The 55,719-nt window shown below is 71.3% G+C and carries 55 protein-coding genes and 2 pseudogenes (1 of these 57 only partly in view); 23 read left to right on the top strand and 34 right to left on the bottom strand.

The window, feature by feature from the left end; translation table 11 throughout:
- A protein-coding gene (gene cydB / locus ACLQ23_RS05970) for a cytochrome d ubiquinol oxidase subunit II (RefSeq protein WP_355596573.1) crosses the window boundary here: on the bottom strand, nucleotides 1-753 show its 5' portion. It extends 246 nt beyond the left edge of the window; 753 of the gene's 999 nt are visible here — the first part of the coding sequence; it begins with the start codon at nucleotides 751-753; the stop codon falls past the left edge of the window.
- A gap of 15 nt (nucleotides 754-768) precedes the next feature.
- A complete protein-coding gene (locus ACLQ23_RS05965) occupies nucleotides 769-2,184 on the bottom strand; it encodes a cytochrome ubiquinol oxidase subunit I (protein WP_355596575.1) in 1,416 nt (471 codons plus the stop codon).
- 233 nt (nucleotides 2,185-2,417) lie between these two features.
- Between ACLQ23_RS05965 and ACLQ23_RS05960 the strand changes: the two genes are divergently transcribed.
- Entirely contained in the window at nucleotides 2,418-3,191 is a 774-nt protein-coding gene (locus tag ACLQ23_RS05960; protein ID WP_355628355.1) for a lysophospholipid acyltransferase family protein, read from the top strand.
- Nucleotides 3,192-3,222: 31 nt separating this feature from the next.
- On the opposite strand, the gene ACLQ23_RS05955 is transcribed toward ACLQ23_RS05960, so the two are convergent.
- Nucleotides 3,223-4,059 (bottom strand): nitroreductase/quinone reductase family protein, encoded by an 837-nt coding sequence (locus tag ACLQ23_RS05955; protein ID WP_355596579.1) that lies wholly within the window; start codon nucleotides 4,057-4,059, stop codon nucleotides 3,223-3,225.
- 321 nt (nucleotides 4,060-4,380) lie between these two features.
- Between ACLQ23_RS05955 and ACLQ23_RS05950 the strand changes: the two genes are divergently transcribed.
- From ACLQ23_RS05950 to ACLQ23_RS05940, 3 genes are read left to right on the top strand one after another with little or no spacing between them, the layout of a single operon-like run.
- A complete protein-coding gene (locus ACLQ23_RS05950; RefSeq protein ID WP_355628358.1) occupies nucleotides 4,381-5,148 on the top strand; it encodes a glycerophosphodiester phosphodiesterase in 768 nt (255 codons plus the stop codon).
- 17 nt (nucleotides 5,149-5,165) lie between these two features.
- A complete protein-coding gene (locus tag ACLQ23_RS05945; protein ID WP_053661158.1) occupies nucleotides 5,166-6,560 on the top strand; it encodes an MFS transporter in 1,395 nt (464 codons plus the stop codon).
- Nucleotides 6,561-6,617: 57 nt separating this feature from the next.
- Nucleotides 6,618-7,334 (top strand): thymidine kinase, encoded by a 717-nt coding sequence (locus tag ACLQ23_RS05940; protein WP_425735933.1) that lies wholly within the window; start codon nucleotides 6,618-6,620, stop codon nucleotides 7,332-7,334.
- A gap of 84 nt (nucleotides 7,335-7,418) precedes the next feature.
- Here the strand turns inward: ACLQ23_RS05940 and ACLQ23_RS05935 are convergent, their stop codons facing one another.
- A complete protein-coding gene (locus ACLQ23_RS05935) occupies nucleotides 7,419-8,609 on the bottom strand; it encodes a low temperature requirement protein A (RefSeq protein WP_355596583.1) in 1,191 nt (396 codons plus the stop codon).
- The gene (locus ACLQ23_RS05930; protein ID WP_355628361.1) at nucleotides 8,596-9,054 is read right to left on the bottom strand and encodes a hypothetical protein; all 459 of its coding nucleotides are present in this window, start codon (nucleotides 9,052-9,054) and stop codon (nucleotides 8,596-8,598) included. Before ACLQ23_RS05930 ends, ACLQ23_RS05935 begins: the two co-directional genes overlap by 14 nt.
- Nucleotides 9,055-9,200: 146 nt before the next feature.
- Between ACLQ23_RS05930 and ACLQ23_RS05925 the strand changes: the two genes are divergently transcribed.
- A complete protein-coding gene (locus ACLQ23_RS05925) occupies nucleotides 9,201-10,904 on the top strand; it encodes an acyl-CoA dehydrogenase family protein (protein ID WP_355596587.1) in 1,704 nt (567 codons plus the stop codon).
- 29 nt (nucleotides 10,905-10,933) lie between these two features.
- Entirely contained in the window at nucleotides 10,934-12,103 is a 1,170-nt protein-coding gene (locus ACLQ23_RS05920; protein ID WP_355628364.1) for a hypothetical protein, read from the top strand.
- A gap of 3 nt (nucleotides 12,104-12,106) precedes the next feature.
- On the opposite strand, the gene ACLQ23_RS05915 is transcribed toward ACLQ23_RS05920, so the two are convergent.
- The 7 genes and pseudogenes from ACLQ23_RS05915 to ACLQ23_RS05885 form a co-directional block, all read right to left on the bottom strand.
- The gene (locus ACLQ23_RS05915) at nucleotides 12,107-13,105 is read right to left on the bottom strand and encodes a tyrosine-type recombinase/integrase (RefSeq protein WP_355628366.1); all 999 of its coding nucleotides are present in this window, start codon (nucleotides 13,103-13,105) and stop codon (nucleotides 12,107-12,109) included.
- A 143-nt stretch (nucleotides 13,106-13,248) separates the two neighbouring features.
- A complete protein-coding gene (locus tag ACLQ23_RS05910) occupies nucleotides 13,249-13,674 on the bottom strand; it encodes an Hsp20/alpha crystallin family protein (RefSeq protein WP_355596593.1) in 426 nt (141 codons plus the stop codon).
- 101 nt (nucleotides 13,675-13,775) lie between these two features.
- Complete coding sequence (locus tag ACLQ23_RS05905; protein WP_425880425.1) at nucleotides 13,776-14,270, bottom strand: GNAT family N-acetyltransferase; 495 nt, start codon at nucleotides 14,268-14,270, stop codon at nucleotides 13,776-13,778.
- A gap of 54 nt (nucleotides 14,271-14,324) precedes the next feature.
- Nucleotides 14,325-14,840: a DUF2087 domain-containing protein gene (locus ACLQ23_RS05900; protein ID WP_355596597.1), complete on the bottom strand. Its 516-nt coding sequence runs from the start codon at nucleotides 14,838-14,840 to the stop codon at nucleotides 14,325-14,327.
- A gap of 72 nt (nucleotides 14,841-14,912) precedes the next feature.
- A pseudogene (locus ACLQ23_RS05895) lies at nucleotides 14,913-15,044 on the bottom strand (GNAT family N-acetyltransferase); the annotation flags it as partial.
- Nucleotides 15,045-15,085: 41 nt separating this feature from the next.
- Nucleotides 15,086-15,592 carry a DUF664 domain-containing protein gene (locus tag ACLQ23_RS05890; protein WP_425880424.1) on the bottom strand — a complete coding sequence of 169 codons (507 nt, stop codon included), beginning with the start codon at nucleotides 15,590-15,592 and terminating at the stop codon, nucleotides 15,086-15,088.
- Nucleotides 15,589-16,620 (bottom strand): aldo/keto reductase, encoded by a 1,032-nt coding sequence (locus ACLQ23_RS05885; protein WP_053661184.1) that lies wholly within the window; start codon nucleotides 16,618-16,620, stop codon nucleotides 15,589-15,591. The genes ACLQ23_RS05890 and ACLQ23_RS05885 overlap by 4 nt, the downstream gene beginning before the upstream one ends.
- Nucleotides 16,621-16,722: 102 nt before the next feature.
- On the opposite strand from ACLQ23_RS05885, the gene ACLQ23_RS05880 reads away from it, so the two are divergent.
- Nucleotides 16,723-18,276, top strand: coding sequence for a glycosyltransferase family 39 protein (locus tag ACLQ23_RS05880; protein WP_425880423.1), 1,554 nt, complete (start codon nucleotides 16,723-16,725; stop codon nucleotides 18,274-18,276).
- A 27-nt stretch (nucleotides 18,277-18,303) separates the two neighbouring features.
- Here the strand turns inward: ACLQ23_RS05880 and ACLQ23_RS05875 are convergent, their stop codons facing one another.
- The 3 genes from ACLQ23_RS05875 to ACLQ23_RS05865 form a co-directional block, all read right to left on the bottom strand.
- Nucleotides 18,304-19,530: an MFS transporter gene (locus tag ACLQ23_RS05875; RefSeq protein WP_425880422.1), complete on the bottom strand. Its 1,227-nt coding sequence runs from the start codon at nucleotides 19,528-19,530 to the stop codon at nucleotides 18,304-18,306.
- Nucleotides 19,531-19,611: 81 nt separating this feature from the next.
- Nucleotides 19,612-20,841 (bottom strand): RNA polymerase sigma factor, encoded by a 1,230-nt coding sequence (locus ACLQ23_RS05870; protein WP_425880421.1) that lies wholly within the window; start codon nucleotides 20,839-20,841, stop codon nucleotides 19,612-19,614.
- 530 nt (nucleotides 20,842-21,371) lie between these two features.
- Nucleotides 21,372-22,589, bottom strand: coding sequence for a tyrosine-type recombinase/integrase (locus ACLQ23_RS05865; RefSeq protein WP_425880420.1), 1,218 nt, complete (start codon nucleotides 22,587-22,589; stop codon nucleotides 21,372-21,374).
- A gap of 228 nt (nucleotides 22,590-22,817) precedes the next feature.
- Between ACLQ23_RS05865 and ACLQ23_RS05860 the strand changes: the two genes are divergently transcribed.
- Complete coding sequence (locus ACLQ23_RS05860; RefSeq protein WP_425880440.1) at nucleotides 22,818-23,882, top strand: MerR family transcriptional regulator; 1,065 nt, start codon at nucleotides 22,818-22,820, stop codon at nucleotides 23,880-23,882.
- A gap of 17 nt (nucleotides 23,883-23,899) precedes the next feature.
- Nucleotides 23,900-24,391 carry a hypothetical protein gene (locus ACLQ23_RS05855; protein ID WP_425880439.1) on the top strand — a complete coding sequence of 164 codons (492 nt, stop codon included), beginning with the start codon at nucleotides 23,900-23,902 and terminating at the stop codon, nucleotides 24,389-24,391.
- A gap of 59 nt (nucleotides 24,392-24,450) precedes the next feature.
- On the opposite strand, the gene ACLQ23_RS05850 is transcribed toward ACLQ23_RS05855, so the two are convergent.
- Nucleotides 24,451-27,429: a Tn3 family transposase gene (locus ACLQ23_RS05850; protein ID WP_425880419.1), complete on the bottom strand. Its 2,979-nt coding sequence runs from the start codon at nucleotides 27,427-27,429 to the stop codon at nucleotides 24,451-24,453.
- 104 nt (nucleotides 27,430-27,533) lie between these two features.
- Here ACLQ23_RS05850 and ACLQ23_RS05845 point away from each other — a divergent pair, with 104 nt between their 5' ends.
- A complete protein-coding gene (locus tag ACLQ23_RS05845; protein ID WP_425880418.1) occupies nucleotides 27,534-27,917 on the top strand; it encodes a hypothetical protein in 384 nt (127 codons plus the stop codon).
- 179 nt (nucleotides 27,918-28,096) lie between these two features.
- On the top strand, nucleotides 28,097-28,261 hold the full coding sequence (locus ACLQ23_RS05840; RefSeq protein WP_425736055.1) for a hypothetical protein: 165 nt from the start codon (nucleotides 28,097-28,099) through the stop codon (nucleotides 28,259-28,261).
- 329 nt (nucleotides 28,262-28,590) lie between these two features.
- Here the strand turns inward: ACLQ23_RS05840 and ACLQ23_RS05835 are convergent, their stop codons facing one another.
- The 7 genes from ACLQ23_RS05835 to ACLQ23_RS05805 all read right to left on the bottom strand — a co-directional run bounded on the left by ACLQ23_RS05835 (nucleotide 28,591) and on the right by ACLQ23_RS05805 (nucleotide 36,650).
- The gene (locus ACLQ23_RS05835; protein WP_425736056.1) at nucleotides 28,591-28,869 is read right to left on the bottom strand and encodes a hypothetical protein; all 279 of its coding nucleotides are present in this window, start codon (nucleotides 28,867-28,869) and stop codon (nucleotides 28,591-28,593) included.
- Between the two features lie 334 nt (nucleotides 28,870-29,203).
- Complete coding sequence (locus ACLQ23_RS05830) at nucleotides 29,204-29,737, bottom strand: hypothetical protein (protein WP_425736057.1); 534 nt, start codon at nucleotides 29,735-29,737, stop codon at nucleotides 29,204-29,206.
- Nucleotides 29,738-30,288: 551 nt separating this feature from the next.
- Entirely contained in the window at nucleotides 30,289-30,966 is a 678-nt protein-coding gene (locus ACLQ23_RS05825; protein WP_425736058.1) for an LPXTG cell wall anchor domain-containing protein, read from the bottom strand.
- 408 nt (nucleotides 30,967-31,374) lie between these two features.
- On the bottom strand, nucleotides 31,375-31,962 hold the full coding sequence (locus ACLQ23_RS05820) for a recombinase family protein (RefSeq protein WP_425736059.1): 588 nt from the start codon (nucleotides 31,960-31,962) through the stop codon (nucleotides 31,375-31,377).
- Nucleotides 31,963-32,356: 394 nt separating this feature from the next.
- Entirely contained in the window at nucleotides 32,357-32,572 is a 216-nt protein-coding gene (locus ACLQ23_RS05815) for a hypothetical protein (RefSeq protein ID WP_425880417.1), read from the bottom strand.
- A gap of 636 nt (nucleotides 32,573-33,208) precedes the next feature.
- Complete coding sequence (locus ACLQ23_RS05810; protein WP_425736061.1) at nucleotides 33,209-36,301, bottom strand: Tn3 family transposase; 3,093 nt, start codon at nucleotides 36,299-36,301, stop codon at nucleotides 33,209-33,211.
- Between the two features lie 106 nt (nucleotides 36,302-36,407).
- The gene (locus ACLQ23_RS05805; protein ID WP_425880416.1) at nucleotides 36,408-36,650 is read right to left on the bottom strand and encodes a YciI family protein; all 243 of its coding nucleotides are present in this window, start codon (nucleotides 36,648-36,650) and stop codon (nucleotides 36,408-36,410) included.
- Nucleotides 36,651-36,932: 282 nt separating this feature from the next.
- Here ACLQ23_RS05805 and ACLQ23_RS05800 point away from each other — a divergent pair, with 282 nt between their 5' ends.
- Nucleotides 36,933-37,394, top strand: coding sequence for an HNH endonuclease (locus tag ACLQ23_RS05800; protein ID WP_355596609.1), 462 nt, complete (start codon nucleotides 36,933-36,935; stop codon nucleotides 37,392-37,394).
- 637 nt (nucleotides 37,395-38,031) lie between these two features.
- Here the strand turns inward: ACLQ23_RS05800 and ACLQ23_RS05795 are convergent.
- Together ACLQ23_RS05795 and ACLQ23_RS05790 are read right to left on the bottom strand one after the other, a co-directional pair.
- Nucleotides 38,032-39,054 carry a hypothetical protein gene (locus tag ACLQ23_RS05795; protein ID WP_425880415.1) on the bottom strand — a complete coding sequence of 341 codons (1,023 nt, stop codon included), beginning with the start codon at nucleotides 39,052-39,054 and terminating at the stop codon, nucleotides 38,032-38,034.
- On the bottom strand, nucleotides 39,051-39,407 hold the full coding sequence (locus ACLQ23_RS05790) for a PadR family transcriptional regulator (RefSeq protein ID WP_334549823.1): 357 nt from the start codon (nucleotides 39,405-39,407) through the stop codon (nucleotides 39,051-39,053). Before ACLQ23_RS05790 ends, ACLQ23_RS05795 begins: the two co-directional genes overlap by 4 nt.
- Nucleotides 39,408-39,552: 145 nt before the next feature.
- Here ACLQ23_RS05790 and ACLQ23_RS05785 point away from each other — a divergent pair, with 145 nt between their 5' ends.
- Nucleotides 39,553-40,275 (top strand): hypothetical protein, encoded by a 723-nt coding sequence (locus ACLQ23_RS05785; RefSeq protein WP_425880414.1) that lies wholly within the window; start codon nucleotides 39,553-39,555, stop codon nucleotides 40,273-40,275.
- A gap of 141 nt (nucleotides 40,276-40,416) precedes the next feature.
- Here the strand turns inward: ACLQ23_RS05785 and ACLQ23_RS05780 are convergent, their stop codons facing one another.
- On the bottom strand, nucleotides 40,417-41,067 hold the full coding sequence (locus ACLQ23_RS05780; RefSeq protein ID WP_355628382.1) for an amphi-Trp domain-containing protein: 651 nt from the start codon (nucleotides 41,065-41,067) through the stop codon (nucleotides 40,417-40,419).
- A gap of 131 nt (nucleotides 41,068-41,198) precedes the next feature.
- Here ACLQ23_RS05780 and ACLQ23_RS05775 point away from each other — a divergent pair, with 131 nt between their 5' ends.
- Entirely contained in the window at nucleotides 41,199-41,477 is a 279-nt protein-coding gene (locus ACLQ23_RS05775) for a LysR family transcriptional regulator (RefSeq protein WP_355628385.1), read from the top strand.
- A 29-nt stretch (nucleotides 41,478-41,506) separates the two neighbouring features.
- On the top strand, nucleotides 41,507-41,914 hold the full coding sequence (locus tag ACLQ23_RS05770; protein WP_355628388.1) for a hypothetical protein: 408 nt from the start codon (nucleotides 41,507-41,509) through the stop codon (nucleotides 41,912-41,914).
- Here the strand turns inward: ACLQ23_RS05770 and ACLQ23_RS05765 are convergent.
- Nucleotides 41,911-42,396: a DUF1062 domain-containing protein gene (locus ACLQ23_RS05765; protein ID WP_425880413.1), complete on the bottom strand. Its 486-nt coding sequence runs from the start codon at nucleotides 42,394-42,396 to the stop codon at nucleotides 41,911-41,913. The two genes, ACLQ23_RS05770 and ACLQ23_RS05765, sit on opposite strands and share 4 nt — an antisense overlap.
- 378 nt (nucleotides 42,397-42,774) lie before the next feature.
- On the opposite strand from ACLQ23_RS05765, the gene ACLQ23_RS05760 reads away from it, so the two are divergent.
- Together ACLQ23_RS05760 and ACLQ23_RS05755 are read left to right on the top strand one after the other, a co-directional pair.
- A complete protein-coding gene (locus ACLQ23_RS05760; protein ID WP_425880412.1) occupies nucleotides 42,775-43,284 on the top strand; it encodes a hypothetical protein in 510 nt (169 codons plus the stop codon).
- A gap of 44 nt (nucleotides 43,285-43,328) precedes the next feature.
- A complete protein-coding gene (locus tag ACLQ23_RS05755; RefSeq protein WP_425880411.1) occupies nucleotides 43,329-43,904 on the top strand; it encodes a maleylpyruvate isomerase N-terminal domain-containing protein in 576 nt (191 codons plus the stop codon).
- A gap of 41 nt (nucleotides 43,905-43,945) precedes the next feature.
- On the opposite strand, the gene ACLQ23_RS05750 is transcribed toward ACLQ23_RS05755, so the two are convergent.
- Entirely contained in the window at nucleotides 43,946-44,593 is a 648-nt protein-coding gene (locus tag ACLQ23_RS05750) for a TetR/AcrR family transcriptional regulator (protein ID WP_425880410.1), read from the bottom strand.
- A gap of 50 nt (nucleotides 44,594-44,643) precedes the next feature.
- Here ACLQ23_RS05750 and ACLQ23_RS05745 point away from each other — a divergent pair, with 50 nt between their 5' ends.
- Nucleotides 44,644-45,519 (top strand): SDR family oxidoreductase, encoded by an 876-nt coding sequence (locus ACLQ23_RS05745; protein WP_425880409.1) that lies wholly within the window; start codon nucleotides 44,644-44,646, stop codon nucleotides 45,517-45,519.
- Between the two features lie 73 nt (nucleotides 45,520-45,592).
- On the opposite strand, the gene ACLQ23_RS05740 is transcribed toward ACLQ23_RS05745, so the two are convergent.
- Nucleotides 45,593-46,135 carry a GNAT family N-acetyltransferase gene (locus ACLQ23_RS05740; protein ID WP_053661427.1) on the bottom strand — a complete coding sequence of 181 codons (543 nt, stop codon included), beginning with the start codon at nucleotides 46,133-46,135 and terminating at the stop codon, nucleotides 45,593-45,595.
- 53 nt (nucleotides 46,136-46,188) lie between these two features.
- Nucleotides 46,189-46,665 (bottom strand): DUF1992 domain-containing protein, encoded by a 477-nt coding sequence (locus ACLQ23_RS05735; RefSeq protein WP_387157304.1) that lies wholly within the window; start codon nucleotides 46,663-46,665, stop codon nucleotides 46,189-46,191.
- A 233-nt stretch (nucleotides 46,666-46,898) separates the two neighbouring features.
- Between ACLQ23_RS05735 and ACLQ23_RS05730 the strand changes: the two genes are divergently transcribed.
- Nucleotides 46,899-47,549, top strand: coding sequence for a LysE family translocator (locus tag ACLQ23_RS05730; protein WP_355628397.1), 651 nt, complete (start codon nucleotides 46,899-46,901; stop codon nucleotides 47,547-47,549).
- Between the two features lie 90 nt (nucleotides 47,550-47,639).
- Here the strand turns inward: ACLQ23_RS05730 and ACLQ23_RS05725 are convergent.
- Nucleotides 47,640-48,500, bottom strand: a pseudogene (locus tag ACLQ23_RS05725) (DMT family transporter); the annotation flags it as partial.
- Between the two features lie 85 nt (nucleotides 48,501-48,585).
- Here ACLQ23_RS05725 and ACLQ23_RS05720 point away from each other — a divergent pair.
- Nucleotides 48,586-49,539, top strand: coding sequence for a LysR family transcriptional regulator (locus tag ACLQ23_RS05720; RefSeq protein WP_053661215.1), 954 nt, complete (start codon nucleotides 48,586-48,588; stop codon nucleotides 49,537-49,539).
- A gap of 5 nt (nucleotides 49,540-49,544) precedes the next feature.
- Here the strand turns inward: ACLQ23_RS05720 and ACLQ23_RS05715 are convergent, their stop codons facing one another.
- The 3 genes from ACLQ23_RS05715 to ACLQ23_RS05705 are packed head-to-tail and all read right to left on the bottom strand — an operon-like array spanning nucleotide 49,545 to nucleotide 52,398.
- Nucleotides 49,545-50,375: an SDR family NAD(P)-dependent oxidoreductase gene (locus ACLQ23_RS05715; RefSeq protein ID WP_425880408.1), complete on the bottom strand. Its 831-nt coding sequence runs from the start codon at nucleotides 50,373-50,375 to the stop codon at nucleotides 49,545-49,547.
- On the bottom strand, nucleotides 50,372-51,694 hold the full coding sequence (locus tag ACLQ23_RS05710) for a flavin-containing monooxygenase (protein ID WP_425880407.1): 1,323 nt from the start codon (nucleotides 51,692-51,694) through the stop codon (nucleotides 50,372-50,374). The genes ACLQ23_RS05715 and ACLQ23_RS05710 overlap by 4 nt, the downstream gene beginning before the upstream one ends.
- Nucleotides 51,695-51,750: 56 nt before the next feature.
- On the bottom strand, nucleotides 51,751-52,398 hold the full coding sequence (locus ACLQ23_RS05705) for a TetR/AcrR family transcriptional regulator (RefSeq protein ID WP_425880406.1): 648 nt from the start codon (nucleotides 52,396-52,398) through the stop codon (nucleotides 51,751-51,753).
- Nucleotides 52,399-52,455: 57 nt separating this feature from the next.
- Between ACLQ23_RS05705 and ACLQ23_RS05700 the strand changes: the two genes are divergently transcribed.
- The 3 genes from ACLQ23_RS05700 (at nucleotide 52,456) to ACLQ23_RS05690 (ending at nucleotide 55,578) form a co-directional block, all read left to right on the top strand.
- A complete protein-coding gene (locus ACLQ23_RS05700) occupies nucleotides 52,456-53,811 on the top strand; it encodes an MFS transporter (protein ID WP_425880405.1) in 1,356 nt (451 codons plus the stop codon).
- A gap of 34 nt (nucleotides 53,812-53,845) precedes the next feature.
- A complete protein-coding gene (locus ACLQ23_RS05695; protein WP_425880404.1) occupies nucleotides 53,846-55,003 on the top strand; it encodes a hypothetical protein in 1,158 nt (385 codons plus the stop codon).
- 233 nt (nucleotides 55,004-55,236) lie between these two features.
- Nucleotides 55,237-55,578 (top strand): RNA polymerase-binding protein RbpA, encoded by a 342-nt coding sequence (locus tag ACLQ23_RS05690; protein WP_007460094.1) that lies wholly within the window; start codon nucleotides 55,237-55,239, stop codon nucleotides 55,576-55,578.
- Nucleotides 55,579-55,719: the final 141 nt, after the last annotated feature.

Here is a 55,719-nt window from a genome sequence, read left to right as displayed (position 1 = left end):
GGTGAACGCCCAGCCCTCCCGGCGTACCTTGGCGGCGGCCAGACCACCGAGCAGGGCGACGGCCGCGCCGACGGCGAGCACGACGGCGGCGGGGCTGGAGCGGATGCTGAGCGTCCAGGTCAGGAAGCCCACCGCGAGCACCGCGGTGCCGACGCCCAGACGCACCGCGAGGGCACCGGCGCGTTCCCGGATGTCGCCGGTGGTCTTCAGGGCGATGAACACCGCGCCGTGGGTGAGGAACAGCGCGAGGGTGGTCGCGCCACCGAGCAGTGCGTACGGGTTGAGCAGGTTGAACAGACCGCCGACGTACTCGTGGTCGGCGTCCAGCGGCACGCCGCGCAGGATGTTGGCGAACGCGACGCCCCACAGGATCGCCGGCAGCAGCGAGCCGACGACGATGGCGGCGTCCCAGCGGCGCTTCCAGGACGCCTCGGGGCGCTTGTGCCGGTATTCGAAGGCCACGCCCCGGGCGATGAGGGCAAGCAGGATCAGCAGCAGCGGCAGGTAGAAGCCGGAGAAGAGGGTGGCGTACCACTCCGGGAAGGCGGCGAACATGGCGCCACCCGCGGTGATCAGCCACACCTCGTTGCCGTCCCAGACCGGCCCGATGGTGTTGATCATGACGCGGCGTTCGCGGTCGTCGCGGCCGAGCACCGGCAGCAGCATGCCGACGCCGAAGTCGAAGCCCTCCAGGATGAAGTAGCCGGTGAACAGCACGGCGACGAGGAGAAACCAGATGGTGGTGAGGTCCACGATGGGGCTCCGGGATCAGTAGGCGAAGGCGAGCGGACGCTCGGCGTCGTCGTGGGTGTCGTCGATGGGGTGCTCTTCGCTGACGTCGGGCACGCCGGCCTTGGCGTAGCGCAGCAGCAGCTTGACCTCGATCACGGCGAGGGTGGCGTAGATCAGCGTGAAGGCGGTGAACGAGGTCAACACCTCGCCCAGCGAGACGCTGCGGGACACACCGTCGCGGGTGAGCATCTCGCCGAAGACGATCCACGGCTGGCGGCCCATCTCGGTGAAGATCCAGCCGAAGGAGTTGGCGAGCAGCGGCAGCACCGGCATGGCAAGCCCGGCGCGCAGCAGCCACTTGCTGCTCGGGGTACGGCCCTTGCGCTGGCTCCAGAGCACCACGAGGGCGATGGCGGCGGCGGCCAACCCGAAGGCGATCATGAAGCGGAAGCTCCAGTAGGTGATCGGGATGATCGGGGTGTAGCTGCCGGCGCCGTACTGGGCGGCGTACTGGGCCTGGAGGTCGTTGATGCCGTGCACTGTGCCGTTCGGGTCGCCGGTGCCCAGGTACGACAGCAGGTACGGGATCTTGAGGGCGAACACCTCGCGGCTGCCGTCGAGGCTGCCGATGGTGAGCACGGAGAACGAGGCGGGGCTCTCGGTGGAGTAGAGGCCCTCGGCGGCGGCCATCTTCATCGGCTGCACCTGGGTCATGATCTTGCCCTGGATGTCGCCGGTGATCACGACGATGGCGGAGGAGACCAGCACCACCCAGGAGCCGAACTTGGTGGCGAAGCGGTACGCGCCGGTGTCGGCGGAGTCCCGGTTGCGGATCACGTGGTACAGGCCGACGGCCACGACAAGCGAGCCGGCGACCAGGAACGAGCCGGCAAGCGTGTGCGGGAAGGTGATCAGGGCGACCTTGTTGGTCAGCACCGCCACGAAGTCGGTCAGCTCGGCGCGGCCGGTCTCCGGGTTGAGTCGGAAGCCGACCGGGTTCTGCATGAACGAGTTGGCCGCGAGGATGAAGTACGCGCTGAGGTTGGTGCCGATCGCTGCGGCCCAGATGCTGGCCAGGTGCAGGCGCTTGGGCAGCCGGTCCCAGCCGAAGATCCACAGGCCGATGAACGTGGATTCGAGGAAGAAGGCGACGAGTGCCTCGATGGCCAGGGGTGCACCGAAGATGTCGCCGACGAAGCGGGAGTAGTCGCTCCAGTTCATGCCGAACTGGAACTCCTGCACGATGCCGGTGACCACGCCCATCGCAAAGTTGATCAGGAACAGCTTGCCGTAGAACTTGGTGAGCTTGAGGTAGCGCTCGTTGCCGGTGCGGTGCCACATCGTCTGGAGGATCGCCACCAGCACCGACAACCCGATGGTCAGCGGCACGAAGAGAAAGTGGTAGACGGTGGTGACACCGAATTGCCACCGGGCGACGTCCAACGCGTCCACCTGAAACCCCCAGCTATTCATACTACGAGACGTAGTAGATACTACTGCTCGTCGTAGCGAAAGAGGCAGGGCCGGGGGGCCCGAACCGGCCCGGGACCAATGACCCTGATCACCCGGCCACCCGGCCCACCCGCCGCCAGTGGCGTCCAGCCCGTTCGGCCCGCCCACCCGACGTGATCAACCGGCCGACCCGCCCTCGCGGCCCCACCGCAGCGTGCGACGATGGCGCGCTGATGAACACCGCACACTCCCCCTGGCAGCCGCCGTTGATCTGGCGCGGCGCCCAGCTGCTGGCCCGGGCCGTGATGGCCCTGGTGGCCCGCCTGGAGGTCACCGGCGATGTCCCGGCGCACCTGCGCCGAGGGCCGTTGGTGCTGGCCGCCAACCACATCAGCCCCTTCGACCCGGTGGCGCTTGTCGCCGCCTGCCAGGTCCGCGGCATCTCCCCCCGCGTCATGGCGACCGCCGGCCTGTTCCGCGCCCCGGTGGTCGGCACCCTCATGCGCCACGCCGGCCACATCCGTGTCGACCGCGGCACCAGCGCCGTGCACCGGGCACTCGACGCCGCCACGACCGCCGTCGCCGCCGGATCGGTGATCCTCATCTACCCGGAGGGACGCATCGGGCTGGACCCCGGCATGTGGCCCGAGCGCGGCAAGACCGGCGCCGCCCGTCTCGCCCTGGACTGCGGCGCACCCGTCATCCCGGTCGCGCAGTGGGGAGCCCACGAGGTGCTGCCCTACCGGGCTCCCCGGGGGATGCTGCGCCGCCTGGCCCGCGCGGTGTGGCACCGCCCGGTGATCCGCGTGCACTTCGGCGAACCCGTCGACCTGGGCGAGGTAAACGCCTCCGACCCCGGCGCCGCCCGCCGGGCCACCGACCGGATCATCGACGCGCTCACCGACGCCCTCGCCCCGCTGCGCCCCGACGAGCCCGACACACCCCGCTACGTCGACCCGGGCCGCCCGAGCGACAGCAGCCGGGTACACCGCCGCAGGTCGGGCTGACCCACCTCAGGGCCAGCCCGACCGGTACCTGTCAGTCGGCGGCGTTCAGCAGCGGCACAAGCTGCTCCTCCTCGTATGCCAGGTGCGCCCGTACCTGGTCGGTGAGCCGGGCCACCTCGCGGCGCAGCACCTCCCGGTCCGGCTGCGGCGTACCCAGGACAGCGCGCAACTCGTCAAGCGCCGCCGCCACCGCCCGGTGCTCGTCGGCGAGCCGGGCCAGCACCGTAGCCAGGTCGGGCCGCTGGTCGGCGAGCCAGGCGAACAGGCCGGCGTCTTCGCGCTCATGGTGGCCGTGCAGCCCCTGACACAGGCTCAGGCAGTTCACCCGTAGTTGCGCGCCGACGTGCGGCCCGGCCTTGTCGACCTCCTGTTGGATCAGCGCGAGTTCCCGCCGGAACGCGTCGTGCACGGCGACCAGCGCCGTACCCGGCGGGCCAGGCGGTGGCGTCGGCGGACCCGGCAGCGGCTCCAGCGCCACCACCGGCAGCGCGCGCCCCGCCCGGTCCTGGTACTCGCCCCAACCGGGATCGGCCGCCACCGCCCGAGCGAAGACGGCGTCCCGTTCGGCCCCGGTCAGCACGTCGGCTCTGGCGCGATAGGTGAAGACCCCGTCCTCCACAGTGACCTGCGGATCGGCCAGCAGATTGCGGAACCACTGCGGGTCACGTGGCGCCCCACCGGCGGACGCGATGACCAGGACCCGCTCCCCGCCGTCGGGCAGGTAGCCCAGCGGGGTGGTGTGCGGGGCGCCGGTACGCGCCCCAGTGGTGGTGAGCAGCAGCAGGCGGGCGTTCTCGAACCAACCGCCGACGCGACCGCCGTTGGCGCGGAACTCCGCGATGATGTCGTCATTGAAGCTGTGTGGCACGTGACTCCCAGGAGACAGGGGCCCGCCGCGACCACGGCGCGGCGAGCGCGGACAGACAAGAATGGCCGGCCACGCGGCGGTGACGACACGACGCGTGAGCGCGAACCCGAGCACGGAGGAAGGCGGAGACGGGCGGGCCTCGGGCCCACCCGGGGGTCACTCGCCCGCCGGGTGCCCTGTCCGCTCGTGGCCAATGGCCGACCCGGCAGTCACGACACCGAATCTAGTGGCCGCCGCGGCGCTGCGGCAATCCGTTTCCGACGGGGCAATCGTTTCCGGGCGGCCACCGGCAGGCCGCCGGCGGCAGGCATACTGCGTCGCGTGCTGACCCCACCCGGCTACCTCGACGCGCCAGGGCCGCTGGCGTTCGCCCACCGTGGCGGCGCCGCCGAGGGCGACGAGAACACCACCGAGGCGTTCGCGCGCGCCATCGGCCTGGGCTACCGGTACGTGGAGACCGACGTGCACGCCACCGCCGACGGAGTTGCGGTGATCTTCCACGACCCGACGTTGCGACGGGTCACCGGTGAGTCGGGGCGCATCGCCGACCTGAGCTGGGCCGACCTCGCCTCGGTACGCGTCGGCGGCGCCGCCGTCGTACCCCGGCTCGACGAGGTGCTGGCCGCCTGGCCGCAGGTTCGCTTCAACATCGACGTGAAGGCCGACGGCGGCGTCGAGCCGACGGTGGCCACCGTGGCCCGGGCCGGCGCCAGCGACCGGGTGCTGCTCGCCTCGTTCAGCGACGCCCGGCTGGCCCGGCTGCGCGCACTCACCGACGGGCGGGTCGCCACCGGCCTCGGCATGCGCGGGGTGGCCCGACTGCGCCTCGCCTCACTGCACGGCCGCCCGCTGCGACTGCCCCCGTCGGTGGTCGCCGCGCAGGTGCCACCACGCTACGGACGGGTACCGGTGGTGGACCGCCGATTCCTTGACTACTGCCACCGTCTCGGCCTTCAGGTGCACGTCTGGACGATCGACGAACCTGCCCAGATGCACGACTTACTTGATCGTGGTGTGGATGGCATCATGACCGATCACGTCGGCCTGCTGCGCGACGTCTACCGCAGCCGCGGCCACTGGGCCGCCTGATCGTCGAAGGACCCCCGATGGCCGAAACCGTGACCCCCACGGTGGACGACACCCCGCCCCCGGCGAGCACCCGCCGCGAGCGCAGCGGCTGGTACATCTACGACTGGGCGAACTCCGCGTTCCAGACCACGGTGATCACCGTGTTCCTCGGCCCGTTCCTGACCACCGTCGCCGAGCTGGCCGCCGGCTGCGAGTTGGGCGCCGACACCTGCAACGGGTACGTCTACCCGCTGGGCATCAAGGTCGCCGCCGGGTCCTACTACCCGTACCTGATCTCGCTGTCGGTGTTCCTCACGGTGTTCGTCCTGCCGGTCATCGGGGCGATCGCCGACCGGTCGGCGCACAAGAAGCGGCTGCTCGGTGGGGCCGCGTTCACCGGCGCCGGCGCGACCATCCTGATGGCCTTCGTGACCGGCGACCGCTACCTGCTCGGCGGTGCGCTGTTCCTGATCGCCAACATCTCCTTCGGCGCGGCCATCGTTGTCTACAACTCGTTCCTGCCGCAGCTCGGCGGCCCCGACGAACGCGACGGCATCTCCAGCCGCGGCTGGGCCCTGGGCTACCTCGGCGGCGGTCTGCTGCTGGCCCTCAACCTCGTCGCGATCACCCTGCTGGACAAGGGCGACGACCCGCAACGCACCCTGGACCTGGCCCGCTGGTCGATCGTGTCCGCCGGGGTGTGGTGGGCGCTGTTCACGCTGGTGCCGCTGCGCTGGTTGCGCGAGCGCCCCAGCGTCGCGGCACTGGCCGGCGGCGGCGGCAACGTGCTCATCGACGGGTTCCGGCAGCTCGGGCGCACCATGCGGGAGATCAAGGCGTACCCGCTGACGCTGTACTTCCTGCTCGCCTTCCTCGTCTTCAACGACGGCATCCAGACCGTCATCACCCTGGCCAGCCAGTACGGCACCGAGGAGCTGCGGCTGGAGCAGAGCACGCTGATCATCACGATCCTGCTCGTGCAGTTCCTCGCCTTCGGCGGCGCGTTGACCCTGGGCGCGCTTGCCAAGCGCATCGGCGCCTGGAAGACAGTGCTGCTCAGCCTGGTGCTCTGGACCGTGGTGATCCTCGCCGCGTTCCGGCTGCCCGCCGAGGCGCCGGTGCCGTTCATGATCCTCGGTGCCGCAATCGGCCTTGTCCTCGGCGGCAGCCAGGCGCTGAGCCGGTCGCTGTTCAGCCAGCTCATCCCCGCCGGCAAGGAGGGTGAGTACTACGGGTTCTACGAGATCAGCGACAAGGGCACCAGCTGGCTCGGCCCGCTCGCGTTCGGCCTGGTGTTCCAGCTCACCGCCTCCTACCGGGTGGGTCTGGTCTCCCTGCTGATCTTCTTCGTGGTCGGGTTCCTGCTGCTCCTCGCCGTACCGATGCGCCGGGCCATCATCGCCGCCGGAAACACGCCGCCCCGGGTGCTCTGAGCACGCCGCCCATCGGCCGACCTATCCAGGTCGGCCGATGGGCTAGGCTGCCCGACCGTGACCGACGACGCCGCCACCGCCCCCACCTGCCTGGCCCACCCGCACGCCGGCCCGCACCACGCGGCCGGGTGCGCGGCGGCCAGCGGATCCGATGGGCGGCCCCTGCACGCCGCGGCGTTGAAGTTCTTCTGGGGGCCGATGGACTGCGGCAAGTCGACGATGGCGTTGCAGATGAACTACAACCACGCCCGGCAGGGACGCCGAGGGCTGGTCACCACCCGCATCGACCGCTCGCTGGGCCCGCAGGTCACCACCCGCATCGGCCTGGCCCACGAGGCCATCGAGGTCACCGACGACCTCGACCTGCGGGCACTCGTGCGGGGCCGCTGGGCCGACGGGGTACGCGTCGACTACCTGATCTGCGACGAGGCCGGCCTCTACTCGGTCGAGCACGTCGAGCAGATGGCCGAGCTTGTCGACAGCTACGACGTGGACGTGTTCGCGTTCGGCCTGGCCACCGATTTCCGGTCCTGCCTGTTCCCCGCCGCGCAGCGGCTGTTCGAACTGGCCGACGAGGTGGCCCGCATCCAGGTCGAGGTGCTCTGCTGGTGCGGGCGGGAGGGCCTGCTCAACGCCCGGGTCGTCGACGGGCAGGTGGTCCGCGAGGGCGCGCAGGTCGTCATCGGCGACACAGCGGCCACCGCCGACGTGCGCTACCAGGTGCTCTGCCGGCGGCACCACCGCAGCGGCGACCTGGGCCCCCGCGCCGCCTGACCGCCGCGCTGTGACGCGGTGACCTGTGCCTGCGCGGCGTGACCTCGGCGGCGTGACCTTCGCCTGCGCGCCTGACCGCCGCGCTCAGGCGGGCCGGGCGGCCCGCCGGCGGTCCGACAGGATCACCGCCACGGTGACCGCCAGCGCCGCCGCGGCGCACGCCGCCACCGGTACGGCCAGCCCCACACTCACCGGCACCAGCGCCACCAGCGCCGCGACCGCCACGAGTCGGTTGACCGGTCGGTTCCTCCACAGCACCGCCTTGTAGGCGGCGTGCCCGGCGAGGAACAGCGCCGGCCCACCCAGGATGAACAGCGCGGCGACAAGCGTTGCCGGTGCGCCGGGCTCGCGCAGCAGCCGCTCGTCGCCCGCCGAGGTGACGACGATTCCGGCGACCATCACCGGGTGCAGGTAGTTGAACGCCAGCCGGCTCAGCGCGCCGGTGCGGTCACCGGCACGGGCGAGGACCTCCGTGGCGGCCGCAGCCGACCGGGCGAAGTACACCCACCACAGCGCCACCGACCCGGCGAACGCCAGCAGGAACGCCCCGGACGTCACCAGGTCCAGATGCCGGGTGAGGGTGCTGCCGGTGACCAGGATCGACTCGCCGAGGGCGATGAGGATGAACGCCGCGCAGCGTTCGGCCAGGTGCCCGCCCTCGACCATCCACCGTTCGGGTCGGGTGCGTTCCCGCCGGGGCAGCGGGTAGCCGATGGACAGGCCGATCACGTCGATCACGATCGCCGCCGTCCACACCGCCTGCCGTGCGGTCCCGCCGACCAGACCGCCGATGAGGATGAGCACCGACGTCCCCACCGCCCACGTCAGCGACTGCTGAAAGCCCGCGACCAACCACGGGCTGCCCCGCACCGCCCACAGGCCGAACACCGTCCTGCTCACCTGCACGGTCACGTAGACGATCGCGAAGAACAGCCCCATCCCGGCGAACGCCTGCGGGATCGCTGCCGACAACAGCAAGCTGCCGAGCGCCACCCCGAGCAGTATCGCCCGCACCGGTCCCTGGTCCGGGTGCAGCCAGTTGGTCAGCCAGGTGGTGTAGACCCAGACGAACCAGACAAGCGCCAGCAGCAGGGCGGTACGCCCGGCGCCACCCCAGTTCGGGTGCTCGATCAGATAGTGCGCCAGTTGGGTGATGCTGAAGATGAAGACCAGGTCGAAGAACAGCTCGCTGGAGGTGGTCGGCTCGACCCCGTGGCGTTCCCGCAGCAGCCGAGGGTGCGTCGGGTGGGCGGCCGGCGGCTCAGAAGGGGTCACCGCACACCCGCCAGCCGCCGCTCTCGCGGACCACCGGCAGGCGACGTTCCTCGTTGAGCCCGCCGTCGCGGGTCACCTTCACCGTCACCGTGCCCACCGGGCGCCCACTGCGGGTCGCGACCGACACGTCGGTGATCTCGTAGTCGGTGACCATCGGGGGCGTACGCACCCAGCTGGTGAAGCCGATCGGGCTCCACTTGCTGCGCGCGTCGGAGCACAGCCGCTCGTACGCCTTGTCGCTGTCGCCGAGGGTCACCTCGGTCAGGAACCCGTCGGCGGTCTCCCGGATCGGGCCGGCGGCCTGGCGCACGGTTTGCAGGTTCCACACGCCCAGCCCGGCCACCCCGACGCAGCACAGCGCCACGCCGAACCCGACGACCGCCAGCCCGGTGCGCATCGGGCGTTGCCGCCGGGCCGGTCGGCTCCACGGCTGGCCGGCACCCACGACTACCGACCGTAGAGAACACCTTCCCTCAATACGGGACAAGTCGGAAAATGGTGCGTCCCGTGCGCGGCTATGCCCTGTTCGCGGCGGCCACGGATCGTCTACCGTCGGCGCACATCCCCCGAGCAGTGCCAGGGAGCCGACCGATGAGCCGTTTCGTGCAGCCGGTACCACCGCCCACCGACCCGTACGCCGGTGATGCCCTGCTGCGGTCCTGGCTGGAGCGTCACCTCGGACCGGCCGGGCACGCCGCCGCCAAGGGGCGCCTCGCCGACCTGGCCGCCGACGTCGTCGGGCCGCTGCGGGCGGCGCACGCCGACGCCGAGGCGCATCCGCCCACGCTGGTCCGCTACGACGCCTGGGGCGCCCGCGTGGACCGGATCGACACGTCGGCGGGCTGGCAGGCGCAGCGCGCCGCCGCCGCACGGCACGCCGTGGTGGCGCTGCCCTACCTGCCGGACGCGCGGGGCACCTGGGGCGCCGCCGCGCGGGTGGTGCAGCACGCCCTCCTGCACCTGTACGGGCCGGAGTCGGCGACGTTCTCCTGCCCGGTGGCGATGGCCGACGGTGCTGCGGCACTGCTCAGCATGCCCGACGTCGACGCCGGGATCCGGGACGCATGGCTGCCCCGGCTGATCTCCACCGACCCGACCACCGCCATCACCAGCGGGCAGTGGATGACCGAGGCGCAGGGCGGCTCGGACCTGGGCCGATCGAGCACTGTGGGCCGGCCCGCGGCGGACGGCTCCTGGCGACTGACCGGCGAGAAGTGGTTCTGCTCCGCCGCCGACGCGGCGATGGCGGTGGCGCTGGCCCGACCGGAAGGCGCCGGACGCGGCAGCCGGGTGCTCGCACCGTTCCTGGTCCCCCGCTACGCGGCCGACTCACCGCTTGCCACCGGCGCGGCACCGGACGCGCCCGCCCCCGGTGTGACTGTGCACCGGCTCAAGGACAAGCTCGGCACCCGCGCACTGCCCACCGCCGAGATCGGCCTGCACGACGCGTACGCCGTACCGCTGGGTGACCCCGCGGTGCCCGGCCTGGTGCGGGCGATGACCCTGGTCGTGGTGACCCGCGTGCACAACGCCGCCGCGGCGGCCGGCGGGATGCGGCGCGGCCTGGCCTACGCCCGCGCGTACGCCGACGTGCGGCACGTCGCCGGTGGCGCGCTGGTGTCCTCGCCGCTGCACCGGGCCACCCTGGGCACCCTCGGCGTCGACGCGGCGGGCGCGTTCGCGCTGGCCGGGCACGCGTTCGCGCTGCTCGGGCGGGTGGAGGTCGGCGCCGACCCGGAGGCCGCGGCGGAGCTGCGGATCGTGGCGCCGCTGGCGAAGCTGGCCACCGGGAGGCTCGCCGTCAGCTCGGCAAGCGAGTACGTGGAGAGCTTCGGCGGGGCCGGCTACGTGGAGGACACCGGCGTGCCCCGGCTGCTGCGCGACGCGCAGGTGCTGCCGATCTGGGAGGGCACCACGAATGTGCTGGCACTGGACGTGCTGCGCGCACTGACCCGCGAGGACGCCGGAGCGCCGCTGCTGAGCCGATTGGCTACCGCCGTCGACCTGGCCCGGCCGCTGTCGCCCGCGCTGGCCGACACCCTGGCCACGGCCACCTCCGAGTTGGGCGACACGATCGCGGCGGTGACCGCCGACCCGGGCACGGAGGCGGTGTCGGCCGGTGCTCGTGGCCTGGCGCTGCGCCTGGCGTACGCGCTCACCACCGCACTGCTGGTCGAGCACGCCGCGTGGGGCGACGAGCAGGCGGAACTGGTGGCCCGGCTGTGGGCGCGACGCTGGCTGCGGCACGAGGAGATCGCCGAGGACGCCCACCACCACCTGGACCTGCTCTGCTGACCGGTCGGCGGGAGCGGAGGTGACGGCCGGTGGACGTCCTGATCGATCTGGGCGAGTCCCGGGGAGCGCCCACCCTGGATGACCGACCGCCGGCCGCGCCGTCGCGGCCCGGGCGGGTGGCGCTGGCGCTGGCGGTGTGCGCGCTGCTCGGCGGGTCCACCGCTCCCGTGCGCCTGCCGTCCCAGGCGGGGCCGCCGGTGCTCGGCCGCTCCACCCTGCTCGTCGCCGGTGAGCTGCTGCTTGTCGTCGATCCGGATGCCGGCCCGCCGACGGTGAGCGCCTACGACGCGACGGCGCCACACCTCCCGCCACGGTGGCGGGTTGCCGTGCCGGACGCCGCGAGCTGGTCCGCGCAGGCCGCCGGTGACGTGCTGCTGCTCACCGAGCGGGACCAGGCGCGCCAGGTGATGGCGACCGCCGCCCGGTCGATGCGCGACGGGAAGCCGCTGTGGCGGCGGGCCGAGCGCCTGTACGCGGCCGGCGACGCGGCGGTGGCAGTGAGCGAGGTCCGCAGCGCGTCGGAACCGGGGCGTCGGGTCGAGGGGGCGGTACGGGGTGTCGACCTGACCTCCGGGGCCACCCGCTGGTCGGTGTCGGTGCCGTCCACAGCAGTGGTGCAGGTGCTGCCCGGCCCACCCGCGCGGGTGCTTGTGGTGCAGGACGACGGGCTGGTTCGGCTGCTCGACGCCCGCGACGGCGTCGCCCACGGCCAGGGGTCGCTGCCGCCGGCCGACTTCGGCCCGGACAATCCGCAGGCCATCGGCGGTCATCTGGTGTTGCGCCACCCGACCGGCACGGCGGCAGCGGTGAGCGGGTACGACCTGCCGGGGCTGACGCGGCGATGGGAGGTGCCGGTGCCGCGCGGAGAGTTGACGGTGCGCAACTGTGAAGGTCTGGTCTGCGCGCAGGACCGGCACGGCCGGTGGGCGCTCGACCCGGCCTCGGGGGCACGGAGTTGGGTGTGGCCGGCCGGGACGCGATGGCACACCGTGGCGGGCTCGCGAGGCGGCACCGACGCCCTGGTGCTGCTCCAGCCGGCGGCGGACGGCCACCGCGTCCTGGTCGCGACAGTCGGTCGGGACGGCCCTCGGGTACGCGGTGTCCTCCCCTCGGGGGTGACCGACTGTCGGCGTGCCGGGGCCCGGTTGATATGCCGCGAGACCGACGGCCGGGTGACGGTGTGGCCGCTCGACACGTGACCGTCAGGCGCGGCGGCGGGCCCGCGCCGCCCACACCGCGTACGCCGGGTCGCGGTCGAGGTTGTGCCGGTCCCGGTCGTAGCGGCGGGTGGTGCGCGGGTCGGCGTGGCCCATCGCGTCCTGCACGTCTTCGAGGGGGACGCCCTCGGAGCGGGCGGTGGTGGCGAAGGCGTGCCGTAGCGAGTGCGGGGACAGCCGCGCCCAGGCCGGGATGCCGGCGGCGCGGGCGAGGCGGCGGACGATCCGGAACACGGAGTGCCGGTCCAGGCGGGCGCCGCTGGCGGTGACCAGCAGGGGCCCGGTCAGCTGCGTCACCGGTACCCGGGCGGCGGCGGCCCGCTGGGCCAGGTACGCGTCCACCGCGTACCCGGTGCCGGGGGTGAGGGCGCGGCGGCGCTGCTTGCCGCCCTTGCCGACGAAGCGCACGCTGCGGTGCCCGCGTTCGGTGCCCAGGTCGGTGAGGTCCAGCGAGACCAACTCCCCGACCCGCAGGCCCAGGTCGGCCAGGAGTGCGATCGCCGCGCGGTTGCGGGCGGCGGTCGGGCCGGTGTCCGCGTCGGCGGCGTTGAGCAGGGCGTCGACCTCGTCGGCGCTCAGGCCGATGGTCGCGGAGTGGTCCCGGTCGACGCGGGGCCGGTCCACACCGGAGACCGGGTTGGCGGGTACTCCGCCGAGTTTGACGAGGAAGTCGTACCAGCTGGACAGCGCGGAGAGCCGGCGTGCCACTGTCGCCGGGGTCAGTGGTCGACCGGTGCGGGCCACGACTGTCGACTCCAGTTCGCGCGCGTACTCGTTGATGTGCAGGAACGAGACCCGCAGCGGGTCGAGGTCACGGCCGGCGCACCAGCGTAGCCAGGCGATGACGTCGCGGCGGTAGGCGTCGCGGGTGTGTTCGGACAGTCGGCGGTTGCGCAGCCACGCCTCGGTGACGTCGACAGGCCCGTTGGGCAGGGCCGGTCGGGCGGTGGGGCGGGTGAGCGCCGGAGCGTCGGAAGACACCATGTGAAAAAGCTTCTCAGCGGAGGATGGGATTGCCACGCAGGCGCGCCGACAACGCCCACCCCCTCGCGAGCCCCGCCCGCACACACGGCCGGCGGTCGGCACCTGAACCAGGTGCCGGCCGCCGCGGCTCGCGTGTGTCTGTGTCAGGCGTTGATCTGGCGCCGTGCGTCGCCGTTGGCCTTGATGGTCACTCGGCGGGGCTTGGCGCGCTCGGCGACCGGGATGCGCAGCGTCAGCACCCCGTTCTCGTAGCCGGCTTCCAGCTTGTCGGTGTCCAGGGTGTCGCCCAGGAACAACTGCCGGGTGAACGTGCCCATCGGGCGTTCGGCGGCGACAAGTTCGACGCCGTCACCGGCGGGCCGGCGCCGCTCGGCGCGGACGGTGAGGACGTTGCGCTCGACGGTGCAGTCGATGCTGTCCGGGTCCACGCCGGGCAGGTCGAACGCCGCGTAGAAGTAGTCGCCGTCGCGGTAGGCGTCCAGGTGCATCGCCGCGGGACGGGCTGCCGTACCGAAGAACTGCTCGGCGAGGCGGTCCATCTCGCGGAACGGGTCGGTACGCATCAACATTGTCATGCCTCCTCGGTTCTCCTGGCCGAAGGTTTGAGTTGAGTCGAGGTGACTCAACTTCCTCTTCTTATTTACCGCGTCCTGCGGCAGTCGTCAACTGCTCACTCCAGCCGTTTTTCAAACCAGTGCTCGGCGTACGGGCCCTCCGAGTACCCGGGGATCTCGACGTAGCCGTGCCGGGCGTACAGGGCGCGGGCCTCGACCAGGTCAGCGCGGGTGTCGAGCCGAATCCGGTCCACCCCGGCCGAGCGCGCCCGCTGCTCGACGGCCGACAGCAGCGCCGCTCCCCCACCGACGCCACGATGCGCCGGACGGACGTACACCCGGGTCAACTCGGCCCAGCCCGACTGCCAGCGCAGCCCGGCGCAGCCGGCCAGGTCCGCGCCGTGGTGAGCGACAATCAGCAGCCCGCCCGGGGAGGTCAGGTCGTCACTGGGCAGCTCGGCCAACGCCGCGTCGACCTCGCCGGGGCGATCCGGACGGCCGTAGTACCGCACCACCATCTCGGTCATGTACTCGCGCAGCAGCACCACCGCGTCGGGGTGGTCAGGTAGGCAGAGGCTGGTCAGCCAGGTTGATTCGGCGGTGGTGGTCACCTGTCGATCATCACCGCCCGGTCAACGGCATTTCGACGGGCCGGGCAAGGACGATCAGAGCCGCTGGTAGACGCCGTGCTCGCGGGCGAGCAACTGCTCATCGATCAGATACCGGCGCAGCGTCGCGTGATCCGACCCTCCGGCGGCGCACCACGGCTTGAGCGCCTCGTCCACGGCCCGCTCGGGATAGCGGGTGCCCAGCTCGAACGAACGTTCCGCGATGTGTGCCAGCAGCACCCGCCGCCGGCCCCGCTGCGCCGGCAGGCCCACAAGGACGTCTCCACGCAGAAAGGTCCGCAGCACCGGGTCGCCGCCCGGTCCGGCCTCGTCGGCCGGGCGGCTGTCACGCGCCGCAGCCCGCAACGACACCTCGTCGACAGTGAGCGCGCCGTCCGCGCCGGTCACGAGGCCCGCGTCGGTCAGCCGGCGGACCCCGGTGAGCACCACCCGCGCCGCAAGGCCGGTCCGCTGCGCGACGGCGGTCGCGCTTGTCGCACCCAGCACGATCGCCGCGAAGATCCGTCGCCGTCCGTCGTCGGCCAGGGCCCCGGCCAGAGCATGCGCAGTCACGCCGGTCACTCTTCCATCGGCGGTACGTCGACAGCCACGCAATTTCCGGCGTACGCGCCTGGCCGAGGGCGGCTAAGCCAGCCGTGCATGCAGGTGCATGTCGTGCCACCCGTCAGCGTGGCGAACCGACTCACGCAGTACGCCCTCCACGGTGAAGCCAGCCTGGGTGGCCACCCGGCACGACGCCGCGTTGGCGGTCGAGTGCTCGAGCGCAGCGGCATTCGTCCAGTGTGGAGCAGACCGGCCTACTCGCCGGTCGGGCCGCCCGCGAGTTCCGCGACCACGTCGAGGTGGCCGAGGTGGCGGGCGTATTCCTGGACCAGGTGGAACAGCACCCGCTCCAGCGATGCCGGGGCCGCGCCCTCCCAGCGCGGCCCCGGTGCGCCGATCTCCGCCAGGTCGTGCGCCGTCACCACCGCCGTGGTGTGCGCGCCCTGCGCCCGCAGTGCCGCCACCAGGTCCGAGCGGGTCTCCTCCGGGGCGACGTACCAGCGGTCCCCACGGCGGTCGCCCCACGGCTCGGCGACGCCCCGGCCCTGGAAACCCCACTCGATCCAGCGCAGCTCGACGTGACGCAGGTGCGTGAGCAGCTCCAACGGCGTCCACCCCGACGGCAGGCGGCTCCGCCACAGCTCCGGCTCCGCCAGCGCGGACACCTTCGCCACGACGGACTCCCGGAAGTAGTCCAGGTAGGTCAGGAACACCTCGGCACGGCCGCCGGCCGGGTCGGTGGGCTCGGGAAACGACGTCATGACATGGTCGGCAGGTCCCGACCGCGCTGGCGCACACCGGCGGCGCCGTACGGGTAGTCGCCCACAAGCGGGGCGCTCGCCTCGTCCAGCAGTCGCGTCTGCTCGGCGTCGAGGGTCAGGTCGGCGGCGGTCAGGTTGTCGTCGAGCTGTTCGATGGTCCGCGCGCCGAGGATCACCGAGGTGACCGCCGGACGCGCCGCCAACCAGGCCAACGCCACCGCCGACATCGACACACCGCGCTCCCCGGCGACCTGACCCACCGCGTCGAGCACCCGCCAGGTGCGCTCGTCGGCGTTGCGACCGGCGTACGCCTCGACGCCGCGCTCCGGATTCTCGCCCAGGCGGGTCGCGCCGGTGGGCGTGCTGTCGCGCTGGTACTTGCCGGTCAACCAGCCACCGCCCAGCGGCGACCACGGCAGGATGCCGATGCCTTCGTTCTCGCAGACCGGCACCAGCTCGAACTCGATCTCCCGGGCCAGCAGGTTGTACTGCGGTTGCAGGGTCACGATCGGGGTGAGGTTGAGGTGCTGGGTGAGCAGCGCGGCCTTCTGCAACTGCCACCCCGTGAAGTTGCTGACCCCCGCATAGCGGATCTTGCCGGCGCTGACGGCGTCGTCGAAGAAGCGCAGCGTCTCCGGCAGCGGAGTCAGCGGATCCCAGGCGTGCGCCTGGTAGAGGTCGACGGCCTCGACGCCGAGCCGCCGCAGGCTGGCCTCCAGCGCCCTGGTGAGGTGGACGCGGGACAGGCCGGCGTCGTTCGCGCCGGGGCCCATCGGGAACCGGCCCTTCGTGGCGATGACCAAGCGATCCCGCACATCGGGCCGTGCGCGCAGCCAACGGCCGACGATCTCCTCGGAGGTGCCGGCGGAGTAGACGTCGGCGGTGTCGATGAACGTGCCGCCGGCCTCGACGAACCGGTCCAGCTGGGCGAAGCTGCCCGCCTCGTCGGTTTCGGCACCGAAGGTCATGGTGCCCAGGCACAGGGTCGAGACAACGGTGCCGGTGGCACCCAGAGTGCGATAACGCATGTCGTCCTTCCAGTTCGTGGAACAAGCCGATCTTCGCACCTGTCGCGCGCACGCGCCGACCGGCCGAAGCGCGCGGGCACGTCGCGGGGGGATGATGTGCAGGTGAGCGAGCCCGCCGTCGACACGGCCCGACCGCACCCGCCGGAGCGGTCGGCGCGGCCGGAGGTGTCACCGGAGCCCGGCCCGCGTGCCGTCGGCCCGGTCGTGGTGGCCGCGATCACCAGCGTGACGCTGCTGCTGCTCGCCGGCCGCTACGGCTATCACCGCGACGAGCTCTACTTCCTGCTCGCCGGCCGCCACCTGGACTGGGGCTACGTCGATCAGGGTCCACTGGTCCCAGCGCTGGCCCGCCTGCTCGACATGATCGCCCCGGACAACCTGGTGGTGCTGCGGACGCCCTCGGCGATGGTGGCCGGCGGCGCGGTGCTGCTGGTCGCCGCCATCGCCCGCGAGTTGGGCGCCGGCCGCGCCGCGCAGACCTTCGCCGCGGTGCTTGCCGCACTGTCCGGCATCGTGCTCGCCAACGGGCACCTGCTCAGCACCACGACCGTCGACCTACTGGTCTGGCTGGCGGCAGCGTGGTGCGTGGTGCGGTTACTGCGCACCGGAGACACCCGTTGGGCGCTCGGTATCGGGCTGGCGCTCGGCGTGGGGATGCTCAACAAGGTGCTGCCCGCGCTGCTGGCCGGGGGCCTGATCGCCGGGGTGCTCATCGCCGGGCCGCGCCGGCTGTTGCGCGACCGGTGGGTGCTCGTCGCCGCCGGGATCACCGCGCTGCTGGCCGCACCGAACCTGATCTGGCAGGCCGTACACGGGTTCCCGCAACTCGGTGTGGCAGCCTCCATCGCCGACGGCGACAGCTCCTACAGCGGCCGCCTCGACGCGTTCATCCTCCATTTCGTCATCATCAGCCCGTACGCCGTACCGATCTGGATCGCCGGTCTCGTCGCGCTGCTGCGCCGGCCGCAGTGGCGGGCGTACCGGGCGGTGGGTTGGTCCTGGTTGGTAGTGGTCGTCGTCGTGCTGGTCGCTGGCGGCAAGGGCTACTACGACGCGCCGTTGATGCTGGTCCTCACCGCCGCCGGCGCGGTGGTGACCACCGCCTGGGCGTCGCGTGGGTCCGTCTGGCTGCGTCGAGGGCTGCTCGCTGTGGGTGTGCCGCTGTTCCTCCTGCCCAGCATCGTGTTGCTGCTGCCGGTGCTGCCGGCCGAGCGGCTGCCCGGGTTCGTGGTCGACGTCAACTACGACGCCGGTGAGACCATCGGGTGGCCGGCGTTCGCCGACTCGCTCGCCGCCGTCCACAGTGGCCTGCCACCGGAGGAGCGTGCGCGGGCCGTCGTCCTCACCGGCAACTACGGCGAGGCCGGCGCGGTGGCCCGGTACGGCCCGTCCCGTGGCCTGCCAGCCGCCTACTCCGGGCACAACAGCATGGTCGACTTCGGCCGGCCACCCGCCGAGGCCGACGTGGTGATCGCCGTGGGCTGGGAGCGCCCCGACCTGCTGACCGCCTGGTTCGACGCGTGCGCGCCCGCCGGGCAGGTGGACCAGCGGGTCGATGTCGACAACGACGAGAACGGCGGCCCGATCTACGTGTGCCGAGGGCTGCGGCGTCCGTGGGCGCAGATCTGGGACACCGAGGTACGCCGCACCGGCTGACCTGTTCCGCGGTCCCGTCGACCCCCTCTACACGGGGATCTTCGCGTCTGCGCGCTCGCTCCTGGGGCGTACGCGGTCACTCGTCGCCCGACCCGCGACCAGGGCGACCGCGAGGAGCAGCGGCACCAGCGCGGCCAAGGTCCAACGCAGGCCGACATGGTCGGCGAACCAGCCGATCACCGCAGGCGCGAGCAGGATGCCGGTGTAGGTAAGGGTGGTGAACCGGGCGACCACAATGGCCGCGCCAGGGCCGGCGCTGTCAGCACCCAGGCTGCCCACGACACCGAACAACACGGGCAAGGGGGTGGCCAATCCAGCGCCCACAAGCGCGAACCCGGCAATGGACAGCGCCGGCCACGGACTTGCCAGGGCCACGGCCACACCCACCGCAGCGACGGATGTGCCGACCTGGAGCAGCCGCGTCGCCGACGTCCGCTCCTGGAGGCGGTCACCGACCAGCCGGCCCGCTGTCTGGAAGATCGCGAACAGCACGTAACCCATGCCGGCGGCACCCAGCGACGCGCGCAGGTTTTCGTGCAGGTAGACACCGCTCCAGTCGGCCACCCCCGCCTCGACGGTCAGCACGATCGCGCCCATCACGCCGAACAGCACCACGCGCAGGCTCCACCCGGCCCGCCAGCCGGCGCGGACACCGACCGGCGTCGCGTCGGTCCCGCGATCCGCGGCGGCCGGCAGCAACATCCGGCCGCAGACGGCCGACAGCGGGATCAGCACCCCGGCCAGCAACAGGTAGTGCACGGTGCGGGACATCCCGATGTGCGCCGCGCCCGCTCCGAGCAGCGCGCCGGCAACCGCGCCGATGCTCCACGCCGCATGGCAACCGTTCATGATCGGCCGGCTCAACCGCTGCTGTACGGCCACCGCGTGCGCGTTCATCGTCACGTCGAGCATTCCGTGCACCGCGCCGAACGCGAGGTGCACCAGGATCTGCCACCACATGTCGGGTGCCACACCGACCCCCACCAGCAGCAACGGCAGCACCACTGTGGTGGACTGCACGATCACCCGGCTGCCGGTACGGGCCACGACGGTGCCGACGGTCTGCATCATGATCACGGCCGCGATGCCGAACATCGCTGACAGCAGGCCCAATTGCCCAGGTGTCAGCCCGAGGTCGATCTTCAACGAGGGCGTCCGCACCGCCAGGCTGGCGATCAGCAGTCCGTTGATCCCGAACACCGCTGTGACAGCCCGGCGCGCTCGGATCGTGGCTCGACTCGTCGGCGTCCGCATGCCCTGATCTCCCCTACCGCTTCGTCATCGTGCCTTCAACCAGACGACGAGTGACGGAATCGGCTTTCGACAGGACCGTCTTCAGCCGTGGCCCCGGATCTCCTCGAGACGATCGGCGAGGAACGCGCGCTCCACCTCGTTGCCTGTCAGCGCGAGCGCCTCCTCGTACGCCGCCTCGGCCTCGGCCCAGCGCTGGAGACGACGCAGGAAGTCCGCGCGGGCGGCGCTGAGATAGCTGTAGGTGGCCATGGCCGGCACGTCGAGCAACAGTTCGAGGGCGGCGAGGCCGGCCTCCGGCCCGTCACGCATACCGAGCGCCACCGCCCGGTTGAGGTCCACGACCGGCGACGGCCACAGCGAGCGCAGCACGTCGTACAACGCGACGATCTCAGCCCAGTCCGTGTCCGCCCAGCTCGGCGACTCGGCGTGCACAGCGGCGATCGCCGCTTGTACGGCGTACCGGCCGGGCGGCTGCCGACGCAGCGACTCCACCAGCAGGGCGACACCTTCGTTGATCTGGTCGGTGTCCCACCGGCTGCGGTCCTGCTCGGCGAGCAGCAGCAGGCGCCCATCCGCGCCCACCCGGGTCTCCCGCCGGGAATCGATGAGCAGCATCAGCGCCAGCAGGCCGGCCACCTCACCGTTCTGCGGCAACAGCACATGCATCACCCGGGCCAACCCGATGGCGCCGTCGACCAGGTCACGGCGGATCAGTGACTCGCCGACCGGCGCGGCGTGCCCGGTGGTGAAGACCAGGTGCAACACCTCGAGCACCGCGTCGACCCGCTCAGGAAGCTCCTCCCGTGCCGGCACCCGGTACGGAATCCGAGCCGCGCTGATCTTCTTCTTGGCCCGGGTGATCCGAGCCGCCATTGTCGTCTCCTGGACGAGGAACGCCCGGGCGACCTCGACGGTGGACAGACCACACAGCAGCCGCAACGTGAGGGCCACCTGGGCGTCGCGCGACAACGCCGGGTGACAACAGGTGAAGATCAAACGCAGCCGGTCGTCGTCGACGACCGGTGCCTCGACCCCCTCCTCCGGGCCAGGCACCGACTCGTCCACCACGAGCAATGGCAGGGCGCGCCGCAACACCGAGGCGCGGCGCATCCGGTCCAGGGCACGGTTGCGCGCCACGCTTGTCAGCCAGGCTGCGGGCCGGGCCGGCACGGGGGTTTTGCGGCCCCACGTCTGCAACGCCTGGGCGTACGCGTCCTGCACGCACTCCTCGGCCAGGTCCAGGTCACGGGTGTAGTGCACAGTCGCGGCCAGTACCGCGGCCCATTCTGCCCGGTGTGCCCGTGCGATCACCTCGGCGACGCCCCGTGACGCCGCCGAGGTGTCCCCTGCGCTCAGCCCACGTCCACGATGGGCCGAACCTCGACCGCACAGTGCGTCATCTTCAGCTCGGGAAGCCGCTGCGCCATCGCGATCGCCCGGTCCAGGTCGGAGGCCTCCACCACGTAGTAACCGGCCCGTGACTAACGATCTTGCGGGAACTGGCGCTAAGGGGCCCCGTGGTTGACCTCCGCGGTTGACCTCCGCGGTTGACGAGCCTGCGTCGACCGTGTGCACACGGCGTCGCTGCCTGATTGCATTCGTCGATGCCGATACAGTGGCGGGCTCGGGTGCGGCGGCGGGGGGCGTGGTGACGGGTGCGGTGGTGCAGGTAGACAGGATGGCGGGCCGGTTCCGGTGGCGGCTGCTGGATTCGGGGGTGGGTTCGGGTTCGGGTGTGGCGGTGGCGGTGTGTGGTGACTACAGCCATGGCTCGTTCGCGGCGTGTTGGCCCTGAGCTTGGGTAGCTGTCCCAGCCCGCCAAATATTTGATCTTGGCGCGGTCAGCGGTCGGTGGGCAGACTGTCGATAGCGGTCTGCCGATCGACGTCGGTGGGCAAGCTGTAGCCACGGGTGGTTTCGACCCTGGCGTGGCCCATCAATTCGGCGACGAGCACCAGGTCGTGACCGTCACGGACCAGCCGGGTGCCGAAGGTGTGCCGCAGGACGTGGGCGGTGAAGTCGTCGATGCAGGCCTGTTCGGCGATGGTGGTCAAGATGTTGTGCGCGCCGCGGGTCGAGAGTCGCTCGCCGCGGTAGTTCAGCAGCAGCGCCGGGCCCTCGGCGCCGAGCCAGCCCTGCCGCTCCTGGGTGATCCACCGGTGGAGCGGTTCGCGCAGCTGCGCGTGGACCGGGATCTCGCGGTAGCGGCCGCCCTTACCGGAGCGCACGACGATGACGCCCTTGCGGGCCGACAGCTGAGCGTCCTCGACGTTCAGTGCGACCATCTCGCCGAGACGCAGGCCGGCGTAGAACGGCAGCAGCGCTGTCACCTGGTCGCGGGTGGCCGGCCACCGTTCGACGGTGCGCAGCCAGCGCTTGGTGTCGCGGGCGTCCAGGGCCCGCGGTGCGCGTTGCGGCAGGTCCAGGCGGGCCACGCTCGGTACGCCGAGCCCGGTACGGGTGTAGAAGTCGCCGACCGCGGCCAGCGCCGCGTTGATCGTGGCGGGCTTGCGCTGCGCAACGGTCTGCAGGTGGGCGCGGTAATCACGTACCGCGCCGTCGCGCGCGGCCTCATCCGTGAGGGGGCCGCCGGTGTCCCAGACGTCGGCGCCGTCGAGCCAGGCCAGGTAGCCGCGGACCTGGGAGGTGTAGGTGCGGCGGGTGTGGGCGGCCAGCATGCTGGCCTTGCCGAGCTGGTCGGTGTAGCGGTTCAGCCGCTCTTGCAGGTTGGTGGGTAGCTCGACCGGGGCGCGGCCGCGCCGCGGTGGCCCGTCCTCGCCGACGGCGATCGCGGCGAGGACATCGGCGTGACAGGCGGCGTCCGGTGGGCACCAGCAGGCGAGGGTCCGCATGGCGAGTTCGCGGCGTACGTCGGTGACGGTGACGCCCGGCTGCTTGCCGATACCGGGCAGCTCGCCGGCGAGCAGCGCAGTCCGGTATTGGGCGATCGCGCTGGCGCGGCCGTGCTCGTTGACGTCGAAGGGGTTGCCCCACTTCGTGGCCCGGTCGACTCGCACGGCGTCTGGGTGTTGCTCGCGCCACGGATGCTGACGCGACATCTGAATCCGGCGCCGCGCACCGGGCCGCGTGTTATCTGAAGTGGTCTCGCCACCCTCCCAAACACCCTGGTGCGAATTATCTGAAGTCACTCCCGGAGCCTACTTCAGATAACGAGAGTTATCTGAAGTAGGCGGTGGAGGCGTTCGCTTTCACATGACGACCATGTGTTTGACCTTCGTGTTGGTTGAGGCCCCAGGATGGGCCGCGTGAGGGAACAAGACGATCGGATGACGATCGGGGTGTTCGCGCGGGCCGCGAATGTCACCCCGAGCGCTCTGCGGTTCTACGACGACTGCGGTCTTGTGCGGCCTGACGCGGTCGACGCGGTCACCGGATATCGGTATTACTCGCTGGATCAGATCGACGAGGTCATCCTGATCCGTCAACTACGGGAAGCGGGGCTGCCTCTGGGCGAGGTGCGGCGGTTGTTGGCAGGCCCGGTCGAGGTGGCCGAGGAACTGCTGGCAGCTCATGTGCGCGCGATGGAGCGCGCCGTCGAGGTCGCCCGCGCCAACGCCACCACCGCCCTGGCCCTGATCCGAGATCAAACGAGCAACGTCGTGTCCCTGCCCGGCCGGATCCTGGCCGAGGCGATCGGGCAGGTCGCTCCAGCCGCGGACAGGACTGGGGAGATCCGTGTGCTCGGCGGAGTCCTGATCGAGGCGGCGATGGGAGAGCTCCGATTGGTGGCGACCGACCGGTACCGGTTGGCGATCAGGTCGATGTCCGTCAGGGGATGGCGGCGTCGGGTGCCCACAGCGGCGGTCGTAACGGCAACACTCCTGGACGAGACACGGCAGTGGATCGGTGAGCAGGACATCGTGCAGCTGCGGTTCGCCGACTCGCACGTCCGCCTCGACGGGCCCGGTGGTGAACGGCTGCTACCGACGATGAAGGAGATGTTCCCTGCTTACCGGGTCGTCCTCGACGGCCTACCCGAGGTTCTGACTCGGGTGGTCGCTCCGCGTGGCCTGTTTCTGGCCGCCCTCGGCGACGATCCGCAAGCGCGCCTCGATCTTGTCGTGGCCGGCGATCTGAGCATCAGATCGTCCGCTCATCCCCAGGCGGCGATTGCGGTTCCCGCCGACATCACTGGTGGGCCGGTAGCGATCAGTTTCCAGTTCGCCACGTTGTATCCGGCTCTCGCGGCCAGCGTCGGCCCTGACGTGATGCTGCAGATCAGCCAGCCCGATCTGCCTGTTGTCGTCCGCTCAGCCGATGGCGGCGATTTCACCACCCTGGCCATGCCCGTGAAGGCAGGCACACCGTCCGGACATCAAGGAGAATCGTGAACCAGCCCGCTCAGACCATGCCCGACGAGACGATGATGAGCATCGGCGCTGCGGTGGAACTCGGCCGATCAGGGCAGAAGGTCCAGGCCCGCGACACTCTCACCGCACTGTGGGCCCGGATCGGCGTCGCCGGCGACGCTTTCCACCGGTGCACCCTGGCGCACTACCTGGCCGATCTTCAGGACACCACCGAAGCGGAACTCCTGTGGGACGAGCGTGCCCTGGCCGCCGTTTCCGACCTCACCGACGAACGCGCTCAGCAGTACCACCACTCGCTACAGGCCCAGGCATTCCTGCCGTCGCTGCACCTCAACCTCGCCGATGACCACCGACGCCTGAGCAACCCCGCCGAAGCGCGTGAACACCTGGCCACCGCCCGGAGCCTCGTCCAGCACCTGCCGGACGATCAGTACGGCACCATGATCCGCAGCGGCATCCAGAACGTCACTGAAGCCCTGGACACAGGCTCGACGCAACGTCTCGATTCCCACCCGTCATCACACGGCTGACGGTTCGATCAGCACAGCACCCCCGCCCGTTCCTGAAGGCTGCTGCCATCCTGTGCGGATCAAACCGGCGATACGGGACCGGTGCCGTGGTCGTAGTCGATGCGCTTGTTCAGGTCGAGCTGGAACGTGCCGTGCAGCGCCACGTTCGACCAGAACAAGGGGGTGAGGCCGCGCAGATCATGTTCGGTGAGCCGGGCCGCCCAGTCGGGCTCGGCCAGGACGCGGTCGACCATGCGGGTGTTGACCAGCACCAGCGCCGACTGGAGCAGGTGCAGGGAGAGCATGGAGATCTCCTGGGCTTCCCGGTCGGCGCCGGGCAACTCGGCCTCGCGGCCGTAGTGGATAGCCACGTTCGCGGAATTCCACTGCTCGACCACCTGCAAGCCCTCGTGGATTTCGCGGCGCAGCGCAGGGTCGGCGAGGTAGTCGGCGATGAACGCCGTCCGGACCGCCCGGCCCAACTCCTCGATCGCGGCGAGGGTGGGATGTTTCGGGCCGCGGGTGTTGAACCGGCGCAGGATCTGCTCGGCCTCAGCGGTGCCGAGCTGCAACGCCCGCGCGTACTTGATCATCTGGTCGTACTCGCGGGTGATCAGGTCCCAGTTGATCGCCCGGGTCAGCACCGGCTCCAGACCCGGGTAGCTGGCCCCGTCGGCCGGGCGGTAGAGGCGGGCTGCGCCGACGTTTTTCAACCGGGGCAGCAGCCGGTAGCCGAGCAGGTGGGTGAACGCGAATCCGACCACCGATGCGCCGTGGGTGTCGGTGTAGTTCGCGGTGATCTGCGAGTCGACGTCGGCGGCGTGCCGGATCAGGCCCTCCATCATCGCCGCCACTTCCGACGACGAGCACGTCTTGAGCTGCGAGTACACGCAGACGCTCTTGCGTTCGACGTGCCAGTAGATCATCACGCCGGGCCCGCCGTAGCGGGCGTGCCACTCGGTCATCAGGTTCGACTCCCACGACCCGAACTTCTTCGAATCGCTGGCGCAGGCTGTGCCGGAACCCCACCACCGTTCGTCGCGTTCGCGCAGGGTCGCGTTGACGACGGCGGCGATGGCCCGGCGCAGCCCGTCGCGGTTGACGAACAGGTGCCTCGTGCGGCGTAGCTGCGCTTCGGTGACCTCGTGGTCGCCGGAGTGCACGATCCGCTTGATGCCGATGTTCGTGCCCAGCGCGAACAAAACCAGCAGCAGTCGCTTACGCAGCTCGCCCGGGTTCAGGTGCTCACGGGTGGCGATCGACGTGAACTCGGTGTGCAGGTCGGTCAGCCAGTCGGCCTCCTTGAGCAGGTCGAGCAGGCTGACCACACCCCACCGGCGGATCACCTCCGCCTTTACCGCGTCCAAGTTCTCCGGGACCGGCTGGGCCGGCTGCTTCGACACCGAGATCCACACCTGTCCCTTGCGGGTGCCGATCGACGTCCCGGCCGTCCCGGCGCGCATCGCGTCCGCCCAACGGGCCAGCGAAGTGTCCACCCGGGCCCGCAGCGCGGTGACGAACTCGGTCGGGTCGGTCGGCTGCGCGATCGCGGTGTAGTGCACGTCGCGGTGCAGGTCGAAGTCGACCGGCAGGTCCGTCTCCGGGTTACGCCAGGCGCGGGCGCCTTCCACCCAGATCTCCCGGCGGCGGACCGCGTCGCGTAGCGCTTGCAACGCGCACAGCTCGTACGGGATCCGCTCGACCCGCCCCCGGTCGTCGACGACGGCGGGACGCCAGTCGGCCTTGACCACCCCATCGAGGGGCACCCGGTCCGCCCGCTCGTAGTGGGTGAGCCGGCCGTCGCGGTCCTTGTACCGGTGCAGCACCTCCAGGGCATCCATCACCGGCCGGTACGCCGTGTTGTTGCACCGGAACGCCAGCGCGTCCAGCAGCTTCGGCAGCATCGTCCGGTAGTGGTGCGAGTACGAGCTGGCCAGCACCGTCCGGACCCGGGCCCGGCGCCGTGACTCCGTCGCGCGAGCCTCGGCCACCAGGTCTTTGAGGGTCTGCTCCCCGACCGCCGGGTACACCACGTCGCGGACGATCCCGTCCGGATGGGCCACGGATACCCCGGCCAGCCGGTACAGCACGTTGTCCTTGTCCGCGACCCGGCGGAACTCGGCGATCTGCTCCCGCTCGACCCGCCGCTCCGCCCGCGTGTTGATCACCCGCACCAGATCGATGAACAACTCGACCAGGGAGTCGGTGACCTCGGTCTGCCGGCACCAGCACAGCACCGCGAGCAGGGTGAGGGACACCTCGGGCTGGTGGTCGCGGCGCAGCGTCGACGGGTACTCCGCCGCCGCCCGCGCCCGCCACCGGGCGATCCGCTTCTCTGCGACGTCGGCGAACAGCCCGGCCGGCAGGCCGATCGCCCGGACCCGGCGCAGCTTCGTGATCTCGCCCAGCAGGGTCTCCAGGCCGAGCTTGCCCGGGTCCGCCTTCAACTCGTTGAAGAAGCTCACCCCGCCACCTGTGACAGCGTCGGCGTCGTCCGGCTCGTCGTCCTGGTCGTCGCCGAGGACCGCCCACAACGCCGCCGTCGCGTCCGCCGGCAGCCGTGCCGTGGTGTCCGCGCAGAACCGGGCGTCAGCGATCCGGTTCGCCGCGCCGACGATCCGGTCCATCCGCCCCGGCGGCTCCAGCTTCTCTGCCCGGCACCGGGCCAGCACCGCATCACGCTGCCGGTCCTCGTTCAGCTCGCTCGGGCAGACCTGCTCGGCCAGCCACGCGATCATCTTGTCCTCGTCGCCGCGGGCGAACACCCGAAACCCGAACGCGTCACGGATCTGCGTACGGAACCGCTCCGCGCTGCGGCCGGTCACCTCGAACCGCGCCTGCTCACCCGCGGTGAGCCCGAGCTGCCGGGCGAGGTAGTCGACCGCCGCCGGCGGGACCTCGCCGACGTGACGTGGGAACCGGCCCTCGATCTCGAAGAACTTCACCATCACCGCGCAGCTCAACCGCGGCACGTCATGTTTGCCGACCAGCAACTCGTGGTCGGCGTCGACCAGCGTCCACGACGCGATCAGGTCATCGAGTTCCCACTCCCGGCGCACCGCAACACCCTGGCAGACGAAGATCCACGGTTGACGACCACCCAGGACCGGCGTCGATACCCTGAACGCCGACCCCAACGCCCGGCGGACACGAAGGACAGACCATGCGCAGGTGGGTACGGTACGACGCTCCGATCATGGTCTGCGTCGAGATCGACGACGACACCGAACACACCGAGATCAACAAAGTCGTCCTCTGCATCGACCCCGACGACATCCAACTCGCCCGCGACCACCGAGGGCAGTTCCTCGTCTACGACGAACGCATGGAACCCATGCACGGAGACACCGACCCCGCCACCAACCACGCAATCCACATCGCCGAGGACCGCACCGGCTGGCCCGACGCCGACAGCCTCGACTGGGAAGAAGGCCCCGACCCGCTGCGCTTCCCCGACCTCTACGGCCCCGCCGAGCCCGAGGACGACCAGGACGAAGACGACGACCTCGAACCACTCGACCTCCACGAGCACAAAGCCGCCCACTGACACCGACCACGAACAGCTGATCGGCCCCGCCAGCACGAGATGCTGCGCGGGGCCGGTCCGTCTGCGGACGCCCAATCAAGATCAAATATTTGCCGGGCTGGGACAGTTACCCAAGCGTGGGGCCGTGTTGGGCGTGCGCGTCGGCGTCGGTGCGTTTGGCGCGCTCTGGGGGTGTGCGGGTGCGGGCGGTGGTGCCGGGCCGCTACGGGTGGCTGCTGGTGTACGGCGAGGTGGTCCTCGCGCGCGCGGTGGACGCCTATCCGGACGAGATGGCCGCCCGGGAGGCGGGGGATCGGGCGCACCGGGACCTGCGGCTGGCGGTGGTGGTGGATGGCCGCCGATGACGCGATCGCAGATCCGCTGGTGGTCAGTGAACGCCGGAGGCTCGGGTGTCGGCGAGGTGGGTGAGGCAGGCGATCAGCAGCGGCTGGTGCCAGGCGCCGGCCGGACCCGCCGGCATAGCGCCGCGGCGGTGGGCGGCGTTGGTGGCTAGGTGCAGCAGTTCGGCGTCGTTGTGGCGTGCCTATCGCGGGTTGCCTGTCAGGTAGTGACGCCGCGTCTGCAGGGTGTGCGCTGGCGCGGGGTGGGCCTCGGCGGTGAGGAGTTCGGCGGTGTGGTGCAGCACCGTGTGACGCCACGTGCGGGGGTGTCATAGCAGGTCGTCGTCGTGGTCTCAGTCGCGGGTTGTCCTCTGTAGGTATCGGGTGGTCGGTGCCGCGTTCGGCGGTGGTGTGCGGGGTAGCCAGCCCAGGAACCGGGCGTGCAGGTGTATGGCGACGGTGCCCGGCAGGTCGGCGACGGCGCTGGCATAACAGGAGCTCAGGCAGTGGAAGAGCAGGACCGGCGTGCGGTGGTGTTCGGCGAGGAGCCTGCGCCGGCCGTCGGGGCATGGCCATTCCTGCTCGCAGTCGGCGCAGCCCCAGTTCGGCGTGACGGGCAGGTGCCCGTTCATCGTGTCGCCTGCCGCGCGACTGGCGGGCGGTGGTGCGGGGCGCGCCGGCGTTGGCGTAGCGGACTGACAGGGCGCGGTGTGCCCGTCGGATGCTGTCGTGGCGCTCCGGTCATGTGCCGGTCCTTTCGGTCTGCCCCGTGCGACCTTGGACCGCGGACGTTGACGTCGATCCACGGCGATGGTGACCGTCCTATCACGTTGCGGCGTGGGCGCTCGCCGATTGGACAAGCCCTGGGCGGGATTGTCGACAGGTGCGTATTCCGCTCGGTCCGCAGGGATCGACGTGGGTCGCGGCGGCTCTCCTGCCCGCCCGGATCAGAGATGCGCCGCCGATCTACCTGCCGGTGGGCGTCGGGTCCGACGGCAGGCGCGTGCGGGGCAGCCACGCCGGCGTCATCGCTGCCGGTAGGGCGTGACCGGCGCGGTCGTGAGCGGCCAGGGCGGCATCCAGGAACGCCGCGACCCGCAGGTCACCGGTGGTCGCGATCTCGGCGATCAGCAGCAGCCGGTGCCGCGTCGCGGCCGGCTCCGGTAGCCACCCGGTGTCCTCACCGCCCAATGCCCCGACGAACAGCAACACGGCCAGCAGTTCCTCATCGACCTGCGGCAGCCAACGCCGGGCCCGATCCCGGCAGCGGGCCAGCGCCGGCCATGCCGTCGCGGCCAGGGCGGCGTCGTCAACCAGTTCCTCCAGCATGAGCCGCGCTGTCATCTCCAGCACTCGCGGGGTCGATGGCGCGGACATCCGCCACAGGCGCCTGGCCGCGACGTCGAACGCATGTGGATCCCCGGCAGCCACCGCCGTCACACCCTCACCCACGGCGCGCAGCAACGTGAGCGACCGACCCTGCTGTTTCGGCTTCTCCACCGGCTCACTCCTTCGCAGAACCCGGAAGACCCGTCGCGGCCGATCCGCCGGTTCGTGGCCGCCGATCGCGGTGAACACTCTTGTCACGGGGACGCCATCGTGCCCGGTTCGCCGCCGTATAGAGCGGCTCCACAGGAGCAAAGCTCCGCACCGCGGCCATGCCGGCGGTGAGGCCACACCGGTGCGGGACGACGTCGCCATCTGCGGGGTGTGCGCCGCGGCGGGGGTGGCCTCGGCGGTCTGGTGCAGCACGGTGTGACGCCAGGTCCGGGGATGTCGTAGCAGGTGCGGGGCGGCGGCGTCGACGGCTGCCCGGTTGTCCGCGGCGAGGGCGTGCAGCCGTCACGGTGGCCTGCCGGAGGTGCTGCTCGCGCGCCGTCGGTGCACGCCGCATCGGTACCTCCTCGATCGGACGGCGTCCGCGGGGCGGCGGCGCGAACGGGTTGGTGGGTGCGGCCGGCACGGGGCGCCGTAGGAGGTGGCGTCCCGTGCCGACCGCGGGTGACCGCACCGGTCACCTGCTTGTTGCGCCGACGCTGAGCGGGGCGTGGTCAGCCGCGGGTGTCGCGGCGGCGGCGCGCCAGCACCAGGGCTGTCCCGGCCAGCAGGGTGAGCACGCCGGCGGTGGCCAGGCCGAGCGGCCCGGATCCACGGCCCGTGCCGGTGACGGGCAACTCGGACTTCGTCGGGGTGGGGGTGGGCTGGCCGGTGGGTGTGCCGGTCGAGGTCGGGGTGGGGGTGGGTGTGCCGGTCGGCGACCCTGTCGGGGTGGGCGTCGGAGTGGGTGTGCCGCTGGCTGCGCAGGTGTGGGTGAGGACGAAGAACGACGCCTCGCCGCTGATGGTGGCGGTCGCGTCGGTCAGCGTCCATCCCGCGGGCAGCCGGATCCACGCTTTGCTGGTGCCGAGGTTGTTGACGATCTGCCCGCCGTCGGTGGGGATGGTGCGGGTCACGGTGCCCTGCGGGGTGGAGAAGGTCGCGGTGACCGACTCGAACACCCCGGAGGTCTGCGGGTTGCCCGGCAGGTTGAACACCCACACGTCCTCGTTCGGGTAGGGGCCGCCGCCGAGGTTCGGGTCGCAGTTCTGGGTGAATTGCGCTGCGTTGGTGGGCACGTTGCCCGGGTTGATGTCGATCGTCTGCTGCGCTGCGGCCGGCGCGGTCCACGCCACCAGTAGCGCCGCGGCCATCGCGGCGACTGCCGCGTATCGGCGTATGTGTCTTCTCACTCGCACAACCCCCGTCATGAGTCTGAACGCGAACACGAACACGAACGACAATAGGGCCCGTGTGAGCGTTTTAGGCGGTTATGGAAGTATTGCGGGGTGGAGGTCAGCAGTGAGCCCGGCGAGGCGAACCCGCCATGCAGCGGACCCAGGCGACCGTGCTGCCAGAGGGGGTGCCCGTAGTCCTAGCGGAAAAATCAACGGATATCGCTGACCAGGGCAAACAGGTGGTCAATAACGATCTTGCGAGGAGGGGCCAAAAGTTGATCTGGGTGATCCGGCTTCGGTTCGCGCGAGGCGTTGCTGACTTGTGCTGCTTGGGTAGGTGTCACCAAGCCCCAAAGTCGCTGGACGAGTGGACGGAAAGCAGCCGCGATGCTCGCAGGACTGTGGGGTGGGTGTCCGTTCTGTTCAGCCGGCCTCGGTGGGCAGCTTGGACAGGTGCCGGTAGATGGTGGGGCGGGTGACGCCGAACTCAGCGGCGATCTCCTCCACGGTGTGCAGTCGGCGTCCGTCGGGTCCGGTCTCCTCGTGCATCTCCCGCGCGATCTTCGCCTGGCGCGGGGTGAGCTTGGGTTTCTGGCCGCCGGTGCGACCGCGAGCGCGGGCGGCTGCCAGGCCGTCGAGGGTGCGTTCGGACATGAGGGCGTGTTCGAACTCGGCGATGGAGCCGAGGATCTGGAAGAACATCCGGCCCATTGCGGCTGACGTGTCGATCTTCTGGTCGAGCACGACCAGGTCGACGCCGCGCTGCTGCAGCTGTGCGGAAAGTTCGATGAGGTGTTCCAGGGAGCGGCCGAGCCGGTCGAGTTTGGTGACCACGAGCTGATCCCCGGGCCGGTGCGCGACCAGGAGCGCCTTGTCGAGTTCGGGGCGGCGGGCGAGTTTGCCGGACGCCTTGTCGACAAAGATCTGCTCGCAGCCGGCCGCGGTGAGTGCATCGTGCTGGGCGTTGGGGTTCTGGTCGCGGGTGGAGACCCGTCCGTAGCCGATCCGCATGCGGTGACTGTATCGCGAACCCCCGATCGCGTTACGAAGGCGCGGACACGGGTTCCGTTACAGATGCGACCTGGGCGAACATCACCGGTGCCCGGGTGTCAAGCGAACGATCGTTACCGGACGCATCCTCGACGCCCTGGACCCTACTGAGTGTTCTCGCCCGGGCGCTCGCCGCCAACAGTGACCGGATGGCGCGCCCGGCCACCGCAGGCTCGGCTGGGCGGGCGACACCGCGGGCAGCTTCGGCGCGCCATCCGGCGGTGATGCCGGTCGATGCCTACAGTGTGGGGGCGTTGTCGGCGCATCCCGGGTGTTGTTCCCCGCCGCGTCCCGGGTCGCCGCCGGCGCGTGGCGTGGCCGGCACCCGGGGGGTGGGGTGCCGGCCACGGGCGCATCATGGCACGCCCTCGGGTGGGTGGCCGGCGAGGGACCAGGCCAGCGCGGCGATCCCGTCGACAGCGGCGGCGGCGCGGGGTGGATGGTCGATCACCTCCGCCAGCGCCCGCCGCTGGATGCGCACGGTAATCTCGCCCCAGGGTGTGCCGTCGCGGCTGAGCTGCGTCCCGGTGATCTGCAGCATCGATTCGGGCAGCACCGCCAACTGGCGCACGCGGATGAACACAATGACCGGGCCGCCCCAGTGTCGCGGATGGCAGGCGACGACGAGTTCGCTGATGCCAGCCCCCTCCCCTCAAGCCGGCCGGTTCCCGGCCAGGGTAGGCGTTGCGGCGTCGCGAAAGTTGGATGTTCTTCGCGACCTGCCGAACCGTGCGCGGCGCGCGCCACCAGGACGGCCAGTGATGCCGATGCCGCCGCCTCGTTCGGCGGCGGTCGGGAGACCACCCGGATGGGGGCGTACGCGGGGCAGGTGGTGACAGCCGTGCCCCTTCCCAATCGCAGGCGGCGGGCTGGGGCTGCCAACCTCACGCCAAGGGCAGGCGGCGCCATCGCGCTTACCCGCGGTGCTGATGTCGTGTACAGCCCGGGGGTGAGCATGTTTGTGCCATCACCATGACCGCGACGTGCACCGTGCATCTGCGCATGCGCATGCGCATGCACGGGGGTGGGGGCATGAGGCGAAAAGGCCAACGACGGGAAGCACCGAGCGGCACGAGCACCTTCCCGTCACACCCGCCTGGGCTCGCCGCGCTCCCCAGCGGCCCTGGCCGGGGCCGCCACACCGGACGGTTGACGTAATCGCCCTGCGGAGATCCCGGATGGTTGATCGTCCGTTCGACCCGGCGTGTCAGGCGTCGTCCGGGTCGGGTTGCTCGGGGTCCCGTAGGGCGCGGCGGCCGTCGGCGTCGAGGTCGGGCGGGGTGAAGCTGTAGTGGCCGTGGACGTTGACGTGCTTGAACCAGTAGGGGTGAAGTCGGGCGACGTCGGCATCGCGCACTTGGTAGCCGTCGGCGCGCAGTGTGGCCAGAATCCGGTCCAGGTAGACGGTGTTCCACAGCGTGATCGCGTTGACGACCAGACCGAGGGCGCCGAGTTGGTCTTCCATTCCGGCGTGGTATGCCTCCCGCAGTTCGCCCTTGCGGCCGTGGAAGACGTGCTTGGCCAGGCCGTGGCGTTCCTCCTGGAGGTTGCGGATCCGCTTGATGTCGCGTCGGTAGCCCTCCCGGTCGGCGTAGGACAGCACGTGCAGTGTCTTGAAGATCCGGCCGAGGTGCGCGAGGGCGTCGCCGAGTTGGGTGGGGTTGCCGCCGTGCTGCAGCATCCGCATCACGTCGGAGGCGCTGATCGCGCCGGAGTGCACCGAGGCGGCGATTCGGCAGATGTCCGGCCAGTGCCGGCGGACCTTCGCCAGGTCGATCTTCCCGCGTGCCGCGGTGTTCAGGGGTCCGTAGTCGGCGCTCGGGTTGACCCGCCACAGTTTCTGGTCGGGTAGTCCGGCGAGCTCCGGGCGGTAGTCCACGCCGAGAAGCTTGAGTAGGCCGAAGACCATGTCGGAATAGGAGCCGGTGTCGGAGACGAACACCTCCGGGCGTGGCCCGCCGTCGCGGCGGTACATCAGGTCCACCGCGTACAGGGAGTCCTTCGGGGTGCCGGACAACACCATGCCCGCGATCCCCACCCCCTGATCGTTGATCATGTTGAGGTAGGTGGCGCCGCGTTTGCGGCCGAAGTACTTCGGGTTCGGCCGGGCGTGGATCGAGCGCACCGGCACCACGAACCGGGTGCCGTCAACGGCGGCGACCAGCCCGCCACCCCACACCTCCGCTGTACCGATCCCGGCCTGCCCGCTGATCAGCACCGCGTTGGCCACGGCGTGGGTGTCGGCGCGCACGTAGTTCTGGTACACGTGGCTGATCCTCGAGCGGGTCAACGCCGGATTACCCGCCGTGATGACCGGCTTCCAACCGACGTTGAGGGCCTGGGCGGTGAGCACCGCCGCGAGGGTGCGGTCCATGCCGGCGTCCAGGCGGGCGCCACCGGAGACGTGGGTGTAGGCGGCGGCGAAACCCGGTTGCCAGCCCATCACCTCCAGCAGCAACTCCCCGATGTCGACCTCCGGGATCATCGCCTCGCACCGCTCCCGCAGCTCGCCCAGGGAGTCCGGTTCGGGTACGGCTTTCACCGCGGCGACGCGCACCCGGCCCTCGCCGTCGACCGTCACGTCCCCGGCCTCGACCCGCCGCGCCATGTGCTTCCACATGCCGTCCAGCTCAGCCGAGTACGCGCTCAGCAAGTCGGCCGGGTCGTCGGGAAGCTGAAGAGAGTCCAGCAGATCCGCCCGCCGGGCCTGCCACGCCGCGCCCGACAGCAGCAGCGCCCTCGGATCGGCCCAGCGTGAGGAGGCGGCGGCGAAGATGTCACGGCGGCGTAGCCGCTGGTGGAACTGGTCGAGCACACAGAACACGTAGGCGACCTTGTCCACCGTCTCCGCCGGCCGGTCCTTGCGCAGCACCAGGTTCCGCCAACCGGGGGTGATCACCTCGATGGCGACCTTCCGGGCGTCCAGACAACCGGCCGGCACCCGCCTGGTCGCGTCGGCGTCGAGCAGGTCCGGCAGGCTGGTCAGCGCGTACAGCACGGGCGCGGCGTCCGTGGTGGCCCCGAACTCGATGGTGGTGGTCAGCAGCCGAATGAACCGCCGGACCAGGGGATAGCGGGTCAACAACGCCGTCCGCCACTCACCATCCGGATCGACCCCCGGCGGCACCACCTGGTGCACCCGCTCGACCGCGCCGCGCAACTCCGCCCGAGAGGCCACGTCCTCGATCGCGTCCCACAACCGCGCGACCGTCAGGTCCTCGCTCCAATCCTCGGACGCCAGCAGCACCGCCACCGCCGCCGCCAGCTTGGAGGCGTCACGGGCCACCCGCGGGTACCGCTTGGCCTTGTCGGCGTTGGACTGACGCTCGGCACGCGCCAGCAACTCGCTCGTCATGATCACATCGAAGAGCTCCAGGGCGTCATCGGTGGCCTTGGCCTCCAGGTACACCACCGTCGACAACAACGTCGCCAGCCGCTTCGGATACGGACTCGTCCGGCGCAGGTCCGTGGCGTTCGCCGACATGCCCCGACGGGCCAGGTCGACCACCCGCCGCCGCGGCACCACACCCAGGTCCACCTGCCCAAGGCCGAGATCCGCGACTTCAGCGACCCGGCTCAACGCGCCCGCCATCGCCTTGCCGGTGCGGTCGACCGGACCCTGACGCAGCCTCTCCAGCGGCGATACCCGCCGCCCCGGCGGCACCTCGACCAAGTCCAGCAGCAGACCGGCCTGCCAAGCGGTCACCATCGCCGCCAGCGTCGTCCACAACCGCACGTGCGACAAGCGGACCACCCGGGCCACCAGCCGCTCCAACTCCCGCACCGCAGGCAGCAGCACCTGACGGGCCAGCAACCACGCCAGCACCCCCTGAAAGATCACCTTCGGGCCCGCACCCGTCGTCCACGCCCGATGATCAATCCAAGCAGTCAAGTCCTCGCGGACGTCGGCGAACTCCCGCCACCCGTCGGCAACGATGATCTCCCGACGGTGCTCCCACTTCGTGTTCGCCCGCTCTACGTACGTCTTCACACACGAGGCGTCCGCGATTCCCAACTGGCTAGCCAGCACGTCCACCACCACCGACGGCAAATCGATCGGGTCATCCAGGAACGTGCCCAGATACCGCACCGTCGTCAACTGCAGCGCGAACCCCAACCGGTTGCCGTCGCCCCGACGCTTGGCCAGCAACACACGGTCAGCGTCATCAAGGAAGAAGAACCGCTCCAAGTCCTCCACCGGCGGCGGCCCGTCGAAACACCCGTACGTCGCGACCTGCCGCGCCGACAGAAACGACCTCTCGTCCCCGTCCCCGACCTGCTGCTCGTCCACCTCAGACACGAACGATCAAACTACGCGACATCCGCGAAGCCGAATACCCATCGGCTGGCCATGACCTCAGCCCAGACGCTTAACGCCAGTTCCCGCAAGATCGTTAGTCACGGGCCTAACCGCCGAGCCCTTCCTTGGTCTCCAGGAACGGCCCGTCGGTCGGGGTGGCCCGGCCGGCCGGATCGCCGTGCAGGGTCGTCGCCGTTCCGCCCGGCTCCAGCTGGTGGCTGCTCAGCACCGCCGAGCCGGCTGCCGCGACAAAAGCCGCGTGGCCGTCATCCAGACTCAGGATCTCCTCGGCAGTCATGGTGGCCCACTCCTGCTCATTGCCGTAGATGAGAAGCATGTACTTGGCCATGTGTCAGGTCCGTTGGTCTCGGGGCCCGGTCGGCCCGTGCACTGATACGACGAACGAGCTCCCCGCTCATCGACACCCTGAAGCACAGTAATGGCGAGCACACGGTCGGTGGCAGGCACATCCGTACGGCTTCGGGCTGGTGGTGACCGGGTCCAGCAACCTCGGGGCAACGCAGTACAGCTGCAACCTGCGCGGAAGTCGCCGACGGCACCGCCGTGGAACTACCGAACAGGCGGCCCGTGCTGGCCTTACCCGGGCACGCCTCCCGGCTAAGGTGACACCATGCTCAGCGGAGTCAACGGTCTGTCGCGACACTTCACCGAGGACACTCTGCGCCAATACCTGCTGCAGCGTTCGGTCCGACAGGACGACGGCTGCCTGATCATCAATGGCTACGGCACCCAGCGTGGTGTCTACCAAAAGGTCGCGGGCCGAGCCTGGGCGCACATCGCGGCCTACGCCGCCTTCGTCGGCGGCTACGACCCGGCCCTGGACGTCGACCACCTCTGCGATGTGAAGGACTGCATCGAGCCCACTCACCTGCGGCAGATCAGTCATGCCGACAACTGCCGTGCGCGCACACAGGCGCCCACCTGCCGCAACGGGCACGCCCGCGAAATCGACGAGTCGACCGGGCGATACCGGCGGACTTGCCGCGCCTGCAACCGGGACAACCAGCGCCGCTGGCGGGAGCGCCAGGCCGCGGAGGTGGCCGAGGCCCGCGCGGCGTACGCCCGCACCTAGGCAATGTGCAAAACGCCATCAACCGTCAGTGACTGTACGGGCGGTGGCGACGTCCTGCCTGAGCAATATTGGTGATGGCCGGCCCCGCTCTGTGGCCGACCATCACCCAGCCCGACTACGTGCCGGCACTCAGAAGCCTCCGGCTGCTCGCCGTCGGCGGAGGGCTATTCGGTGGGCGCTCGGGGCGCTGGGAGCCCGTGTTGTTGGCGCCTCTAGTGGTTGATCGACTCGGGTTCCTTGTAATCGGGGTGTCCGGCTGGGGTGGATGCCGCGGTTTCAAGGAGCCCGAGTCGATCATCGCCTGCGCGCGTCGGTCGGTCGGCGCAGTTCGCAGTTGACCTGTGGCACCACGCCTAGGAGCTGGGTGGGAGGAGTGGGGTCGCTTGCCCAGGCTCATCGACGGATCCACACCATCCTGATTCCTTACGCACATTAACTGTCATTATGATGCTTCGACGTTTTGCCCAGTTATGCCGGAGTTAATTAATGGATTACTGTTACCGACAATCTAGTAATGAGCCGATGACTGTTCCAGAGAGCGATCGCGCAAGGCTGGCAGGCGATGGCCGGGGCAAGCCTCAGCGAGATGGCCATTGGCTGACTGGCGGCAGTGTCCAGGCTCGGCGCCGGCGGGCTGCTACCGCTTCGCGCTGTCGCTGGTGAGGGAGTCCGCCGACGTACGCCCTTCGACGGCGGCCTGCGTGAAGGTGACCCGTCGGTGGACAAGCACCGCAACCGCCATGACGATCGCCGCCGAAACCGCCACGATGATCGCGGCTGTGGCCAGGGTCGTCCCGTCAGCGTTCGGCCCGCCGCCGTAGAAGCTGACGGCGAATTCCTCGGCAAGCGGATGCAGCCACAGCATGCCGATCGGACAGAGCAGCACCAGCAGCGCCCAGGCACCACGAAGGTCGTTGCGCGCCGCAAGCCGTACACCCACGAGCAACGTCACAAACAGAAGTGCCATCCCGGCGCCGGGCAGAACCTGCCCGGCGGGCCAGCCGTAGTACACGGGAAGCACGTCGCCACCGTTGCGGGCAACGGTCGCCGCTACGGGCAGAGCCGCGGCGGCGCCGGTGACGGGCAGCAGCCGTATCCACGAGGGCGGCCGGCCGGGAACGCCGAGCGCCACGAATCCGAGGCAGACCTGGGCGAGGAGCACGAACAGCGGAGGCCGGGGCCGGTCGACGACGGCGGCAAGCGGTACGACGGCGACGGTGAGAACAAGGGCGAGAACGATCGCCAGGCGGGTCCACCGGCCGGGTGCCACCACGTACACCACCGCGGCGAGCAGCCAGGCCGCCCACGCGCCGAGACCGAGCGAGACGGACATGCCGTGCTGCTCGAAGCCGAACCACGCCGTCGTCCACGGATTGACCTCCAGCATGGCCCAACCACCGGCGAGAGCCGTGGCGGTCACCAACGCCAGCGTCGCGGCCAGCCACACGCCGGGGCCGATTCCAGTGGCGCCGACCGCACGTAGGCGCTGCTGTAGTCCGCCACCGGCCACGTCGGCGACGTCGGCTACCGAAGGCCACCGCCGGTCCGGTGGGCACAGTGCGAGGTACGTGTCCGCGATCTCGGTGCCGCGCGTATCGCGGTAGCCGGCCGGATAGAAGATCCGGATCAGTCGCAGATAGCGGCGTTCCAGGTCGCTCATGCGATCCCTCCGCTGAGTCGGGGCGTACCTCGACGGGTACGTGCGTTCAACCGCGCGGTTGCCGCCTCGACGTTGCGGCGCATCCGCTCGGTCTCGCTGGCGAGCAGGTCACCGCCCTGCTCAGTGAGCCGGTAGTAGCGCCGCAGCCGGCTGTCCACCACTTCCTCCCGCTCCACGGTGACCAGCCCCGCGTCGAGCAGTCGGTCGAGGGCGCCGTAGAGCGTGCCGGCGCGCAGCGACACGCGGCCGTCGGAAAGCTGGGCCACCTCGGTGATCAGCGCGTAGCCGTGCAGCGGCTGCGCGGCCAACGCCGTGAGGATCAGGAACGTGGGTTCGCGTACCGGTGTCTCCACGCCCTCAATGTATCGGCTGCGAAGGTATAACAGCAGACCTCCCAACGCTCGCCTGGGATTCCTGGGCCCTGGGGTCGGCGACGTGCCGAGGTCACCTCGGCGCGCCGGACGGCAGCAGCACGCCACCCTGCTCGAAGATCGACGTGTGACGACGACTTCGGTTACGCGCCAGACGGCCGACTCGCCCGCACTGCACTACTACGTGGTGCACGACGGTGCTGGCGTGCCGGAAGGGCTGTTGGTGGAGGAGTTCCTGCTCGCGGCGGACTACTCCACCGTCGGCTTGGTGAGCGGTGGCTGGAGCCGACCGGAGGGCCGCTGGTACGAAGCATCGGCCACCAGCTGGCGCATACGCGTTGACGCCGTGCTGCGCAAGCGGGTGACGCCGGTCGGCCGCCCTGCGGCGGCTGCCCTCTATCAGAACCTGTGTGGCGCGGACCTGCCGGACGAGGACGCTGTGCGGGCATTCTTCGGTGCTTCTCCCGCTCAGCCGCCGCCATCTTCCTTGCGGCTGAGCGATTCCGGGCCCCGGCCAGGGTTCCGCGAGACGCGCGTCTACCGAATCCTGTTCACCGACGAGCTGAGCGCGGACGGCCTCGCGGCACTCAGCGAAGCGTGGCAGATGCCGATCACCGGAGACCCGGCGGATCCCGAGGTGCGCGTCTTGGGCGAGGTGCGCCGTCAGGTCTCCGGCGACGCCTTTCGGTGGGAGCTACGCCGGGTCGCTGCGGGTGCCGCCTACGGACTGGACGTGGCCTGCGATCTTCTCGGGGAGCGCGATGAAGCGGTCGGTGTACTGCTGCGCGGCCTGACAACGCAGATGCGCCAGCAGGGGATGATCCCTGTCACCGTCGACCGGTTCCGTTGAGGCCGGCGTCGGTGGCCGTACGCAGCAGCGACCGCTCGGATTCCAGAAAGACGGCGCAACTGCGGCCTGCTTGACGGGCCGGTGTTGGTTCTCCGGAGGCCACGCGGTGTGGCTCTCCGGAGAACCTCTCGGGACCTGGGGTCAGGCCGTCCGCTCGGCGGGGCCGCCGTCGACTGCCTCGGTGGCGGTCTCCTCGCCCGCAGGCTTCTCGGCGGGAGTCTCCTCGCCCGTGGGCTTCTCAGCGTCGCCGGCGGGAGATGACTCGTCCTCGCCGGCGGTGTCGCCAGGCTCTTCCGCGCTGGCGGTGTCGGTCGTTTCTTCCCCGCCTGCGGTGTCGGCAGGCTCGGCGGCGGCCGGCGTGGCATCCTCAGCCGGGGTGGCGGGCTGCTCGGCGGCAGCGGTCCCGGCCTCCGCCGGCGCGGCACCGAGGGATTCCGCGCTGACCGGGGCGGTGACCTCCACAGCGGACGCGGCCGGCTCGTCCTCCTCGCCGTCTTCGTCCGCCGACTCCTCCGCGCCTTCGTCCTCCGACTCTTCCGCGTCCTCGTCTTCGTCCTCTGAGGCGTTGGCGGAAGCCGGCCGCGGGCTGGGCCAGGTGAACTCGATTTCGACGGAGAGCTCGCCGTCCTCGTCCTCGATCTCGAACTCACACTCGACCTCGTCGGGGACCCGCACGGTGCCTGCGGCGCCGAAGAAGATCCGCCCATCGGATTCCAGTTGACTGGCGAGTTGGCGAAGCCAGGCGGCCAGATCGTCGCGCGACACGTTGCGGGAGTCCTCGAAAATCTCCATGCGATCATGCTCCCACCCGCCATCAACCCCGCTGCGGGCCGCCTGCCGCCCATCCCGTCAGCACCCGCCGACAGCAACGGCCGGGGGCGCCCGTCCAGCACCCGCTCCGCACGTCGTTATGCCGCAGGTGCATGACGCGTAGGCTTCGAAAACTGCTTCCCGACCTCGACCTCTGGCTGGTCCGGTACTTCACTGTCGTCGCCGAGCACCTGAACTTCGCCCGCGCCACCGAGGAACTCCGGGTGGCCCAACCCTCGTTGAGTCGCCAGATCCAGCGGCTGGAGAACACCTTCGGCGTACTCCTGCTGGAGCGCACCAGCCAGGGCAGCCGGCTCACCGCCGCCGGCGCCGCGTTCCTCCCTCAGGCGCCTGGTTGCGCTCGGCGGCGGGGAGCGCGCGGAAGTCGGTGATCAGGCGACCGGCGAGTGGGTTGTTGACCGTGGAGCCTGGTGTCTTCCGCACCGACTTCCTCGACGCCAGTTCGCTGTCGACAGCCGCACAGCGCATCGGTGCCTACGACGGCACCCCAGCCCACGCGACCCTGGAGTGGAGCGACACCGCCAACCACACCCAGCTCGGGGACCCCGTCAAGGGCGCGGCCCTGATCTACGAGGTCACCGGTGGGGACAAGCTTCCCGGCCATCTGGCCCTGGGCCGTGGCGCGATCGAACGCCAACTGGTCAAGATCGGCAGCATTCAGGACGACCTCGCGGCCTGGCGGGACAAGGTCCGCAGCCACCGCCTGCGACGACGCCGCCTGACCCCCAGACCTGGGAAGACGGGCAGGTGGCGCGCGGAGCCCGTAGCCGGGCGGGCCAAACGGCCCGCCCGGCTGGGTTCTCGCTAGTCCCCCGCCAGCACGGTGAAGGTGAACCCGGCGCTGGTGGACCGGTGCAGCGCAACGTCGCACTTGACCCTGCGCCGTACGTCGTTCCTGCTGAGGCCGAGCCCCTGGGCGATGAGCCGTTCCGGGCGTACCGGCACGGGATCTTCGAAGGCGACCGCTACCCGGATCGGCCACGCTTCGTCGGACACTGCGGACGGGACGTCCAGACGCCAGGCGCCCGTCCAGTCCAGGGTGAAGTGGCAGCGCCGGGCGAGCAACGGATCCAGCAACCGGGACGCCACCAGGTCTGCGTCATTGACGCGGTATCCCTCGAGTTCGTCCGGATCGAAGGAGCTGACCGGCGTTCGCTCGTGCACTGTGAGTTTGCTGGTGCGATCGCAGGTCACACAGCGGACCAGCAGCCACACGTCCAGCAGTTTGCCGTTGGCGTTGACGCGGAATCTGCCCTGGCCGGTGGTGGCCGACTCTGATCGGCAGTCCACGCAGCGCAACGACAGCAGGGGCAACCTGGTCCGACGAACGACCCAGGGCAGCACGATATGCGGTGGTGAAGACATGACTCTCCAGACCTGACAAAGAGGCCGGTCACAGGCGGCCTCGAACGCTGGATGGCCGGGCGCACAGGGGCAGCCCGGAAGAGCCGACGGCACGGTCGGCTACCGGTGAGCGTGAAAGTGTCAGGTCTACAGAGCGGGCGGGGTCACGCGATATGTCCTCACTGGTGGGTTGGCGGCAACCTATGCGAGGGCGAGGGGCAAGCTCAAACGGTTTTCGGATTCCCCGACCGAACTCCGGAGCTCGCGCCGATCCTCTGAGCGCGCGTTGACCCTCGACCCGGTCGAGGGCTCAGCATCGGCGGTATGGACGACAACGACCAGCCGACGCCCGATCCCGTCATGGCGCGCATCATCGAAGCGGTGCAGCTCGGCCAATCCGGTACGCCGACGCAGGCCCGCCACCTGCTCACCGAGCTGTGGGACGAGATCGGCCCGACCGGCGACGCCCTGCACCGCTGCACCCTCGCCCACTACCTCGCCGACCTTCAGGACACTGCCGAGACCGAGCTGGTGTGGGACGAACGCGCGCTGGCCGCAGCCGCCGACCTCACCGACGAGCGTGCCCGGCGACACGACGACGACCTGCGGGTACGGGGGTTCCTGCCCTCGCTGCACCTGAACCTCGCCGACGTACACCGGCGGCTGGGTCACGTCGGGCCGGCCGGCGAGCATCTGGCCACTGCCCGTCAGCTCGTCGACGCCCTGCCCGACGACGCCTACGGCGAGATGATCCGCGCCGGGATCCGTGGTGTCGCCGTAGCGCTGGAGGCGGGTTCGACGCGACGCCTCGGCACTGTGCCGTCGGCCGGCTGACGATTCCGGTTGCGTCGTCGTGGTGCCGCTGCGAGGGTCGATTCATGCCAGCGGTTACCGGTGCCGACCTGCTCCGGGCGGCCGACGAGATGACAGGGGTGCTGCACCCGCAGCGGGAGGGCGACTGGTCGGTGCCGGCCGGCACGCTGACATGGAGCTGCTGGACCACCGCCGCGCACGTCGCGCATGACCTGCTCGCGTACGCCGGGCAGGTCACCGGCCTTCCACAGGACGGCTACCTCCCGTACGACCTGCGGGTCTCCCCCACCGCGAGCCCGGCGGAGGTGCTCGTCGTGGTGCGGGCCTGCGCCGGGCTGCTCGCCGCCGCGGTCGACGCCGCCGGGCCGGACGTGCGGGCCTGGCATTTCGGGCCATGCGACCCGGCCGGCTTCGCCGCGATGGGCGTGGCGGAAACCCTGCTGCACACGTACGACATCACCGCTGGGCTGGGCGTGCCATGGCTGCCCCCGCACGGGCTGAGCGCGTTGGTGCTGCGGCGGCTCTTCCCGGACGCGCCGGACGGCGACGCACCGGACGTGCTGCTGTGGATGACCGGACGCGGCGAGCTGCCGGGACGGCAACGGCGCACCTCCTGGATTTGGCGGGCAGCCGTCGACTGACTCAGGGAGCGGTCAGCGTGTGCCGGTGACCGTGGGCGTTGCTATGTCATTTCGCCGGCGTCCGTGACCATGCGGACGAGGGTGTCGACGAGTTCGTCGGCGGTGGTGTGCCACGTGCCTGTGTCGAGGTGGCCGCTGATCTCCATTCCCGCGATGCCGTGGGCGCTGGTCAGCAGCAGGGCACCGTAGCGCCGCGCGTTCCGCTTTCCCACGAGGTCGGTGACGATGTCCAGGAACTCGCCCTGAAAGCGTTCGGCCGCGCGTTCGGCCACGGCCGGGTCGCCTTCCGGCCCGCATAGCTGACGCCGGAGGCGATCCATCCCGTCACCGAGTTGCCCAGGAAGGTTTGCGCGCCGCCTGAACAACACCTGGTACAGGTGCGGCTGCTCCCGGCCGACGTCGATGAGGGTGCGGAGAGCGCCGCGCAGCTTCTCGGAGGCTGACAAGGCCGGGTCGGTCCGCAGGGCGTGCACCTGGTCGCCCATCCGTTCCCAGCTTTCGGCCGCGACGGAGGTCAGCAGGCTGTCCTTGCCCGTGAAATGCCGGTACGGCGCTCCCCGGGTCACGCCTGCCCGGGCGCCCACCTCGCGCAAGGTGACCGCTTCGGGGCCGCCGAGGTCGAGGAGTTCGGCGGCTGCGTCGAGCAGAGCGCGACGGGTGGCGGCGGCGGACTCCGCACGGGTGGTCATGACGCCATCATAATGTTGACAGCGTCATCTGAAGCGGTACGGTAGCTCAGATGACAACGTCATCTGAGTATCGCAAGTTGATCGTCGTAACCGGAGCCTCCACGGGCGTGGGCGCGTCAGCCGCCCGCGAACTGGCTCGCCTGGGATTTCACGTCCTGGCCGGCGTACGACGCGACCGTGACGCTGACGCCATCCAATCGACAGGCATCGAGCCGATCATCCTCGACATCACCAAGTCCGAGCACGTGGAGGCACTCGCCGCGCGGGTGGCCGATGACCCCCGCGCACTGCACGCGCTCGTCAACAACGCCGGCGTCCAGGTGAACGCCCCAGTCGAAGTCCTGCCGATGGCGGAGTGGCGGCGGGCGTTCGACGTCAACCTGTTCGGCCACATCGCTGTCACTCAAGCGCTCCTACCCGCGCTGCTACGCAGCAAGGGCCGCGTCATCAACATCAGCTCGGTGGGCGGCAAGTTCGCCATGGCCACATACGGCGCGTACGCCGGCGCCAAGTTCGCCCTGGAGGCGGTCAGCGACTCGCTCCGCCGGGAGGTCGCTTCTCTTGGCGTACAGGTGGTGGTGGTCGAGCCCGGCGGCGTCCGCACGGAGATGGCTGCCCGCGGGGTCGAGACGGCCAACCACCTGGCTGCCCAAATGACGCCGGAGCAGGACGAGCGCTACGGCAGCCTCGTCCAGGCGAACAACAAGTTGATGACCTCGGGCACTGCTTCAGGGCTGACCGCCGACGCCGCCGCCCGGGTCATCGCGAAGGCTGTGACGGCGCGTAGACCGCGCACCCGCTACACCGCCGGCCGGGACGCCGCGCTGATCATGCGCCTGGGCCCGATGCTCTCCGACCGCATGCTCGACCGCGTCCTCGCCGCCAACCTGCGCCGCCACTACCCGAAGGAGACCGCGGGCCGATGAGGACTCCGCGAGCCGCTCCGTCGCCTGCGGTGCGGCCTCCGGTGAGGCGATGGCGGGCGGCGGTGGTTGACCGCTAGCCGGCGGTCAGCGAGTGCCGGTGACCGTCGAGTGGAAACGGTGGCCGGGCCGGCAGCACCTCCTGGAAGATGTAACCGCTCTTCTGCGCCACGCGGCAGGACGCCACGTTGTCCACCTGGTGCATGAGGTCGAGGCGGGTCAGGCCGGGAGACCGGTCGAACGCCCACCCGCTCAGCGCGACGACCGCCCGCGGGGCTATTCCGCGACCACGGGCCCAGACCGCTGTCCAGTACCCCACCTCGGCCGTCGGGCCGTCGGGCGTGGCGTTCTTGAGCACCACGTTCGCCACCAGCCGTGGGCCGTCCGGGTCGTCCTGGAGGACGGCGAAGCTGTACCGGCTGCCGTCGTCCCAGTCCCGTCGCACCCGGTCCAGCCACTGCCGCGCCTCGGCGGCGTTGGTCACGGGCAGGCGGGTCCACCGCCGCAACACCGGATCCCGGTACGCGTCAACGAGGGCGTCCAGGTCGTCGGCGCACCAGGGTCGCAGAGCGAGGTCTCGCGCCGGGGAGACGGCTGGCGCCCGCAGCTCGATCAGCATCCGCACAGTCTGCCGCCGCGAGTCCTGATCGGGATGCCCCCACCCGTCGCGGGTCAGCCCCGGCGGCGCCAGCGCAGCCACCAGCTGCGGCGCGGCGACGCGACGGCGGTCACCGGCTCGACGGCCGGCGTGGTGATCTCGGGCCGGGTGCGCTCGGCGCGCCAGCGGTGCACCACAGCGTCGGCGCTCACCGGCCGCACCACCACCCGGGGGCCTTCGGGGTTGCGTAGCCAGGCCACGATCTGCGCGTTGAGCTGCCCCACGAAATCCCGTACCGACTGCTCGGTAGGCAGGTCACGGACCTCGTCGGGCACCTGCTCGATGCGGCGGCGCAGTTGCAGCGGGGTGGGCAGGAGCAGGTCGCTGGGCAGCGCCTCACGCTCCAGGAAGCTCTTGATCCACCACAACTCGTCGTACGGCGCGCCTTTGCCGGGGATCGGCTTGCCCATGCCGGGCAGGTCGTCGAACTCGCCGCGTTGCACGGCTCCCCGGATCTGCGCCTCCACGGCCGCGTCCCACGCCTCGGTCACCTTGCGGCACCTCCCCCGGTCACCGTAACGCGCCGCGTCCGCCCGCCGACACGCCTCGCAACAGGTCAGCGCGGCCGGGCCGTCGACCATTCCCGCCGTACGCCCACCAGGTGGTTTCTGCCCCCGTGGCCGGTTCAACACGGCAGGCCACCACCGGTCAGGTGGCTCTGGGCCACCGACGCCGGCCGCGTCTACGGTCGGTGCGGAGTGGATCAGCGAACGGGGGGACGGTCATGGTGAGCTCGGGTGCGGTGCTGGGCATCGCGTTGGTGGGGTTGGGGTTGGTGCTCACGCCCGGCCCGAACATGGTCTACCTGATCTCCCGGTCGGTGGCGCAGGGCCGCCGGGCCGGGATGGTTTCCCTGCTCGGGGTGGCCGCCGGGTTCGGTGTCTACCTGGCCACCGCGGTCGCCGGCCTGGCCGCCGTGTTCGTCCTGGTGCCGACGCTGTACGCGGTGGTGAAGCTCGCCGGGGCCGGCTACCTGCTCTGGCTGGCCTGGCGGACCATCCGCCCTGGCGGGCGGTCGCCGTTCACGCCCGCGCCACTGCCGCCGGACCGGCCGCGCCGGCTGTTCACCATGGGCCTGGTCACCAACCTGCTCAACCCGAAGATCGCCATCCTGTACGTGTCGCTGCTGCCGCAGTTCGTCGACCCGGCGCGCGGGCATGTGGCGGCGCAGAGCCTGCTGCTCGGGCTCACCCAGATCGTGGTGGCGCTAAGCGTCAACGCGCTGATCGTGCTCACTGCCGGTTCGCTCGCCGGGTTCTTCGCCCGCCGTCCGGTGTGGCTGCGGGTGCAGCGCTGGGTGACCGGGACGGCGCTGGCGGCGCTCGCTGTGCGGATCGCCACCGACCGCTCCCGCGCGGCCGTCGCCGCCGGCTGACGCCTGGCGGGCTGCCCCGAGGTCGGGCTGGTCAGCGGCGGACGGCTCCTGGCGGCGGTTGCCGGTGCGTCGGAGTTGGAGGACCACCACGGAGGACAGCACCACCGCGCCGCCGACGAGCTGCATCGGAGTCAGGGACTCGCCGAGGACGAGCGCTGCCAGGGCGGCGGTGACGACGGGCTCGAAGGTGGACAGGATGGCGGCGGTCGACGGGCCGGTGCGCTTGAGCCCGGCGAAGAAGCTCAGCATCGCCGCAACTGTGGAGACCACGGCGATGCAGGCCAGCCAGAACCATCCCGCCACCTCGAAGCCGAGGTCGACGCCACCGGTGACCAGGGCGCGGACGCCGAGAGTGCCTGCCGCGCCGGTCATCACCAGGGCAGACAGCACCACGGGCGCCAGCCGTCGTACGACGGTGTCGGCGACGAGGATGTAGACGGTGTAGGTGATCGCGGAGGCGAAGGCCAGCAGCGCCCCGAGCAGGTGGAAGCTCACGGCGCCGGCCCCGAGCAGGACCAGCAGTGTTCCACCGGAGGCAGCCGCCAGCGCGGCGCCACGCGCTGGTGTGAGCCGGTCCCGGCCGAGCGCCACCGCCACCACGGTGACCATGACCGGGTAGGTGTAGAGGATCAGTGCCAGCAGCGAGGCGTCCATCAGTTGCAACGCGGAGAAGAACAGGCTCGCCTGCGTGGCGTACCCGATGGCGCCCAGACCGACGGCGATGGCCAGCATGCGGGAGCGCGTCATCGTCGGCTGACCGGCCGCCGCGCCGCCGGGAGGGCCGGACGTGGCGCGGCGCAGTTCCGGTCGTGCCAGCAGGGCGATTCCGAGCAGGACGGCGGCCAGGGTGAAGCGGACCAGCAGCAGCGACCCGGGTGGCACGCCCGCGTCGTAGGCGAGCTTGCCGAAGATCGCCATCGCGCCGAAACAGGCTGCGGACACAAGACACATCGCGGCACCCATGCGGCCAAGGATCTCGGACGTGACCGATCAGGTCTAGCGATGATTTCCGGAGGTGAATCGTTAGGATTACCGCATGATCGAGTTGGGTCTCCGGCGGTTGCGCTTCCTGCGGGAGTTCGAGGAGCGAGGCACCCTGGCGGCGGTCGCCGCGGCCCTGGGCTACAGCCCGTCCACCGTCTCGCAGCAACTGGCCCTGCTGGAGAAGGAGGTCGGCGCCCGCCTGTTCGACAAGGCCGGACGGGGCGTACGGCTCACCGACGCCGGGCACCTTCTCGCCCAGCACGCGCGGGTGCTGCTGTCGGCGGCCGAGGCGGCAGAAGCCGACCTTGCCGCCCTCAGCGGGGAGATCCGGGGCACCGTGCGGGCCGGCGGCCTCCAGTCGGCGGCACGCCGTCTCCTCGTCCCGGCGGTGGCCCGCATCAGGGCCGAGCACCCGCAGGTCCGCGTGGAGGTCTTCGAGCTGGAGTTGGAACAGTCCCTGCCAGGGCTACGCCTGGGCGCTGTCGATCTCGTCGTCGGCGACGAGTACGACAGTCATCCCCGCCCCCGCCCGGCCGGACTCCGCTTCACCCTCCTGCTCGAAGAGCGCCTGAAACTCGTGCTGCCCGCGACGCATCCCCTCGCCCAGTCCGGCGGACCCGTCGCGGTGGCCGACCTGCGATCGGACATCTGGGCCGCCTCCGCCGAGGGCACCGGTCACCATGCCATGGTCGTGGGCACCTGCCGCGGGCTCGGCGGTTACGAGCCCGACCTGCGGCACCGTTGCAGCGACGCGGACGTTCAACTCGAACTCGTCCGTGTGGCTGCCGCCGTTGCCCTGATGCCTGCCTTGACAGTGCCCGACAACGACCCCGCGCTCGCGGTCCGGGACGTCGCCGAGGCCACCCTCAAACGACGGCTGTTCGCCGCCACCCGGGACACCCCGCCGGCTCCCGCACTCACTGCCCTCCTGGCAGCCGTGACGGACCAGGCACACAGGATCGGGGCTCAGCCCGCGCAGACCGCTGCGGGAAGCGCCGCGCGCTGAGCGCGTCAGCTGTCGGGCTCGCGGTGGCGACGGAGCATCCCGGCGGCCAGCGGCGCGGCGTCCAGGTCACCGGCGGCGAGCCGGGCCGCGAGGGTACGCCGTACCAGCCGGTCGGCCAGCGCGGGCGCGTGCCGGCCGACGGCCATCTCGAGTCGGCCGCGTCTCGTGGTCGCCACATCCCGAGGTGCCCGTCGGGCGGTGGCGGTACGCAGGATCGCCGCGACGACGCCCTCGACGGGCTCCGGTCGGGACACCCCTTGCAGGGACAGGCCGGCCTTGGCGGTGCTGTCGTGGATCGGTGAGGCCACCATGCTCGGGTAGACCACGCTCACGCCGACGTGGCTGCCGACCTCGTGGCGCAGCGCGTCGGCGTACGCGACGAGTGCCCGTTTGCTGACCCCGTACGCGGCGGCCAGTGGCAACGGCAGCACCGCCATCCGGCTGGCCACGAAGATCACCCGCCCACGGGCGGCGATCAGTGGGGGCAGTGCCGCGGCGGTGGTCCGCCAGGCGGCGAGCAGGTTGACCTCCAGTTGCTGGCGGACCACCTCGTCGGGCGGCAGCTCGGCAGGGGCGGGACCACCGATCCCCGCGTTGTTGATCAGCAGGTCGAGGCCGCCGAGCCGGTCGACAGCGGTGGCCACCGCGGCGGGTACGGCGTCCGGGTCGGTCAGGTCGCAGCCGAGCACCGGCACGTCGTCGTCGGGGCGCGGGCGCAGGTCGAGCCCGACGACCCGTGCGCCGGAGGCGCTCAGCGCGACTCCCAGGTGCCGGCCGAAGGTCCCGTTCGCCCCGGTGACGAGCACCCGCCGGCCGGCCAGCGAGCGGCCCGTCACCGCCCCGCTCCCGAGGCGGCCCGGCGGGCGCCGGAGGTCAGCTCACGTGTCAGCTCGGCCAGGTACGCGTCGAAGTCGACACGCATGGCCGGGCGACGCTGACCCCAACGGGCGGTCGCGGCGCGCAATTCGGCCCGGCAGGCGGCGCGCTGCCGCTGCGGATCGGGCAGCGCGTACCGGCCGGCCAGGTGCGCGGCGATCAGCTTGGCCTGAGCCTCGACGAGGGGGAACGCAGAGCCGGTGGACTGCATCAGCCCGACGAACGTCAGGCCGGGAGCGTCGGGGTGGAACACGTGCCGGTACAGCGCCAAGGTGTCGGCGCCGCCGCCGAGCAGCGCTGGGTCGAGGAACGGGATCTGCACCCGGTAGCCGGTGCACCAGATGACCAGGTCGACGTGGTCGCTGCGGCCGTCGGTGAACTCGACCCGCTCGCCGTGCAGGGCGGCGACGCCGGGGCGGGCCTCGACGTCGCCGTGGGTCAGCCGGGACAGCAGCCCGTCGGAGAGCGTCGGATGGTCCTGGAGGAAGCCGTGGGTGGGTGCGGGCAGCCCGTAGCGGGAGGGGCTGCCGACGGTGGCGGTGAGCAGGGTCTGACTGATGCGTTGACGCAGTCGCCACGGCAGCCGGCGGGCCAGCGCTCCGTTGAGGGTGTCCGAGGGGCGGCCCAGCAGGTATTTGGGCACCACCCAGACTCCCCGGCGCAGCGACAGCAGAGTGCGCTGCGCGGCGTACGAGGCGTCGACGGCGATGTCCATGGCCGAGTTGCCGCCGCCGACGACGAGGACCCGCTTTCCCGCCAGCTGCTCCGGACCCCGGTAGTCGTGGCTGTGCATCTGCTCGGCGGTGCACTCGCCGGGGTACGGCGGGTCGGGCAGTCGCGGCACCCGGTTGTGGCCGTTGGCGACGACCACCGCCTCGACGGTGATCTCGACCGGCCCGTCCGGTCCGCTCGCGGTCACCGTCCACGTGCCGGCGGGGTCGCGGGTGACCTGCTCGACGGTGTGCCGCAGGCGGATGCTGTCACGCAGCCCGAAACGGTCGGCGTAGTCGGCCAGGTAGGCGGCGATCCGGCGGTGGTCGGGGTAGTCGGGCCAGTCGGCGGGCATCGGGTGGTCGGCGAACTCGGTGCGGCCACGGCTGGTGTTCAGGTGCAGCGTCCGGTACGCGGGTGAGTCGGGCGCCCCGTACACCCAGAGGCCGCCGACCTGGTCGGTGGCCTCGAAACACACGGTGGGCACGGCCGCGTCGCGCAGTGCTTTGACGGCGGCGAGGCCGGCCGCGCCGGCGCCGATCACCGCGACAGTGGGTGGTGCCTGCATCGCTGCCCCCATGTAATCCAACGTCCGATGGATAATCGTCGGGTGGGGGCGGCCCGTCAAGGGGGCGGTGGCCCGTACAGGCCGTCCAGGAGACGGTGCACGAACGTCCGGAACTCGCGCCGCTCCCGGGCACCGGGGGCGCCTGCGGCCAGCGCCACGACGTGCCCGTGGGTGGCCCACACCAGGCTGCGTACGGTGACGTGCGGGGTCGGTTCGGTCAGCGCGCCGGCCTCCGCCGCGGCGGTCAGCAGCTCCGCCACCAACCGGTACAGCGGCTCGGCGTAGCGCTGGTCCAGTTCGGCGTGCCGCTGCGGTTCCAGCCAGCGGCGCAGCCACAGCGCTGTGGTCTCCGGGTGGTCCTCCAGGAAGTCGACGAACACGTCGACCAGATCGTGCAGCGCCCGCCGTGCCGCGTCGGGCCCCGCGTCGAGCGCCGCGCGCGCCCGCTGCGCGGCCCCGGTGAGCACGTCCCGCTCGGCGCTGAACACCCGGGCGAAGCAGGCGTCGTACAGCGCGGCCTTCGTACCCGTGTGGTGCGCGACAGTGGCGACGTCCACGCCGGCGGCCGCGGCGACGTCCCGCAGCCCGACGGCGTCGAAGCCGCGCTCGGCGAACAGCGCGGTGGCGGCGGTGAGCACCACCTCGCGGGTCGGTCGGGTCTCCTCGCGTCGGGGCCTACCCGGACGGCGTCGGGGCATGGTCATGGCCGCCATTCTGCCCCTAGAATCCAGCAACCGTTGGATTGCGGAGAGGAAACGGCCATGACCGGGCTCGACCGGCGGCCCGCGGCCGCCACCGACGCGACGCTGCCCCGCGGCCCCCTGACGGGCTTCGCGGTCGGGTCGCTCGGCATGGGTGTCTGGGTGACAGTGCCCGGCCTGCTGCTGCTCTACTTCCTCACCGACGTGCTGGCCGTCGCACCCTGGCTCGCCGGCCTGGCGCTGCTGCTGCCGAAGATCGCCGACGTGCTGCTGCACCCGTGGATCGGTCACCGCGCCGATGTCGAGCAGACCCGCCGGGGCGACCGGCGTCGACTCCTGCTGGTCGGCTGCGCCCTGCCTGTCGCGTTCGCCGCGCTCTTCGCGGTGCCCGGAGGCCTGACCGGCGTGTCGGCCGCCGCCTGGGTGGCGGTGCTCTTCGTCGCCGGCAACCTGCTGTTCGCCGCCTACCAGGTCCCCTACCTGGCCACACCGGCCGACCTGCGGATCGGCTACGACGAACGCACCCGGCTGATGGCGTTCCGGATGGTCGTGCTGACCCTGGGCATCCTGGTCTCCGGCCTGCTGGCCCCGCTGCTCACCGGCGGCGACGCCGCGACCCGCGCCGGCTACCAGCGGATGGGTGTGATCCTCGCGGTCGGGATGCTGATCGCCATGCTTGTCGGCGTCGCCGGCGTCGCCCGCCTGCGCGGCTCCGCGGCGACCCCCACCCCGGCGGGGCACGGCGGCTGGCGGGCGTTGCGCACGGCGCTGCGCGACAGGCAGTTCCGCTGGCTGGTCGCCGCCTACCTGGCCATGTCCACCACCACCCACCTGGTGCTGGCCGGGGTGCCCTACTACGCCGAGTACGAGCTGCGCGCCCCCGGCCTGACCACGGTGCTGGTGGCCGCGTTCGTCGCGCCGGCGCTACTGGTCACGCCGGCCTGGCTGGTCCTGGCCCGCCGGGTCGGCAAGCAGCGGGCTCTGCTGGGCGCGCAGGGCGCGTTCGCGGTCGGCTCGCTGGTGCTGGCGGTGGGCCGCCCGGCCGGCCTGCCACTGCTCATCGGTGCCGTGGCGGTGCTCGGCGTGGCGTTCGCCGGCATGCAGTTGCTGCCGTTCTCGATGCTGCCCGACGTGATCCGCGCCGCCACCACAAACACCACCGGCGCCGGCACCTACACGGGGGTGTGGACGGCCACCGAGGCCACCGGCGCGGCACTGGGCCCGTACGCGTACGCGCTGTGCCTGGCCGTTGGCGGTTTCGTGGCCTCCACGGCCGGTGAGTCGCCGGTGCAGCCGGACACGGCGCTCGCGGCGGTCCGCTACGGCTTCGGCCTGCTGCCGGCGGTGGCGATGCTCGCCGCGTTGCTGCTGCAACGCCGCTACACCCTGGACTCGGCGGCCCGGGCCGCGACCTGACCCCGTCGGCGGCCGGCACTAGACTGCCACCTCGATGGACGCCGAGCCCACCCCCACCGACACCCGCCCGTGCGCCCACTGTGGACAGCCGGTGCCGCAGCGCGTCGGCGCGGGTCGCCCCTTCCGCTACTGCCGGGACAACGACGGGGCGTGCCAGCGCGCCTCCCGCAACAGCCGGATGCGGCACCGCAACGCCCCCGGCCTGCCCGGGCAGGTGGCCCGCACGTGGGAGGCGGTGGACCGGCTCGACCAGATCGTCGAGACGCTGACCGAGGCCCTGCACGCCGAGCTGTCCCCGCTGGGTGTGCAACGGCAACTCGCCCAGGCGCACGCCGAGGCCGCCACCGAGATCGCCGCCGCCCAGACCGAACGCGACGAGGCCCGCGACGACGCCGAGAACGCCGCGGCCGACGCCGCACGCGCCCGGGAGCAGGCCCGCGTCGCCATCGCCGAGGCCGACGACGCCCGGCAGCGCGCCGAGCAGGCAACGCGGCAGGCCACCGCGGCCGACGAGCGCGCGCAGCACGCCGAGGCCGCCCGCGACGCGGCACGACACGACGCCAGCGCCGCCGAGGCGCTGCGTGTCCAGGCCGAACACGACAGGGACCAGGCCCGCGCCGAGGTGCGGGACCTGCGGGCGCACCGCGACGCCGAGCGGCAGCGCGTAGCCGACCTGACCGTCGAGCGCGACGGGTTGCGCGCCGATATCGAGCGGGCCACCCGGGCCGCCGCCGACGCGACCGAGCGGGCCGGCCGGTGGCAGAGCGAGGTGCAGGACGTCCGCCGCCAAATCGACCAGGCCCGCGCCGACGCCGCCCGGACCCGCACCGAGGCCGCCGACGCGGCCCGCGCCCGCGAGCAGGCCGACCGGGCCCGCGACCGCGCCCAGGTCGCCGCCCGCGCGGCCGACGACGCCCGGCAGGAGGCCGCGGAGCTCGCCGCCCAGCTCCGCGCGGAGCTTGCCGCCACGGTCGCGCACCGCGACTCCCTCGCCGTCGAGCTGACCGCCGCCCGGCAGGCCGCCGCCACCGCCGAGGGCCGGCTCACCGCCCTGTCGGTACGCCTCGACGCCGCCGAGTCCGACCGTGACCTGGCACAGCGGCGGGTGGCGCAGCTCGGTGACCAGGTCAGCGACCTGGCCGTGGCGCTGGCCCGCCTCGGCGCCGCCGCCCCCGACGAGGCCACCCGCTGACGCTGGGCACGGCGGTGGCCCGGCGCAACCTTCGCCGTGCCTGGGCGGTTAACATCCCCGGTGGCAGCCATCACCGCCGCCGCCGGAACACGGCCGGGCAGGTGTCCGGCCAGTCCGGCTACCCTTGGTTCCGGCCCACCTGTGGACGCATGGTGTCCTCGGGCGGGAATGGGGCGACGGGAACCCACCGTTACACCCGGAAGACCAGCACCACGAACGAGGGGAAGTCGATCATGGGCGAGCGTATGCTGCGCGGAAGCCGGCTAGGCGCGGTCAGCTACGAATCCGACCGCAACACGGAGCTCGCGCCGCGTCAGACCCGCGAGTACCTGTGTGCCAAGGGCCACCAGTTCGAGGTGCCGTTCGCCGTCGACGCCGAGGTCCCGACGACCTGGGAGTGCAAGTTCGACGGCAGCGTCGCCCGACTCGTCGACGGCAACGAGCCGGAGCAGAAGAAGGCCAAGCCGCCGCGTACCCACTGGGACATGCTGCTGGAGCGGCGCTCGATCGCCGAGCTCGAGGACATCCTCGCCGAACGGCTCCAGGAAGTTCGCACCCGCCGCGGCCGCGCCTGAGCAAGCCGCACCACACGCGTCGGCGCCCCCCGGGAAATCCCCCGGGGCGCCGCCGGATCAGTGGCACCCTTAAGCCGGCCCGGCGCGACCCACACACCCACCAAGGGCCGCCCCCCGGCCCCCCCCACCCGCGGCGCCACC

The sequence above is a fragment of the Micromonospora sp. DT41 genome, assembly GCF_049841715.1.
In the GTDB taxonomy this organism is placed as follows: domain Bacteria; phylum Actinomycetota; class Actinomycetes; order Mycobacteriales; family Micromonosporaceae; genus Micromonospora; species Micromonospora profundi.
This window is presented reverse-complemented; position numbering and strand designations above follow the sequence as displayed.

Coding starts and splice junctions, on each gene's coding strand:
- ACLQ23_RS05710 (WP_425880407.1), bottom strand. CDS start 51,694: ATGCAGGCACCACCCACTGTCGCGGTGATCGGCGCCGGCGCGGCCGGC.
- ACLQ23_RS05845 (WP_425880418.1), top strand. CDS start 27,534: ATGCGCAGGTGGGTACGGTACGACGCTCCGATCATGGTCTGCGTCGAG.
- ACLQ23_RS05740 (WP_053661427.1), bottom strand. CDS start 46,135: ATGCTGATCGAGCTGCGGGCGCCAGCCGTCTCCCCGGCGCGAGACCTC.
- ACLQ23_RS05910 (WP_355596593.1), bottom strand. CDS start 13,674: ATGTTGATGCGTACCGACCCGTTCCGCGAGATGGACCGCCTCGCCGAG.
- ACLQ23_RS05945 (WP_053661158.1), top strand. CDS start 5,166: ATGGCCGAAACCGTGACCCCCACGGTGGACGACACCCCGCCCCCGGCG.
- ACLQ23_RS05885 (WP_053661184.1), bottom strand. CDS start 16,620: ATGCGTTATCGCACTCTGGGTGCCACCGGCACCGTTGTCTCGACCCTG.
- ACLQ23_RS05705 (WP_425880406.1), bottom strand. CDS start 52,398: ATGACCATGCCCCGACGCCGTCCGGGTAGGCCCCGACGCGAGGAGACC.
- ACLQ23_RS05690 (WP_007460094.1), top strand. CDS start 55,237: ATGGGCGAGCGTATGCTGCGCGGAAGCCGGCTAGGCGCGGTCAGCTAC.
- ACLQ23_RS05835 (WP_425736056.1), bottom strand. CDS start 28,869: ATGAACGGGCACCTGCCCGTCACGCCGAACTGGGGCTGCGCCGACTGC.
- ACLQ23_RS05820 (WP_425736059.1), bottom strand. CDS start 31,962: ATGCGGATCGGCTACGGACGGGTCTCCACCCGCGACCAGAACCCCAAC.
- ACLQ23_RS05805 (WP_425880416.1), bottom strand. CDS start 36,650: ATGGCCAAGTACATGCTTCTCATCTACGGCAATGAGCAGGAGTGGGCC.
- ACLQ23_RS05760 (WP_425880412.1), top strand. CDS start 42,775: ATGGACGACAACGACCAGCCGACGCCCGATCCCGTCATGGCGCGCATC.
- ACLQ23_RS05695 (WP_425880404.1), top strand. CDS start 53,846: ATGGACGCCGAGCCCACCCCCACCGACACCCGCCCGTGCGCCCACTGT.
- ACLQ23_RS05745 (WP_425880409.1), top strand. CDS start 44,644: ATGACAACGTCATCTGAGTATCGCAAGTTGATCGTCGTAACCGGAGCC.
- ACLQ23_RS05860 (WP_425880440.1), top strand. CDS start 22,818: ATGACGATCGGGGTGTTCGCGCGGGCCGCGAATGTCACCCCGAGCGCT.
- ACLQ23_RS05925 (WP_355596587.1), top strand. CDS start 9,201: ATGAGCCGTTTCGTGCAGCCGGTACCACCGCCCACCGACCCGTACGCC.
- ACLQ23_RS05750 (WP_425880410.1), bottom strand. CDS start 44,593: ATGACCACCCGTGCGGAGTCCGCCGCCGCCACCCGTCGCGCTCTGCTC.
- ACLQ23_RS05865 (WP_425880420.1), bottom strand. CDS start 22,589: ATGTCGCGTCAGCATCCGTGGCGCGAGCAACACCCAGACGCCGTGCGA.
- ACLQ23_RS05960 (WP_355628355.1), top strand. CDS start 2,418: ATGAACACCGCACACTCCCCCTGGCAGCCGCCGTTGATCTGGCGCGGC.
- ACLQ23_RS05795 (WP_425880415.1), bottom strand. CDS start 39,054: ATGAGCGACCTGGAACGCCGCTATCTGCGACTGATCCGGATCTTCTAT.
- ACLQ23_RS05800 (WP_355596609.1), top strand. CDS start 36,933: ATGCTCAGCGGAGTCAACGGTCTGTCGCGACACTTCACCGAGGACACT.
- ACLQ23_RS05780 (WP_355628382.1), bottom strand. CDS start 41,067: ATGGAGATTTTCGAGGACTCCCGCAACGTGTCGCGCGACGATCTGGCC.
- ACLQ23_RS05720 (WP_053661215.1), top strand. CDS start 48,586: ATGATCGAGTTGGGTCTCCGGCGGTTGCGCTTCCTGCGGGAGTTCGAG.
- ACLQ23_RS05755 (WP_425880411.1), top strand. CDS start 43,329: ATGCCAGCGGTTACCGGTGCCGACCTGCTCCGGGCGGCCGACGAGATG.
- ACLQ23_RS05730 (WP_355628397.1), top strand. CDS start 46,899: ATGGTGAGCTCGGGTGCGGTGCTGGGCATCGCGTTGGTGGGGTTGGGG.
- ACLQ23_RS05700 (WP_425880405.1), top strand. CDS start 52,456: ATGACCGGGCTCGACCGGCGGCCCGCGGCCGCCACCGACGCGACGCTG.
- ACLQ23_RS05875 (WP_425880422.1), bottom strand. CDS start 19,530: ATGCGGACGCCGACGAGTCGAGCCACGATCCGAGCGCGCCGGGCTGTC.
- ACLQ23_RS05855 (WP_425880439.1), top strand. CDS start 23,900: ATGCCCGACGAGACGATGATGAGCATCGGCGCTGCGGTGGAACTCGGC.
- ACLQ23_RS05890 (WP_425880424.1), bottom strand. CDS start 15,592: ATGACGTCGTTTCCCGAGCCCACCGACCCGGCCGGCGGCCGTGCCGAG.
- ACLQ23_RS05915 (WP_355628366.1), bottom strand. CDS start 13,105: ATGGTGTCTTCCGACGCTCCGGCGCTCACCCGCCCCACCGCCCGACCG.
- ACLQ23_RS05775 (WP_355628385.1), top strand. CDS start 41,199: ATGACGCGTAGGCTTCGAAAACTGCTTCCCGACCTCGACCTCTGGCTG.